Source organism: Amycolatopsis viridis (assembly GCF_011758765.1).
Lineage (GTDB): Bacteria > Actinomycetota > Actinomycetes > Mycobacteriales > Pseudonocardiaceae > Amycolatopsis_E > Amycolatopsis_E viridis.
In genome coordinates, this window is sequence record NZ_JAANOU010000001.1 from 896218 (window position 1) to 951565 (window position 55348).

Consider the following 55348-nt stretch of genomic DNA (forward strand, 5'->3'; position numbering starts at 1 on the left):
GTTGCCCGCGCCGCCGCCCATCGCGCCCGGGCCGCTGGTAGCACCACCGCGCCCCGCCGCGCCACTCCGGGCGAACGACTCGCCCGCCCCGGCCGGGCTTGCCGCGCCGAGCCGCTTGCCTCCGGTCAGCGAATTGCCGCCGCCTCCGCTCCCAGGCCCGAAGCCGCGCCCGGCGCCGCCCGAGCGTCCTCCGGCGCCGCCCGCTCCCGGTCCGAACCCACGCCCGGAAGCGATCCCGCCACGCCCGGCGCCTGCCCCGAACCGCTCTCCCGGCGGCGTGGCACCGGGATAACCGGCTGAGCTGCCGTATCCGGGGACCCCCTCGCCGCCCGACGAGCCGTAGCTGCCGGGGTTGCTGCCCGGCGGGAGCGGGTTGTAAGAGGACGGTGCGTACGCGGCGTCCGCAGCGACGGTGCGCGCGTCGGCCGGCGCCTGCCCCGTCGGGGCCCGGTACGGCCCCGACAGGGACGAGGTGCCGCCGGTGACAGCGCCGCCGCCCCCTCGGGAAGCACCCCCAGGGCCTCCGAGGCGTGGACCGTCACTCGTCGGCTTGTGCTCAACCGCGACCTCGCTCGGCGAGCTCTGCGTGACGCCGAGGACACCCGCGTCGAGGGTGCCGTAGGAGGTGGGCATTTTCGAGCCGTTGTCACCGGAGGTCGTCGTCCAGGCTCGCATGGCCTCGACATTCCGTTTCGCGGCCTCGTTCGCCACGGCGGCCTGGGTCGTCTGGAGGAAGCTGGAGTCGTAGAAGATCTGCTGACCCAGCGTCATCGGCGTCATGAACGTCTGCGGCACCGGGACGACCCTGTTCTTGGTGTCGTGAAATGCCTGAGTCTGGCTGCTGATGAGGCTACTCGCGGTGTTCATGGCGCTCGCGGCTTCGACATGGGACCACGCCAAGTGGCTGATGCTTTTCGACGCGGCGTCGGCGGCGTCGCCGGTCCAGCCCTCTCGCATCATCTTCGAGACGGTTCCGATCAACCGACTGCGGTCCTGATACTTGCGCATCACCTGCGTGATATTGTTGCTGGCTTCTTCAAGGCCCACGGTGCCGACAGCGTTGTGGAAATTGTCGTAGATCTGCTGGGCCGTCATCTCGGTGAGCGACCCTGTGGAACCCAGCGCGGCGCCAGTCATCAATTCCCCCCGGATTTGATTGTTGTGATGATTAGTTCCGCAACCGTGGACGCAGCTGTGCAGTTGTCCTTATCGGTTCGACCGGTGACGGCGACATCGAGGAGCATTTCCGGGTTGATTCCGACACTGAGGTCGCAGCGCCCGTGCGGCCTGGTATCGGCTCGGCCATTGAACACGCTCGGGTATCCACTTATCGAGGTGGGCATAAAGTAGCCGTTCGCGTACTTCCCTGCGGTGTTCTGATCGTACAAATTCTGCAACCCGTTCCTGGGATGCGGGACGGCGTAGGCAACCTGAATCTTCCACTCAAGGTTGGCGCCAAATTTCCAGTCGCAGCCTTTGATGTCGTCGATGCCGACATCTTTTTTGGTGCCGCGCTCTTGCACGCCCAGATCGGAGGCCTGTGCGACAGTCAAGCTGTGACACGGATCCTCGACGAGGCCCGCAGGGTCGAGCGGATTCGGAATAGGTGGTGCCTGTTCCCCCTTCGGCAAAGGCGAACTCGAGAGTTCTGCGGCGGCGCTGGTGCTGGCAGCTGTGCCAGTCGCGCCGCCGGCAGAGCATGCCGCAGTCGCCAAGATTGCTGTGGACACGACGACTAGCCGGGCCGCTACCTCGATCTTCCCCACTGGTGCTCCCTACTGGTCAAGCCCGATGCCGCGCGTCCGCTCGGGGGACCCGGACAGACCCTTCTGTGCCTCGTCGTCTTGCTGCCGGTAGGTCCCGTTCGCCGTCCTCAGCATGTCGATCCACGTTTGAGCGTATTCGCGCAATCTCATGTTGTATTCGATTGCGACGCCGATCGAAGCGTCGATCTTTTGCAGGTTGTCGTGCGCGGGCTGGTCGGCCGACGGGGACGTGGCGATTCGGCCCGCCTCGGTCAGTAGCTGCGAATCCTCGTCGATCCCGTCGCGCAGCGCTTCCCACTTCGGGATGAGCTCGGCGATCTGGTCGGGGTCGAAGTGGTATCCCGCGCCGCCCACGGCGGTCAGTCCTGCGCCTACTGTCGGACCGATCGTGTGCGCCCGGTCGCCCTCGCTCATCTGCTCCCTACCCCCCGCGTAGTACACTGTTCAAGGGGAACATAGCGGCAACGGATCATCCATGGCGACCGGTTCGGACGAATCACCCATGGCGGTGCGGGGCGTCAAGGTGGCGCAGGTCTCGACGTGCCTGTTTGTTGGCTTCCTCGAGGCCGCGGTGCCGACAGCGTTATGGAAGTTGTCGTAGATTTGCTGGGCCGTCATCTCGCTGAGCGAACCTGTGGAACCCAGCGCGGTGCCGGTCATCAATTCCCCCCGGATTTGATCGTCGAGATGATCCGTTCCGCAACCGTGGATGCGGCTTTGCAGTTGTCCTTGTCGCGTTGACCGGTGACGCCAACCATCACGAACATCTCCGGGTTGATTCCAACGCTGAGGTCGCAGCGCCCGTGTGGTCTGGTATCGGCTCGGCCACTGAATACGCCAGGGTATCCGCTGATCGAAATAGGCATGAAATAGCCGTTCGCGAATTTTCCTGCGGCGTTCTGGTCGTACAGGTTCTGCACCCCGTTCCTGGCGTATGGGACAGCGTAGGCAACCTGAATCTTCCACTCAAGATTGGCGCCAAATTTCCAGTCGCAGCCTTGAATGTCGTCGATGCCGACCTCTTTTTTGGTTCCGCGCTCTTGCACGCCCATATCGGCGGCCTGTGCGACAGTCAAGCTGCGGCACGGATCCTTAACGAGGCCCGCTGGGTCGAGTGGGTTCGGAATGGGTGGCGCCTGTTCCCCTGTCGGCGCAGGGGAACTCGAGAGTTCTGCGGCGGCGCTGGTGCTGGCAGCTGTGCCAGTCGCGCCGCCGGCAGAGCATGCCGCAGCCGCCAAGAGTGTCGTGGACACGAGGACCAGCCGGCCCGCTGTCTCGATCTTCCCCACTGGTGCTCCCTACTGGTAAAGCCCGCTGCCGCTCGGGTGCTCGGAGGGCCCGGCCAGGCCCTTCTGGGCCTCGTTGTCTTGCTGCCGGTAAGTCCCGTTTGCTCGCCTCAGCATGTCGATCCACGTCTGAGCGTATTCACGTAATCTCAGGTTGTGTTCGATTGCGGCGCCGATCGAAGCGTCGATCTTTCGCAGGTTGTCCTGCGCAGGCTGGTCGGCAGACGGGGAGGTCGCGAGATTGCCTGCCGCGATCAGCAGTTGTGAATCCTCGTCGAGGTCGTCGACCAGCTCCTCCCACTTCGGGATCAGCTCGGCGATCTGGTCGGGGTCGAAGTGGTACCCCGCGCCGCCCACGGCGGTCAGTCCTGCGCCTACTGTCGGGCCGATCGTGTGTGCTCGCTCGCCCTCGTTCATCTGCTCCCGCCCCCGGCGTAGTACAAAGTTCAAGGCGAGCATAGCGGCAACGGATCATGGATGGCGCCCGGTTGGGGCGGATCGCCCCTTAGCATGGGGTGCATGCCGGTACGAGAAGCCGAGGTGGCCGACGTCGAGGAGATCTGCGCGCTCATCGAGGAGCACGCCCGGTACGAGGGCAACGACACCCTCGTGCTGGACCGCGCCGAGATGACGAAGCACCTGTTCGGTCCGGAGCCGAAGGCGTGGGTCCTGATCGCGGAGCCGCCGGGGGAGCGGGCGGTCGCCGGGATGGCCTTCTGCTCCTGGAACTTCTCCACCTGGGAGGGACGGCCGGGTATCTGGCTGGACGACCTGTACGTCCGCCCCCAGCACCGCCGTCACGGGCTCGGGAACGAGCTGCTCGGCGCGTTGCGCGCGCGGACCGACGGGCGGGTCGAGTGGGACATGCAGGAAGGCAACGACCGGGCCGCGGCCTTCTACGCCCAGCTCGGCGCGCAGCCGGTTCCGGGGTGGATCCGCTACCGGTGGGCGCCGAGTTAGGCAAGGCTGACTCCGGCTCGTCCCGCACGTAGAGTTGTTGCCATGTCCGACAGTCCGCACCGCTCGCCCTCCTCGTCCATCGAGGACTACATCCGGGTCATCTACGGCCTGGTCGAGCGCGGTGAGGCCGTCACCAACGCCACCCTGGCGGGCCGGCTCGAGGTGAGTCCCTCGTCCGCGTCGGGCATGGTCACCAAGCTCGCCCAGCAGGGGCTCGTCGAGCACGTTCCGTACCGCGGCATCGCGCTGACCCCGGAGGGCCGTCGGCTCGCGCGCGGCGTGCTGCGACGGCACCGGCTCGTCGAGACCTACCTGGTCCAGGAGCTCGGCTACACCTGGGACGAGGTCCACGGCGAAGCCGACGCGCTCGAGCACGCGGTGTCGGACCGGCTCATCGAGCGCATCGCGGCCAAGCTCGGCAACCCGGTGCGCGACCCGCACGGCGACCCCATCCCGGCGGCCGACGGCAGCGTCGAGGAGGTGCCGACGCGCCTGCTCGACGAGATGGAGCCGGGCGCGGTCGGGCAGATCGTCCGCGTGTGGGACACCGATCCCGACATGCTGCGGTACCTCGCCGACCACGCGATCGCGCTCGGTGAGCGGATCGAGGTGGTGGAACGGCAGCCGTTCGGCGGGTCGCTGGTGGTGAAGGTGGGATCGGGTCCCGAGGCGGCCACACACGCGCTGGGCAAGGAGATCGCGCAGGCGCTGAGCGTCGCCGTGTACTGACCGTGCGCCTTCCGACGTAGCACGCGGAGTCGACAACCGGCGGACGCGGGGAGCCGCCGCCCGGGGTCATCCTCGACCGCATGACCGACAAACCCTTCCGCTTCGGCCTGGTCGCCGGGCAGGCGAACGGCCTGGATGACTGGACCCGCCTCGCCCGGAAGACCGAGGCCCACGGCTTCGACACCCTCGTCTCGCCGGACCCGCTCACCGGGCTCGACCCCTTCACCGCCCTGTCTGCCGCCGCGGCCGTCACCACCGAACTGCACGTCGGGACGTTCGTCGCCGTCGACAAGTTCCGCGACCGGCGCCTGCTGGCCTGGCAGGCGGACAGCCTGCACCGGCTCACCGGCGGCCGGTTCGAACTGGGGCTCGGCACCGGGCGCCCGGACGCCGGCCGCCACCTGGAGAAACTCGGCGTCGAACCCGGCACACCCCGGGAGCGGCTCGACCACATCAGCGAAACGGTCCGGTACCTCAAGACCCAGCCGGACCGGCCGAAACTCCTGCTCGCCGCGGGCGGACCCAGGATGCTGGCCCTCGCCGGGCGGGAAGCCGACGCGGTGACCGTGGCGTGGTCACCCCGCGCCACCGAGGACGAAGCGCGTGACCTCGTGGGTGCCGTCCGCGAGGCCGCCGGCGACCGGGACGTGGAACTCGCCATGAACCTGCTCGCCGTCGGCGACGAACCGGCGCCCTGGCTCGAACGCTACCTCGGCACCACCGTCCAGGAGCTGGCCGCCCACGGCTCGGTCTCCGTCCTGCCCGGGACCCCGCGCCAGGCCGCCGACACCCTCCTCCGCCGCCGCGACGAGCTCGGCATCTCCTACGTCACGATCAACTCCGGCCACGCCGACCAGTTCGCCCGCGTCGTCGAACTGCTCAAGGACCGCTGACGCGACGTAGGGTGGCGGGGTGCGCGCTGTCGTCTACACCGAGTTCGGAGCACCACCGCAGGTCCGCGACCTCCCCGACCCGGCGCCGGCCCCGGACGGAGTGGTCGTCGCGGTGGAGGCGACGGGCGTGTGCCGCAGCGACTGGCACGCCTGGCGCGGCCACGACAGCGACGTCACCCTCCCGCACGTCCCCGGCCACGAGCTGGCCGGCCGGGTCGTCGCGGCCGGCGACCGGGTCCGTCACTGGCGGCCTGGGGACCGGGTGACCGTCCCGTTCGTGTGCGCCTGCGGCTCGTGCGAGCAGTGCGTCAGCGGCAACCAGCAGATCTGCGCCCACCAGACGCAGCCCGGGTTCACGCACTGGGGTTCCTTCGCCGAACTGGTCGCCCTGGACCACGCCGACGTGAACCTCGTCCGGCTGCCCGGGCACCTCCACGGCACCACCGCCGCCGCACTCGGCTGCCGCTTCGGCACCGCCTTCCGCGCCGTGCTGCGCCAGGGCCAGGTGCGCGCCGGGCAATGGGTCGCGGTGCACGGCTGCGGCGGTGCCGGTATCTCCGCGGTCATGCTCGCCGTCGCCGCGGGCGCGCGGGTGGTGGCGGTCGACATCGCACCGGAAGCCCTTGCGCTGGCGACGAAACTCGGCGCCGAAGCCGCGCTGGAAGCCGGTGCGGACACCGCCACCGCGATCCGCGAGATCACCGGCGGCGGTGCGCACGTCTCCCTGGACTGCGCCGGTCTTCCGCAGACCTGCGCGGCTTCGGTGGCGAGCCTGCGACCCCGCGGGCGCCACGTCCAGGTCGGGCTGTTGCCGCCCGGGCTGGGTGTTCCGCCGATCCCGATGCACCGGGTCATCGCCGACGAGCTCGTCCTGCTCGGCAGCCACGGTATCCAGGCCCACGAGTACCCGGAGATGCTGGCGCTGATCGATCGGTCCACAATGGACCTCGATGCGCTGGTCGGCCGCCGCATCACCCTGGACGAGGCGCCGGGAGCGCTGATGGCGATGGACGATCCGGCCGGGGGCGCCGGGGTCACCGTCGTGGAGCTGCGAGTGTGAGGGCGCCGGGGAGCTACCAGGAGCTGGCGGAGCTGCTCCGTGGCCGGTTGCCGGCACTGGCCGGCGGGCAGCTGCGCATCGCCCACCTGCTGCTCGCCGATCCGGAAGGCACGGCCTACCGCGGCATCGCGGAGGCTGCACGGCTGCTGGAGGTCCGCGAGTCCTCGGTGACCCGGTTCGCGAACATGCTGGGGCTGCCCGGTTATCCCGACATCATGGAGCTGTGCCGCGGGTGGGTCGCCGAGCAGGCGCAGCTCGCGCGGCGCACCGAACAGGCCGGTGAGGTGGAGTCGCCGGGCGGGTTGCTGTCCGCGGCGCTGGAACAGGAACAGGCCAACCTCGCCCGCACGTTCGGCCGCATCGACCGCCCGTCCTGGCTGCGCGCGGTGGAACTGCTCGCCGGCGCGCCACGGGTGCACGTCATCGGGCTGCGTGAGTCACGCGGCGTGGCCGATCTGGCCGCGCAACGACTGCACGAGATCCGGCCCGCCGTGCACCAGCTCGGCCGCGGTTCGCTGCCGGACGAGCTGGCGGAACTACACGAGGGCGAGGTGCTGCTCGCGATCTCGGTGCGCCGCTACGCTGCCGACACGGTGCGAGCCGCCGGATACGCCGGGGAAACCGGCCTGCCGGTGGTGGCGCTGACCGACAACCCGGCCGCGCCACTGGCCGGGACCGCGGACGTCGCGCTCTACGCGGAAACCAGCGGGGTCTCGCGCAGCCGCTCGCTGACCGCGCTCACCGCCCTCGCCCAGGCCCTCGTCACCGAGGTGGCGATCCGGCTGGGCGATCCGAAGCCGGACCACGCCCTGCTCGACGCCCTGCGCTTCTACCACTGACGGCGACCGGGGCCGCCCTCCGCGGAGGGCGGCCCCGGTCGGCCCGGTTCACTAGCGCCGGTCGGTGACTGTTCCGCTGGGGTACCACTGGATGTAGCCCCACTGGAAGTTGTTGCGGCGGCCGCCGGCGGAGGGGAACTCGCCGGAGGTGGGATAACCGAGGTAGGAGCGTTCCCAGCCCAGCGCGGCCCATCGCTGCCGGATCGCGCCGTACACCTCGTGCGCGCCCGTCGACGGCGAGAAGTAGATCGATGCCGCCTTGTCGAAGTGGTTGTACTTGCCCCGCCCGTCCGGCGCGGTCAGCTCGTCGGTGACCGGGTAGCCCATCGGGCCGGTTTCCCAGCCGGTCTGCTGCCACACCTGCCGGATCAGGCCCCAGACCGAGTGGGCGCCGTTCGCGGGCGTCCAGTAGACAGAACCCTCCCGGCTGAAGTGGTTGAAGCGGCCCACACCGTCCGGAGTGGACAGCTCATCGGTGACCGGGTAGCCGAGCGGGCCCGCCTCCCAGCCGTGTTCCGCCCACTTCTGCCGGATCACACCCCAGATGGCGTGGGCTCCGGTGCCCGGCGAGAAGTACACCGAGGCGGCCAGCGTGCCCGGCGTGCCGGCGAAGTGGTTGTAGCGGCCCGTGCCGTCGGGCGTGGTCAGCTCGTCCGTCGCCGGCGCGCCGAACCGGGTGTGACCGCCCAGCTCCAGGTACTTGCCGAGGATCGCGCCGTGGACCTCGTGCACACCGGTCTGCGCGGACCAGTACATCCGGCCGTGCGCGTAGACCCGGTACCGCACGTTGCCGTCCTGCACCTCCGGTGCGGCCGGCGCGCCGAGCAGCGCCCGCACGGCGGGGTCGCTCGTGTACCGCTGGTCGATCGCCGTCGCGTAGTTCGCAGTCAGCGTCGAGTCGGCGGTGACCGTCAGCGTGCGGGTCCGGGCCGCCGGACCGTCGGCCCAGGCGGTGAACCGGGACACCCCGTCCGCGGCCGTCTCCGCGGCCACCACGTCCAGTGTGACGCCCTCGGTGACCAGCGCACTGTTCACACCGCCCTCGGACGGGATCTGCAGCGACGCGGGCACGTTCGACTTCAGCGTCAGCCGGTGCCGCCGCGGCCAGGCCGTGTAGCTGGTGCTGGTGGACACGCCCGCGCTGTCGGTGGTCGTGGCGGTCAGGACCATGCGCGAATCGGGGTGGTCGGTGAACGGGAGGCGGAAGGCCGAGCCGCTCGCCCCGACGCCGGGATGCGAGTGGCAGGTCGCCTCTTCCGGGCAGTGCAGCACGGTGCTGGTCCAGTTGACCTGGAGCGGGCCGTCCTCGGCGTCCGTCGCGGTCGCCGCGAGCGACACCTGCTCGCCGATCGCGAAGTCCTTCGCGGCCGGTTCGGTCAGCGTGATCACCGGGGTGTGGTTGGCCGGTGCCACGGTGAACGACGTGGTGCCGGACCCGCCCAGCGGGTCGCGCACGGTCAGCGTCGCAGTGTACGGGCCGTCGCCCGGGTACCGGTGGGTCGCGGTCACGCCGCTGCCGGTCGCGCCGTCGCCGAAGTCCCACGCGTAGGTCAGGGCGTCGCCGTCGTAGTCGGTCGACTGGGACGCGTCGAAGGTCACCGTGCGGGTGGCCGGGTCGGCCGTCGTGGCCGCCTTCGCCACCGGGGTCGTGTTGCCCGTGACGTAGCTCAGCCGGCGCAGGTTGCCGCTGTAGATGTCGGCGTACACGATGTCGCCGTTCGGTGCCGCGGCGAACTTGACCGGACCACCGATTCCGGTGGCGAGCGGTGGGTCCTGCGGCACCTTGGTGAGCGTGCCGGCCGAATCCCAGCGCGCGGTCCACAGCTTCTTGCCCACGTAGTCGCCGAAGAAGAAGGCGCCCCGGTACTCGGCCGGGTAACTGGATCCGGTGTAGACGATCCCGGCGGTGACGCTGTTGCCCTGGTTGGTGGCGTTCCCGTGGTGGTACTCCCACAGCGGCGGTGTGTTGGTCACCGACGCGCAGCCCGGCAGGTCCGCGTAGCCCGGGGTGCGGTGGTTGCCCTCCCAGCACGGCCACGCGTAGTTGCGGCCGGGCTGCACCAGGTCCAGCTCCTCCCACTCGTTCCAGCCGACGTCACCGGCGACGGGCAGGCCGCTGCTGGGATCGAGGCCGAACCGGAAGGGGCTGCGGAACCCGCTGGCGAACACCCGGCTGCGGGCCGATGCCGGGTTCGCGGCGTCGTAGTAGGGGTTGCCCGGCACACCGGCGCCGGTGGCCGTGAGGTGCAGGATCTTGCCCTGGAGGCTGTCGCGGTCGACCGCCTTGAGGGCGTTCTCGTCGACCCGGGTGTAGTCGGCGTTGTCGCCGGTCGACACCCACAGCGTGCCGTCCGCGGCGGCGATCAGGCCGGTCATGCCGTGCACGTCGGAGCCGCCGGGCAGGTCGATCAGCGTCTGCTCGCCGGTGATCCCGGACGGCTCGGGCGAACCCGTGACCGTCCACCTCGCCAGCCGCAGCGTGAAGGTGCTGCCGGACGGCACCGAACGGATCAGGTAGATGGTCTTCGAGGTGGCGTAGTCGGGTGCCACCGCGACGCTGACCAGGCCGAGATCGCCCTGGTTGCGCACACTCAGGGCGCGCAGGGTGCGGGTGGTCGTGCCGTCGGCGGCGGTCCAGTTGAGCTTGCCGCTCTTGCCGGTGCTCAGGAAGCCACCGTCGGGCAGGTAGGCGAAATCGGTGAGGTCGAAGGCGTTCTGCCCGGTCGGCTGGTCCAGCAGCGCGAAGCCGGGCGGCGGGGCGGCTGCGGCCGGCGGCGCCGACAGCGCCGTAACCAGGCCCAACGTGATCAGTGTGGTGCCGAGGAGCGCGAAGAGACGTCTGATTGGCCACCGAGAGTGCATGTATCCCCCTTCCGGGCGTTCGCTTCCTCTTCGCCCGGAAGGGGGCTTTCGTTGCCACGAGTTATTGATCCGTGATGCGAGAGGTTTTTCATGAAAGCGCTCTCGCTGGCCGCTCCGGTCTGTTGTGGACAGTCAAGCCGGTGCGCCGGCCCTGGTCATCGCCCGCAGAGGAACCACAGCGTGCAGCTCGGCGGTGTCCACCGCGGCGGGGTGGTCGTGGTGACGCGGCCGGTGGGCGTGCCGGTCTGGCTCGCGCTGCCCGGGCCCGGCGTGGGGGTGGGCAGCGCGCCCGACGACGGGGGTACGGCCGAACCGGTGACGGTGACCGTTCCGGTCGGGGTCTCGGCACCCGCCTTCGTGGACCGCGGGATGCCCTCGCCCGGCTCGAGCGGGCCGCGGGACTCGTTGGTGACCACGATGCGGGACGAGCTGTTGGTGCGTTCGGTGGGCTTCGGGTTCTCCGGAACACCGCCGCCGCCGAGGCCACCGGTGGGCCCGGCCGGGAGGCTGATCAGTGCCGAGTCGGTGCCGGTCGGCGTGTCCGCGCCGACCTTGACCAGGATCGCGGCGAGCCCGCAGCCCAGCACGACCGCCAGCATGACCGCCACCACCTGGAAGCGGGAACGCGGCGCCCGCGGCTCTTCCGTCCGGCCCTCGCGTTCCAGCAGTTCGGCCACCGACACTTCGTCGTTCACCGGACCCACCTCTCGAACGCGAAGTCATACCCACAGTTGCGCGCATTTGTACCGCAACCGGGTGAAGGTAAAGCTGTTGGGGCAGCGAAAATGCTGCCTGCATTACTGTCGGTGCTGGGAAATCGCACCGAGCAACTGCCGCAGGCCCGCAATGGCACGGGCGAAGGAGTCGGGGGAGCTGGTGGCGCGAGCGAGCACGTAGCCGCCTTGCACGACCGCCGCGATGGCTGCCGCGGTGGCGTCCGGGTCGAGGCCCGCGGGCAGCTCGTCGTGGCGCACACCGTCGGCGACCACCCCGGCGAGCCGCTGCCGCAGCCAGTCGAACGTCTCGTGCACCGGCTGCCGGAGGTCCTCGTTCGCCACGATGTCCGGGTCTTGGGCCAGCCGCCCGAGCCGGCAGCCGCGCAGGATGTCCCGTTCGCGCAGCAGGTAGGCGTCGATGCGCTCCAGTGCGGTGCCCCGGCCGCCGAGCGCCGTCTCGGCCTCGGCCCGCAGCTCGGCGGCGCTGCGCTGGATGGCGGCGAGCGCCAGGTCGGCCTTGCCGGCGAAGTGGTGGTACATGCTGCCCTGGCCGGCCTGCGCGTGCTGCTGGATGGCCTTCGGGCTGGTGCCGACGTATCCGCGGTCCCACAGCAGCTCCTGCGTGCTGCGGATCAGGCGCTCGGCGGTGTCCGGCATGTCCACGGCATCACTGTACCTACGGGTAGGTACGGCGGATCAGAGCAGTTCGGGGGCGTGCTCGCGCACTGCGGCGAGGACCTCGGCCACGCTCGGGTTGACCATCGCGGCCGGGCCGACGAACACCGTCGGCACCGTTTCGTTGCCGTTCGCGACCTCGCGCACGCGCTCGGCTGCGCCCGGTTCCTCCCAGATGTTCACCTCGGTGAACGGCAGGCCGGCCCGCTCCAGGCCCGCGCGCAGCGCCATGCAGAAGCCGCAGCCGGGGCGCCAGTAGAACTCGACCGCGCGCTCAGTGTTCATACGTCCAGGTTAACCGGCACCCGGGATCGTTGCCGAGCAGTGATCTTGCGACAAGTAACACGAAAGGGTGATAGATCGAAAAAACAGGCGCAGCGTGACGAACCCGTCCCGCTTCAGCGTGGCACGGGAGGCCCGTTGTTTCGACAGTACTACCACTCTGCCCGAATTCTGTTACTCTTCGTGATCGGTGCGCTGGTCGCTGCCGGCACGCCGGTCGCCTTCGCGGACAACGTGACGGCGGGCCATGACGCTCTGCGCACCGGCTGGGACGACGACGAGGCCGGGCTGGCGCCGTCACAGGTGAGCGCCACCGACTTCGGCCAGCTGTTCGCGGCCCAGCTCGACGGCCAGATCTACGCCCAGCCGATCGTCGCGAACGGGGTCGTCATCGCGGCCACCGAGAACAACCACGCGTACGGCCTCGACCCGGTCACCGGCGCACAGAAGTGGCACGCCTCGTTCGGCAAGCCCTTCGCCGCGGCTACCGTCAGCTGCCAGGACCTGGCGCCGAACATCGGCGTCACCTCGACCCCGGTCTACGACCCGTCCAGCGGCACGGTCTACTTCACCGCCAAGGTCGACGACGGCCCGGACGCCCAGCACCCGCACTGGTACCTGCACGCGCTGGACGCCAAGACCGGTGCGGAACGCTCCGGTTTCCCGGCCACGATCAAGGGCGCGCCGAGCAACAACCCGGCCGTCCCGTTCAACCCGATGACCGCGATGCAGCGGCCCGGCCTGCTGCTGCTCGACGGCGTCGTCTACCTGGGCTTCGCCAGCCACTGCGACCGCACCCCGTACGTCGGTTACGTCGTGGGTGTCAACGCGACCAGCGGCGCGCAGACCGCGATGTGGGCGACCGAGGCCGCCGCCTCCGACGAGGGCGGCATCTGGCAGTCCGGATCGGGTCTGGTCTCCGACGGCCCCGGCCGGATCATCGTGGCCACCGGCAACGGCGTCGCACCCGCGCCCGGCCCCGGTGACCAGCCGCCGGCCACGCTCGGCGAATCCGTCGTGCGGCTGCAGGTCGGTGCGGACGGCAACCTGACGCCGGTCAGCTTCTTCAGCCCGCACGACAACACCAAGCTCAACCAGGACGACGCCGACCTCGGGTCGGGCGGCCCGATGGCGATCCCGTCGCGGTACGGCAACACCAACCACCCGCGCATGGTGGTGCAGATCGGCAAGGACGGGCGCCTGTACCTGCTCGACGCCGACCACCTCGGCGGTTCCGGCCAGGGCCCGAACGGCGGCGACGCCGTGGTCGGCGTGACCGGCCCGTTCCAGGGTGTCTGGGGCCGCCCGGCGTTCTGGGGCGGCGACGGCGGTTACGTCTACGTCGTCGGCGCCGGCGGCCCGCTGCGCGCGTTCAAGTACAACTCGGCCGCTCCATCGCTGACCTCGGTCGGCAACACCGCGGACAACTTCGGCTACACCTCCGGCTCGCCGGTGGTCACCTCGAGCGGCACCGCATCCGGTTCGGCGCTGGTCTGGGTCATCTACACCACCGGCCCGACTGGGGCGAACGCCCAGCTGCGGGCCTACGACCCGGTGCCGGTCAACGGCGTGCTCAAGCTCCGGTACTCGGCTCCGATCGGCACCTCGAGCAAGTTCTCCGTACCCGGCACCGACGGCGGCCGCGTCTACGCGGGCACCCGCGAGGGCAAGCTGTACGGCTTCGGCCGCCCGACCACCGCGGTGCTCGCCACCAAGCCCTACGACTTCGGCTCCGTGCCGGTCGGGCAGACGGCGAACGCGACGGTCACGGTGACCGCGAACCGGGACCTGACGGTGACCGGCGTGTCCACCGAGGCGCCGTTCTCGGTGAACCTGACCACGCCGGTGACGCTGACGAAGGGCCAGACGCTGTCCGTCCCGGTCCAGTTCACGCCCACCACGTGGGGCGGGGCCACCGGCAGCCTGACCTTCACCACCGACGCCGGCACCGCCGCGCTCGACCTGCACGGCCAGGGCACCCAGCCCGGCCTCGGGGCGAACCCGTCCGCGCTCGACTTCGGCGCCGTGCGCACCGGCGCGGCCAAGGAACTCGGCGTCAACATCGTCAACACCGGCACCACGCCGGAGACGATCACCGGGGTCACCGCGCCCACCGGTGCGTTCACGTCGGAGAACCTGCCCGCCGCGGGCACCGTGCTGCAACCGGGCGCGTCGCTGACCGTCTCGGTCGTCTACACGCCCACCAGCGGCACGGACAGCGGGGTGGCGGAGAGCTCGAAGTTCAGCGTGACCAGCGACCAGGGTTCGGTGACCGTCCCGCTCAAGGCGACGGCGCTGTCCGGACAGCCGCAGCTCACGCTCGAGCCGGAACTGGTCGACTACGGCATCGTCCCGGTCGGCAAACCGGTGACGAAGACGTTCACGATCGCCAACACCGGCACCGTGCCGCTGACCGTCACCAAGGCCAAGGCGCCCGAGGGCGTGTTCCACACCGACACACCGCTGGCGGAGGGCCAGGTCCTCGCGCCCGGCGACGAGCTGCAGCAGACGGTGACGTTCACGCCCACCGACGCCTACCCGGCGACGGCGCAGTACCAGGTGACCGGCGACGACGGCCGGGGCGCGCAGATCGTGACCCTGACCGGGAACATGGACCCGATCACCGACTACTACAACAAGCTCGGCGGTGCGCGGGGTTCGGTCCTGAGCGACCCGGTGTCCGGCCAGTACCCGACCGCCAACGGCGGTGAGGCGCAGGACTTCCGCGGCGGCACCATCTACTGGTCGCCGAACACCGGTCCGCACGCCGTGCTGGGGGACATCCTCGCCAAGTACAAGGCGATGGGCGGTCCGTCGAGCACGCTGGGCTACCCGGTCACCGACGAGCTGGTCACGCCGGACGGCATCGGCCGGTTCAACCACTTCGAGCAGGCCGCCGGCGGGTCGATCTACTGGTCGCCGGCCACCGGGGCGCACGCCGTCCAGGGCGCGATCCGGGCGAAGTGGGCCGCGCTCGGCTGGGAGGCCGGCGGCCTCGGCTACCCGGTCACCGACGAGCTGGTCACGCCGGACGGCACCGGCCGGTTCAACCACTTCAGCAAGTCGGCCTCGGTCTACTGGTCGCCCAGCACCGGCGCCCACGCGATCGTGGGCCAGATCCGGGACAAGTGGGCCGCGCTCGGCTGGGAGGCCGGCGGCCTCGGCTACCCGGTGACCGACGAGCTCGGCACACCCGACGGTGTCGGCCGGTTCAACCACTTCAGCAAGGACGGCTCGATCTACTGGACCCCGTCCGGCGGCGCGCACAACATCTGGGGTGCGATCCGGCAGGTGTGGCAGCAGACCGGTTGGGAGGCCGGACCGCTGGGTTACCCGGCCACCGACGAGCTGGTCGCCCCGGACGGCACCGGCCGGTTCAACCACTTCAGCAAGTCGGCGTCGATCTACTGGTCGCCGTCGACCGGCGCGCACGAGCTCTACGGCGCGATCCGGGACCGCTGGGCGCGGCTGGGCTGGGAGAAGTCCTACCTGGGTTACCCGACCTCCGGTGAGTTCGCCGCGGACGGCGGGCGGCGGAACAACTTCCAGTGGGGTTACATCCAGTGGTACCCCAGTGGATCCGTCGTGGACCGGCGCTACTGAGGTGAGCGGGGAGGCCATCCGCCCGGGTGGCCTCCCCGCTGCTCACGGGATGACCTTGCGCTTGCGCAGCTCGTCGAAGATCGACAGGAACATGCCCTCGGTGTCGACGAACTCGTGGAAACCGAACCGCCGGGCCTTCGAGCCGTCGGCGATCACGTCGTAGTCCCAGCCGAATACGAAGTCGCCGAAGCGCCACGAGGACACCTCGTCGTACGACGGCTGGAGCCCGTACCGGTCGCGCATCGCGTTCCACAGCGGTTCCTTGTCCGCCATCACGGTCTCCAGCGACATCTGCAGCGGCGGTGCGACCTCCAGATCGAACCAGCGGGCGAGCTTCGGCCACAGCTCGCTCCACCGGAACAGGTCACCGTTGTTGATGTTGAACGCCTGGTTGGCGCAGCGCTCGTCCGTCGCCGCCCACACCGTCGCCTTCGCGAGCAGACCGGCGTCGGTCATCTCCAGCAGCGAGGTGTAGGCGCCCGGCTTGCCCGGGAACCGCAGCGGCACCCCGAGTTCCTTCGAGATCGACGCGTAGACCGCGATCACCGTGGCCAGGTTCATCGGGTTGCCGAGCGCGAACCCGCACACCACCGACGGCCGCAGCGCCGACCACGTCCACGCCTTGCCCTGCTGTCGCTGTTCCAGGAAGTTCTGCTGGTCCACATTGAACTCCGGCGGCATGTGCCCGGCATCGTCCTCGCGCGCCGGGGTCCGGAACGGGCCGAGGTGCGCGCCGTAGACCTTGTAGCCCTGCATCAGGCTGACGTGCCGCAACCCGCGCGCGACGGGTTCGATCGCGTCCACGAGGTTGACCAGCATGCCGACGTTCGGCGGCACCAGCTCGGCCCACGTCGGCTTGTCCTGGTAGGCGGCGTAGAAGACGTGGGTCACGTCGGTCAGCCCGGCGAGCGCGTCCCGCGTGCCGGCGGGATCCAGCAGGTCGACCGCGATGTGGCGGACGCGCCCGCGGTCCGGTGCGCCGCGCCGGGACAGCCCGACGACGTCCCAGTCACCGAGCGAGACCAGGTGCTCGACGAGGTTGCGACCGATGACCCCGTTCGCCCCGGCGACCAGGGCGACCTTGCGTTCGTTGCTCATGATCCCAGCGTGCGCCGGGCTCGCTGATAAGTCGAAGTCCCGTTGGTCAGGGGAGGTATGAGCAACGTTTATGGACCGCGGAGGGCGCCTGCTCAGCCCCAGGTCCGCCCGGTGATCCGCTCGTACACCTCGATGTAGCGGTTGCGGGTGGTCTCGACGACGTCGGCCGGGATCTCCGGCGCGGGCGGGGTCTTGTCCCAGCCGGTGCCGCTGACCCAGTCGCGCACGTACTGCTTGTCGAAGGAGAACTGCGGGCGGCCGGGCTGCCAGCGGTCGGCGGGCCAGAACCGCGACGAGTCGGAGGTGAGGACCTCGTCGCCGAGGGTCAGCACCCCGTCGGCGTCCCAGCCGAACTCGAGCTTGGTGTCGGCCACGATGATCCCGTTCGCGGCGGCCCGCTCGGCTCCCGCGCGGTAGATCGCCAGCGTCAGCTCGCGCAGGCGCTCGGCGGTTTCGCGGCCTTCCTGGGCGATCACGTCGTCGAAGGTGATGAATTCGTCGTGCCCCTCGGTCGCCTTGGTGGTCGGCGTGAAGATCGGCTCCGGCAGTTTGCTGCCCTCGACCAGCCCGGGCGGCAGCTGGACGCCCGACACCGTGCCCCGCTTCTGGTACTCCTTGAGACCGAGCCCGGTCAGGTAACCGCGGGCGATGCACTCGACCTGCACCATCTTCAGCGGCTTGACGCGGACCGCGCGGCCGGCGAACTCCTCGGGGACCTCGGTGGACACCACGTGGTTGGGCACGATGCCGCTCAGGTGCTCGAACCACCACAGCGACAGCTGGGTGAGCAGCTTGCCCTTGTCCGGCACCGGGGTGGGCATCACCACGTCGTAGAGGGAGATCCGGTCGGAGGCGACCAGCACGATGTCGTCGCCGTCTTCGTAGAGCTCCCGGACCTTGCCCGCGTAGATGTGCTTCATGGTTCTCATCCCGTGTCGCCGATTTCGCCGCGCTCATCCTACGGTGCTGCTCAGCGACCGTTGACCTCGACATTACTGGAGGTCCTAGCTTGGGGATCATGGAACGGATTCCCTGGCCCGTGTGGCGGATCTCCCTGGTGATCGTCTTCGGCGCCTTCGTGGGCATGCTCGACTCGTCACTGGTCAACGTCGGGCTCGACCGGATCGGCGCCAACCTGGGCGCAACCCTGGACGAGGTGCAGTGGGTCTCCACGGCCTACCTGATCGCGCTCGCGGTGTCGCTGCCGCTGTGCGGCTGGCTCAGCCGGAAGGTCGGCGTGGGCCGGCTGTGGCTGGGCGCCTTCGCGGCGTTCACCGTGGCGTCCGGCTTGTGCGCGCTGGCCGGGAACGTCGAGTGGCTCGTCGTGCTGCGGGTCGTGCAGGGCCTGGCCGCCGGGCTGCTGACCCCGGCCGGGCAGACCGTCCTGGGGCAGGCCGTCGGCCCGCAGCGGCTGGGGCGGGTGATGAGCATCCTCGGCATCGCGGTGAGCAGTGCCCCCGCGATCGGCCCGACCGTCGGCGGGGTGCTGCTGGACTCGCTGTCCTGGCAGTGGCTGTTCCTGATCAACCTGCCGATCGGTGCGATCGGTGTCGCGCTCGGGCTCAGGTACGTGCCGCGCGGCGAGCCCGGCACCCCGGGCCGCCTGGACTGGACCGGCTTCGCGTTGATCGGGCTCGGGCTGCCGCTGTTCGTGTACGCGCTGAGCGCCGTCGGTGAGGGCGGCGGCGGGATCAAGCCGGCGGTGCTGGTGTCGCTCGTGCTGGGGGCGGCGGGCCTGGTGGCCTTCGCGCTGCGGTCGTGGCGGCGCGAGCGGCCGCTGCTGGACCTCACGCTGTTCCGCAACCGGGTGTTCACGGCCGGGACGGTGTCCAGCCTGTTCATCGGCGCGGCGATGTTCGGTGCGATGCTGCTGTTCCCGCTGTACTTCCAGATCCTGCGCGGCGCCGGCGTGGTGGCCACCGGGCTGTCGCTGCTGTCGCTCGGCCTGGGCACGATGGTGGTGATGCCGCTGGCCGGGTGGCTGACCGACCGGCACGGCGGCGGGATCGTGGCGCTCGCCGGCGGGGTCGGCACGGTGCTCGTCACGGTGCCGTTCGCCTTCCTCGGCGCCGATGCCGATCCGGTGCTGCTGCAGGTGCTGTTGTTCCTGCGCGGCATGGCGCTGGCGCTGTCCGCGTCCCCGGCCGGCACCGCCGCGTTCGCCTCGGTGCGGCGCGAACAGCTTCCGGACGCCACCACGACGCTGAACATCCTGATGCGCGTGGGCGGCGCGGTCGGGGGCGCGACGATCGCGGTCGTGCTGTCCCGCCTGCTGCCCACCGGGGCCGAGCACGCCTTCCAGGTCGCGTTCTGGTGGCTGACCGGGGCATCCGTGGCGGCGCTGGCCGCCGCGTGGTGGCTGTGGCGGGTGCAGTGGCATGAGCGGATCCAGCCGGCCGTGGTGCCGGCATAAGCTGAGGTCATGACGCTGCGGCAGCTGGAGTACCTGGTGACGATCGTGGACACCGGTTCGTTCACACGGGCCGCCGAGCTGCTGCACGTGACGCAGCCCGCGTTGTCGCACCAGGTGCGGGCGCTGGAGCGGGCCACCGGCGGACCGCTGCTGGAACGGCTGCCCCGATCGGTGCGGCTGACGCCGATGGGCCGCGCGATGCTGCCACACGCGCGGGCCACCCTGGCCGCGGCGCAGAAGTCCGTGTCCGCCGCCCGGCAGGCGGCGGGCCTGCAGTGCGGCGAGATCATGGTCGCGACCGTCTACTCGCTGAGCCTGGGCGTGCTGCCGCCGGTGCTCAAGGCGTGGCGGCGCGCCCATCCCGGCGTGCACGTGCGGCTGTTCGAGCACCGGCACGCCGGGGAGCTCGCCGAGGCGATGGCGCAGGGACAGGCCGACCTCGCCGTCGGCCCGGAACCGTCCGATTGGGACGGTCCGGTGCACCCGCTCGGCGAGGAGGAGTTCGTCGTGGTGGTGTCCCCGGACGACCCGGCAGCCGGTGCGACCCGGGTGCGGCTCGCGGACCTCGCCGACCGGGAGTGGGTCCACTACGCGCCCGGCAACGGTCTGGCGGACCTGCTGGACCAGGTGTGCGGAGCGGCCGGGTTCCAGCCGCGCGCCGCGGTCCGGACCGAGCAGACGGCCGCGGCGCCGTCACTGGCCGCGGCCGGCCTCGGCCCGGCGCTGGTGCCGGCGAACGTGCTGCCGGCGCGGTTCCCCGGGCACCTCCTGCGGCCCGACCCACCCGTGCGGCGCGCGGTGACCGCCTACACCCGCCCGGCCGCCGATCCGGTGACCTCGGCGTTCACCGACCTCCTCCGCCGGAAGGCGATCCTCGTGCCGGGCCACGTCGAGCGGTGCCTCGGCTGAGCCTGCCGCGCTATATTCCAGCCTGCCGACCGACTGGGAGGGTCGATGGAGGAGAGCCCCTGGCCGTCCGACGAGGCGCTCCGGGCCTGGGTGCACTACCTGGGCGCGCACACGCTGGTGGAACGCGCCATCGAACGGCACCTGCACGACGCCGCCGGCATCTCCCACGCGGAGTACGAGATCCTGGCGCGGCTCGACGGCGCGCCCGGCCGCCGGATGCGCATGGGCGAGCTGGCCGCCGTGTTGTTCTCACCGGGCAGCAGGCTCAACTACCGGATCAACCGCCTGGCCGGCCTCGGCTGGGTCCGCCGGGAACAACACCCGACGGACCGCCGCGGCCTCTACGCCGTGCTGACCGGCGCGGGGGCGGACTTCCTGCACGGCGTCGCACCCGGCTACCGGCAGGCCGTGCACGACGCCGTGATCGCCCCCCTCACCGGCGACGAGTTCGCGGAACTCGGCCGGATCAGCCGCAAGCTGTTCCAGCACCACCTCGCCCGCGGGAACTAGGGCACCAGGACCAGGCGCCCGCGCAGACCGCCCGCAGCGAACCGGGCCGCGGCCTTGGCCGCCTCGGCCAGCGGCAGGGTTTCGGCCACCCGGAGCGTCAAGTGGCCCGCGGCGGCGAGACGGGACAGCCCGGTCAGCGCGGTCCCGTCGGCCGCGATCCGCACCGGCTGGATCCGGATGCCGCGGTAGTTGTCCGGGCCGTTGCCGATCACGGCGGCGAACGCGCCCCCGTCCCGCACCGCGTCCAGCGCGGCGTACCCGAGCACCGCGGCGTCGAGGACACCGTCGACCCCGCCCGGTACCCGCTTGCGGACCCCCTCGGCGAGGATTTCCGTCCGCGGCACGAAGAACTCGGCTCCGAAACCGCGGACCGCCTCCTCGTCGTGTTCGCCCGCGGCGGCCACGACCCGCAGGCCGCGCAACGCCGCCAGCTCGACCGCGAACCCGCCGACCCCGCCGGCCGCCCCGGTCACCAGGAGCGTCTGGCCGGTCTTGAGGTTCAGGGCGTCCAGGGCCTGCAGCGCGGTGAGCGCGTTCAGCGGCAGGGTCGCCGCCGCCACCGGGTCGATGCCGGCCGGGGCCGGTGCCACCGCGGCGGCGTCCAGGACGATCTGCTCGGCCCACGCGCCCTGCGGATCGGCCAGGCGCGCCCGCAGCCCGATCACCGGGTCACCGGGCGCGAACGCCACGCCGGCGCCGGCTTCCTCGACCACGCCGGCGACGTCCCAGCCGATCGCGGCCCGCCCGGCCGGGACGACGCCGGTCCCGGCGAACAGGCCGGCCGCGGTGGCGAGGTCCACCGGGTTCACGGTGGTGGCCGACACCCGGATCCGCACCTGACCGGGTCCGGGAACCGGAACCGGTACGTCCACGACCTTCAGAACCTCGGGACCGCCGAACTCCTCGACGACGACAGCACGCATTTTCGTCTCCTCCGGAAATTTTTCGATGGCGTGTGCAGTCGTGGAGAACGAGCGGGACGAACCGCCGCATCCCGCCGCACGGCACGCACTTTCAAGTGCGTAGGACACCCGGAGGTGCCATGGCGACCCTGACCGCCGCGCAGCGCAGGCAGCAGGACCGCGCGGCCTATGACGCGTTCCTGGCCGCCTGCCCCGCGCGCAAGGTGCTCGAGCGGATCAGCGACAAGTGGGTCACCCTCGTGCTCGCCGCGCTGGGCGACGGCCCGAAGCGCTACCGCGACCTGACCCGGATCATCGCGGGCGCGAGCCAGAAGATGCTGACGCAGACGTTGCGCGCGCTGGAACGCGACGGGCTGGTCGCGCGGACCGTGACCGCGGAGGTCCCGGTCCGCGTCGACTACGAGCTCACCGAGCTGGGCCGGAGCCTGCACGCCGTGGTGCGGCAGCTCAAGGACTGGGCGGAGTGCCACATCGCGGAGATCGAGCAGGCGCGCACCGCTTACGACTCCTGAGGCAGCCGGGCCAGGAAGTCCGCCAGGACGGCGTCGAACTCGGCGGTGCGTTCCAGGTTCGGCAGGTGCGCGGCACCGGCGATGACCGCCAGCTCGGATCCGGGGACGCTCGCGTGCAGGAACTCCGCTTCGGCCACCGGGGTGTACTCGTCCTGGTCGCCGACGACGACCAGGGTGGGCACGCCGACGCCGGCCAGCGTCGGCACGTAGTCGGGGCGTTCGGCCCGGCCCCGCAGCGCGGCGGCGGCGCCCTCCGGCGAGGTGCCGCGCATCATGCGGTGGACGTGCTCGGCGACGTCCGGCATGGCCTCGACGTTGGCCGGCGCCACCATCTTCGTCAGGACCTCGTCGGCGTACGGCCGGAGTCCTTCTCGGAGCAGTCGGTCCGCCATCTCGGTGCGGTTGCGCCTGCCCGCGGCGGTCTCCGCGCGCGGTGAGGTGTCGGCGAGGACCAGGCCGCGGATGCGATCCGGAAACAGCCGGTGGCACTCCATCACGATCTGGCCGCCCATCGACAGCCCCGCCAGGACGAACCGGTCCACAGTCAGCCGGTCGAGCAGGGCGGCCAGGTCGCGGGCGAACGTCGCCAGCGGGGTCTTGCCCGGCACGACTGTCGTCTCGCCGTACCCGCGCAGGTCCGGGGCGACGACCCGCCAGCCCCGCGCGCTGAAGTGGTCCAGCTGCGGCTCCCACATCGAGCGGTCGAACGGGTGCCCGTGGACCAGGACCAGCGCCGGTCCGGATCCCTTGTCGTCGTAGCCTGCGGTGATCTCGCCGATCTCGATCGAACTCATGGCGATGACGGTAAGTGCGCTGATAGAATCGGTGCAATAAAAACATTGCTCTCGGTGCAAAGGTGGAGTGGGTTGGTGCGGGACTACCGGGTGATCGCCGACGCGGTCGCGGCCGACATCGCCGCCGGACGGCTTCGGCCGGGGGACCAGTTGCCCCCGCAGCGCCGGTTCGCGCGGCAACGGGGCATCGCGGTGTCCACCGCGGCCCGGGTCTACGGCGAGCTGGTCCGGCGCGGGCTGGCCGTCGGCGAGACCGGGCGGGGCACGTTCATCCGGGCCGCCCGGCCGAAGCCGGAGTCCGCGCTGGCCGAACCGGCGGCCGCGACGGTCGACCTGGAGCTGAACTTCCCGATGCTGCCCGGGCAGCCCGAGCTGATCGCCGCGAGCCTCGGGCCGGCGCTGCGGCCGGACCTGCTCGCCCAGGGGCTGGGGCCGTCGGTGGTGACGGGCGGCGCGCAGGCGCGGGCGGAGGCCGTGCCGGTACTGGCGCGCGGCGGGTGGTCGCCCGATCCGGCAGACCTGCTGTTCACCGGGAACGGCCGCCAGGCGATCGCCGCCGCGATCGCCGCGCTGGTGCCGCCCGGCGAGCGGCTGGGGGTCGAGGCGCTGACCTACCCGGTGGTGAAGGGCATCGCGGCCCGGCTCGGGGTCACGCTGGTGCCGCTGGAGGTCGACGAGCACGGGCTCGTGCCGGACCTGCCGCCGCGGCTGCGTGCGATCTACCTGCAGCCGGCGGTGCACAACCCGCTGGGTGTGACGATGCCGGATGCCCGGCGTGCGGAGGTGGTCGAGGCGGCGCGGGCGCGGGACCTGCCGCTGATCGACGACGGCATCAACGGCTTCCTGCGGCCGGATGTGGCGCCGCTGGCGGCGCTCGCGCCGGAGCGGACGGTGGTGCTGGACAGCCTGTCGAAGCGCTTGGCGCCCGGGCTGACGCTCGGATTCGTGGTGGCGCCACCGGCGCTGCGGGAGCGGCTGACGGCGGCGGTGCGGTCGGGCGGCTGGGCGGCGGCGCAGTTCCCGTTGACCGCCGCAACGAGGCTGATGGGTGACGGCACCGTGGCGAAGATCGAAAGCGCGAAGCGCGACGACGCCGCGGCGCGGCAGGAGCTGGTTCGGTCGCGGCTGGCCGGCTTCGCCGTGTCGGCGGACCCACGCGCGTACCACTGCTGGTGGCGGCTGCCGGAACCGTGGCGGGCGGAAACGTTCGTGGCGGCCGCCGCGCGGCGCGGCATCGCCGTCACCCCGGCCGCGGCGTTCGCCGTGACCCCCGGCCGGGCCCCCACGGCCGTGCGGCTGGCGCTGTCCGCCCCGCCGGCCGATGTGCTCGCCACGGCGCTCGGCACGCTGGCCGAACTGGCCCGCTCCAGCCCCGAGGACACCGGCATGGAGTGACTCGCCGCGCGGGAAGGCGCCACCGCGCCTAGGTTCGGAAGCCATGACCAGCCAAGAATCCGGACCGCGCGGCCTCGCCGCAGATTTGCGGGACGCGATCGCGCCGCGGACCGTGCTGCTCGTGCTCGGCGTGCTGCTCCTGCAGCTCGGCTTCATCCTGTCCTACGTCGGCGCCTTCCACAGTCCGTCGCCGCACCGGGTGGCGGTCGCCGTGGTCGGTCCACAACAGACGGTCGAGGCGATCAACGGCATCCACGGCACCCCGATCGACGCCTCCGCCAGCCCCACCGCGGACGACGCCCGGCAGCGCGTCCTCGACCGGGACGTCGAGGCGGCCTACCTGCTCAACCCGTCCGGCACCACCGACACCCTCCTGGTCGCGACGGCCGGTGGGCCGGCGCTCGCCACCGCCGTCGAGCAGGTCTTCACCCAGCTCGGCGCCGCCCAGAACCGCACCCTGGACGTCCGGGACCTCGTCCCGCCGCAGCCCGGCGACGCCCGCGGCCTGACGGCCTTCTACGCCGTCGTCGGCTGGCTCGTCGGCGGGTACCTCGCCGCGGCCGCGCTCGGCATCGCGAAGGGCTCCCGGCCCGCGACCCTGCGCCGCACGGCGATCCGGCTCGCCGCGATGGTGCCGTACGCGGTCGTGTCCGGCCTGGGCGGCGCGCTCGTCGTCGACCAGGCCCTCGGCGCCCTGACCGGGCATTTCCTGTCCCTGTGGTGGATCGGTGCCGCCCTCACCTTCGCCGCGGCGACGGTCACGATGGCCTTCCAGGTGCTGTTCGGCGTCATCGGCGTGGGCATCACCGTGCTGATCTTCGTGATCCTCGGCAACCCGAGCGCGGGCGGCGCGTACCAGACCGAGCTGCTCCCGCCGTTCTGGCGCGCCATCGGTGACTGGCTGCCCAACGGGGCCGGCACCGAGGCGGTCCGCAACGAGGTGTACTTCGGCGGGAACGCGACCGGTGGGCCCATTTCCGTGCTGGTGATCTGGGGCGCGGCCGGGCTGGTGCTGACCCTGGTCGCGTCCGCGTTGCGGATCCGCCGGGAAACCGGCGGTGATTCCACTACCCTTGACGGATGACGCAACGCCCGCTGCCCACCGGCGCCGAAGCCCTGGCCATGATCGCCGAGGCGCGCAAGGCGCTGTGGGTCATGGTCGGGTTCCTCGCCGTCATCTGGATCATCCAGATCGGCAACTGGGCCACGGGCTACCAGCTCACCCTCGACCTCGGCATCAGGTCGCGGGACGTGAGCTCGCTGCCGGAGATCTTCACCGCGCCGTTCCTGCACGGGAGCTGGGGGCACATCGAGAACAATTCCGGGCCGCTGTTCATCTTCGGGTTCCTCGCCGCCTACCGCGGGGTGCGCCGGTTCCTCGCCGTCACCCTGCTCATCGTCGTCGGCAGCGGCCTCGGGGTGTGGTTCGTCGCCGGTGCCAACACGGTCACCGTCGGTGCCAGCGGTGTCGTCTTCGGCTACTTCGGCTACCTCATCGTGCGCGGCGTGTTCGACCGCCGCCCGATCGACATCGTGATCGGGCTGGTGATGGCCCTGTGCTTCGCCTACCAGTTCACCGCGCTGTTGCCGGCCGAGGAAGGCATCAGCTGGCAGGGGCACCTGTTCGGGTTCGGCGCGGGCGTGGTCGGGGGCTGGGTGTTCCGGGAGCGGCGGCACAAGCAGGTCGAGCCGTCGCCGGCGGACCCGGCGGTCCTGCTCGACCCGCCGAAAGCGTCCTGAGCGACCCCGTCACTCGCCGGGTGCGCCCGAAACTTCCTTCGCCCGGGCGAGCAGCACGTCCCGCTCCCGGGCGTTGCGCGTCATGCCCGCTGCCCGCTCGAATTCCGCCCGTGCCTCCTCCGGGCGGCCCAGCTTCGCCAGCAGGTCGCCGCGCACGGCGGGCAGCAGGTGGTACCGGGCCAGCGCCGGCGACTCCGCCAGCGCGTCCACCAACGGCAGCGCCGCCGCGGGACCGGAAGCCATCGACACCGCCACCGCGCGGTTGAGCTCCACCACCGGCGACGGCGCCACCTGCGCCAGCTCGCCGTACAGCGCCGCGATCCGCGCCCAGTCCGTGTCCGCACTGGAACCTGCGCGCGCGTGACAGGCCGCGATCGCCGCCTGCACCGTGTACGGCCCGCGCGTGGACGCCAGGCGCTCTGCCCGCTCCAGCGCCGCCAACCCGTGGTTGATCAGCAACCGGTCCCACTTGGCGCGGTTCTGGTCCAGCAGCAGGATCGGCTCGCCCTCGGCGGTCACGCGCGCCCGGGTTCGCGACGCCTGCAGCTCCATCAGCGCGAGCAGCCCGAACACCTCGGGCTCCGCCGGTGCCAGCCCGGCCAGGATCCGTCCCAGCCGGATCGCGTCGGCGCACAGCTGCGGCCGCATCAGGTCGTCCCCGGCCGTGGCCGAGTAGCCCTCGTTGAAGATCAGGTACACGACCTCGAGCACGGACCCCAGCCGCTCCGCCAGTTCCGCGCCCACCGGCACCTCGAACGGCACTTTTTTCTGCGCCAGCGTCCGCTTCGCCCGCACGATCCGCTGCGCCACCGTGGCCTCGGGCACGAGGAACGCGCGCGCGATCTCGTCCGTGGTCAGCCCGCCGAGCAACCGCAACGTGAGGGCGACCCGCGCCTCGGTCTTCAGCACCGGGTGGCACGCCGTGAAGATCAGCCGCAGCAGGTCGTCCGGCACCTCGTCCGGCTCGACCTCGATCGCCTGCCGCACGGTCTCCAGGTCGAGGCCGAGCTCCTCGTGCTTGCGCTCGGCCATCTTCACGTGCCGGAAGTGGTCGATCGCCCGTCGCTTGGCGATCGTCATCAGCCACGCGGCCGGGTTCGACGGCACGCCGGAAGCCGGCCACTGCTCCAGCGCCGCCACCAGCGCGTCCTGCGCCAGCTCCTCGGCCAGCCCCACGTCGCGCACCATCCGCGTCAGTGCCGCGATCAGCTTGGCGGACTCGATCCGCCACACAGCCTCGATGGTGCGGTGTGCCTCGGTGACCGTCACGGCCACCGAGCACACCACCTCGCCGCGGCGAGGGCAAGTCGTTACCGGCCGTGCTGCTCGGCCGACTGCTGGCGCATCCGCTCCTCGGCCTCGCGCAGCTCCGGCGTGTACGCCTCACCGAAGTCCTCGGGCGCGAACACCTGCCGGATCTCGATCTCGGCGTCCTCGAACGGGGCGCGCTTGAGCCATTCGACGGCCTCCTCGCGCGACTTGACGTCCAGGATCCAGAACCCGGCGAGCAGCTCCTTCGTCTCGGCGAACGGGCCGTCGATGACGCTCGTGCCCTCGTTCGTGTACTTCAGCCGCACACCCTTCGAGCTGGGGTGCAGCCCCTCGGCGGCCAGCAGCACACCGGCCTTGACCAGCTCCTCGTTGAACTTGCCCATCGCGGTGAGCTCCTGCTCAGTGGGCAGTACGCCGGCCTCGGTCTCCTCGCTCGCCTTCACCAGCACCATGAACTTCATCGGTCGTCTCCTGACGTCGGTGGTTCCTTCCGTGGAACCGTTCACGATGACATCGATCGAGCCGAGCGCGAATCGACAAGGCAGGACAATTTTCGTCCGGGAATCTCAGCTGACCCCGGTGAGCACGAGAACCCGCTGCTCGGTGAGGTCGTCCATCGCCGCGCGCAGACCCTCCCGCCCGGTGCCGGACTCCTTCACCCCGCCGTAGGGCATCTGGTCGGCGCGGTAGCTCGGCACGTCGCCGATCACCACGCCGCCGACCTCCAGCCGCGCCGACGCCTCGAACGCGATCCGCAGGTCGTGCGTGAAGATGCCGGCCTGCAGGCCGAACCGCGAGGCGTTGACCCGGGCGAAGGCGTCCTCGACCGAGTCGACCGGCGCCAGCGACAGCACCGGACCGAAGATCTCCTCGGCGTTGACCGCGCTGTCCTCCGGAGCACCGGCGAGCACGGTCGGCGCGACCAGTGCACCCTGCCGCGGCCCGCCGGCGAGCAGCTCGGCGCCGGCCGCGACCGCGTCGTCGACCCACGACTGCACCCGCACCGCGGCGGCCTCGTTGATGAGCGGCCCGACCTCGGTGTCCACGTCGAGCTTCCGCACGTGCGCGACCACCCGGTCGGCCAGCTCGGCGTAGACGTCGCGGTGCGCGTACACGCGCTGCACCGAGATGCACGACTGCCCGCCCTGGTAGGTGCCGAAGGTCGCGATCCGCTGCGCGGCGAAGTCCAGGTCCGTCCAGTCGGGGCAGACGATCGCCGCCGCGTTGCCGCCCAGCTCCAGGGTCACGTGCTTGCGTGGCACCCGGTCCTGGATCGACCAGCCGACCGGGCCGGACCCGGTGAACGACACCACCGGCAGCCGCGGATCGGCGACCAGTTCGCTCGCCGCCTCGTTCGGCATCGGCAGCACCGACCACGAACCGGCGGGCAGATCCGTTTCGGCGAGCAGCTCGCCGAGCACCAGCGCGGTCAGCGGGGTGGCCGGCGCGGGCTTGAGCACGATCGGGCAGCCGGCCGCGATGGCCGGGGCGACCTTGTGGGCGACCAGGTTGAGCGGGAAGTTGAACGGGGTGATGCCCAGCACCGGTCCGCGCGGGGCGCGCCGCACCAGGGCCAGCCGTCCGGCCGACGCCGCGTCGGTGTCCAGCCGCTGCAGCTCGCCGGAGAAGCGGCGGGCCTCCTCCGCGGCCCAGCGGAAGGTGGACACCCCGCGCCCGACCTCGGCGCGGGCCCACTTCAGCGGTTTGCCGGACTCGGCGTGGATCAGGTTCGCGATCTCGTCGGCGCGTTCGCCGAGGCGGCGGGAGACGTGGTCGAGGGCATCCGCGCGCGCGTAGGCGGGCAGCTGCGCGACCTCCTGCCGCGCTTCGTGGGCGGCCGCCACGGCGGCTTCGATGTCTTCGGCGGTGGCGTTGCTGGTGGTCCCGGCGAGCGCGCCGTCGCGGGGGCTGCGCACGTCGACGACATCCGTGCTCGACGCCGGACGGCCGGCGACCCAGTAGGGGAAGGTCATGCGTCCAGCATCGGTCCGGCCGCGCCGGACGGAAATGGCCAAACTGGCCAATCGGATGTCGCGGAACTGGACAAAGTGGCAGAGTGGGCGCATGCCGGTGACCCTGCGGCGGCTGCTCGCCGATCCCGCCCTCGGGCTGCGCGTCCTGGCCGGGGAGTCCGGGCTGGACCGCCCGGTCGGCTGGGTGCACGTCAGCGAACTGGACGACCCGACGCCGTTCCTCGAAGGCGGTGAACTGCTGCTCACCACGGGACTGCGCCTGGTGAGCGACGCCGCGTACGTGGCGCGGCTGACCGGACGAGGGCTGGCCGGCCTGGGGTTCGGCATCGGCCTCAGCCACGCCGAGGTGCCACGCGAACTTGTGCGAGCGGCGGTCGCGGCCGGCATGCCGCTGCTCGAGGTGCCGCGGCGCACGCCGTTCATCGCGATCAGCAAGGCCGTGTCGGCGGCGCTCGCCGCGGACTCCTACGCCGAGGTCACCGCCACCAACGCGGCCCAGCAGGAGCTGACGCGCGCGGCGTTGCGCGGGCCGGATGCCGCGGTGCGGCGCCTCGCGCGGCTGCTCGGCGGGTTCGTCCTGCTGATCGACCGGCGCGGGGCGGTGGTGCGCGCCGCGCCGGCCGCCGCGGCCACCCGGCTGGCGTCGGTCACGGCTGAGCTGGCGCGGTTGCACGGCGGCCCGGCGAGCGCGAGCTTCGAGGTGGACGGGCAGCACGTCGTCGTCCAGGTGCTGCGGCACCAAGGGTTCCTCGTGGCCGGGCGGCCCGAGCCGTTCGACCGGACCAGCCGGTACGTGCTCAGCGCCGCCGCTTCGCTGCTCACGCTGGCCCTGACGCGGGTGCGCGGCGTCGAGGACGCCCAGCGGCGCCTGCGGACCGCCCTGATGCGGCTGCTGCTGGCCGGGCAGCGTGCGCTGGTCGGGGAGATCGTCGAGCTGCCACCGGAACCGGTGGAGGTGTTCGCGCTGACCGGACCGGCCGAGCAGGTGCTCGACGCGCTCGACGGCGGTCCGGCGTTCTGCGCGGAGCTGGACGGGTTCGTGGTGGCGATCGCTCCCGAGGGGTACCGGATGGCGGGGCTGACGGGCGGCGTCGCGGCAGCACGGGGGTACGCCGATCTGGCTGCCGCGCACCGGCACGCGGTTGGTGTGGCGGCGACCGCGGAGCTGGTGCGGTTCCGTGGTGACCTGGTGTCGTTGCTGCCGGCAGAGGACGCGCAAGCGTTCGCGGCCATGGTGCTGGAGCCGGTGGCGCGGCACGACGCGGCCGGGCGGGGCGACCTGCTGGTGTCGCTCGCGGAGTGGTTGCGGTCGCACGGGCAGTGGGACGCGGCGGCCACCCGACTGGGCGTGCACCGGCACACGCTGCGGAACCGGATGGCGAAGGTGGCCGAGCTGACCGGCCGGGACCTGGACGACCCGGACGTCCGGACGGAGTTGTGGATGGCGTTGCGGCTGCGGGGACTCGTGCCCGGCGGTGCCTGAGCCGGATTCCGCACCCGGTCCCGGACGGGCGGCTTAGGGTCGGGGGGTGTCTGTGCGCGAGCTGGTGGTGCTGGGGACCGGGAGCCAGGTGCCGACCCGGACGCGGAACCACAACGGGTACCTGCTGCGGTGGGACGGCGAGGGGTTGCTGTTCGATCCGGGGGAGGGCACGCAGCGGCAGATGCTGTTCGCCGGAGTGGCGGCGAGTTCGATCACGCGGATCTGCCTGACCCACTTCCACGGCGACCACTGCCTGGGAGTGCCGGGCGTGGTGCAGCGGCTGTCGCTGGACGGGGTCCGGCATCCCGTGACCGCGCATTTTCCGGCGTCCGGCGCGGAGTACTTCGGGCGGTTGCGGCGGGCGAGTGTGTTCCACGAGACGGCGGAGCTGGTCGAGGCGCCGGTTTCGGAGCCGGGGGTGATCGCGCGCGGAGCGTTCGGTGAGCTGGTGGCCCGGCGGCTGTCGCATCCGGTGGAGTCGTTCGGGTACCAGCTGGTCGAGCCGGACAACCGGCGGATGCTGCCGGAGCGGCTGGCGGCGCTCGGCGTGTCGGGTCCGGCGGTCGGGCGCATGCAACGCGAGGGCTTCGTCGAGCTCGACGGGCGCCGGGTCGAGCTGGCCGAGGTGAGCGAGCCGCGCCGGGGCCAGCGGTTCGCGTTCGTCATGGACACCCGGCTGTGCGACGGGGTGTTCGAGCTGGCCGATGGGGCCGATCTGCTGGTGATCGAGGCGACGTTCCGCTCCGCGGACGCCGCGCTGGCCACCGAATACGGCCACCTGACGGCGGCACAAGCCGGGCGGGTGGCGGCCGAGTGCGGGGTGCGGAAGCTGGTGCTGACGCACTTTTCGCAGCGCTACGCCGACCCGGAGCAGTTCCGCGTCGAGTCGGCGGAGACCTTCGGTGGCGAGATCGTGGTGGCCGAGGACCTGGGGCGGGTAGCGGTCCCGGCACGACGGACGACCCGGTCGGCGGCCGGCTAGGGAGTGCCGACAGTGGTGTGCGTGGCGGTGCGGGGTAGCGCCGCCCACCGCAAGCGGCCGGGGCTACCGGTCCGCCCGGCCGTCAACCAGCACTATCCACTGTGGATGGTGGCTCCGTGGGGATGGTCGCGGCCTGCACCGGGTCCAGCGCTCTGCCGTCGGCGAAGTGGACCTCGAACTGGTGGCGGCCGAGGGTGGTGGTGAGCCGGGCCGCGATGCGGTCGACGTCGTGCCGTTCGGCGGCGGGTAACGGCGCACCGGTGGCTTCGCGGAGAGCAGTGGCTGCGCCCAGGAGCCGGGCGGCGTGGCCGGCCCGGCCGGCGAGACCCCAGGCGCCCGCAGAACCTTCCAGCGCCAGCGCGATCGCGCGGGGGTCGCCGGTGTTGCGGGCCGCCGTCAGGCCTTCCGCGTGCAGGGCCAGCGCCGCCCGGACGTCACCCCGCTGCTCGGCGGTGAACCCCAGCTCCGCGAGGATCAGAGCCACCCCGGGTTCACCGTCCATCCGGCGGCACCAGTCGAGCCACCGGCGCAGGTGCGCGTCCGCCTCGTCGAGCTTGCCCTGCCGTCGCGCGCTCAGGCCCAGCCCCACCTCGGCGAACTGCTCGCCGCGCTTGTGGGAATGCCGTGCGGCCAGCCGGCGTGCCCGCTCGTGGAAATCGTCCGCGGCCGCGAAATCGCCCTGCAGCAACGCGATCCGGCCGAGACCGGACAGCTGGTACGACGCCTCCGTCCACATGCCCAGCTCCTCGGCGTTGCGCAGACCCTCGCGGTGCAGTTCGGCGGCGCGCGGGTAATCACCGGCGATTTCCGCCAGCGAGCTCAGCACCTCGCGCGTCTTCACCACACCCCACCGGTCCCCGAGGTCGGTGAACAGGGCCGCGCTCGCCTCCGCGTCCCGCCGCGCCGCCGCGAGGTCACCCCGCGGCCGTGCCTGTGCGGCACGCGTGCACAAGGCCGCGGCGACACCCCACCGGTCTCCCAGCGCGCGGAACCCCGCCAGTGCGCGGTTGATGCGCTCGGCAGCGGTCGGCAGGTCGCCGGAGCCGATCAGGCTCATCGTCAGGAACCAGCGCGCCCGCGCCTGACCGGGCGGATCGTCCAGGTCGTCGTACCACGCCAGGACCTTGTCGGCTTGCTCGGACAACCCCGGTTCGTCTCCGAGCTGCGCCGCGAACCCCGCCTGCCACGCCTGCGCGCGCGCCCACAGCAGCGTCGGCGCCGGACCGTCGACCGCGAGGGCGGCCGTGATCGACCGGTGCCCCTCCCGCAGCCGTCCGCGGAGGAACCAGTACCAGCTCAGCGCGTTCACCAGCCGCAGAGCGTGCTCGGCCTGCCCGTGCCGCACGGCGTGCTCCAGCGCCGCCCGCAGGTTCGCCGCATCCGCGTCGAGCGCGTCGAGCCAGCCCCGCTGATCAGCACCGCGCAGCCCGGGCTCGGCCTCCTCGGCCAGCGCCAGGTAGTGGTCGAGGTGCCGCTGTCGTTCGGTCCCGGTCTCGCCGGCCTCGGCGAGCCGCTCCAGCCCGTACGCGGCGACGGATTCGAGCAGCCGGTACCGCGGGCCGGATGGTGTCTCGATCATCGCGACCAGCGACTTGCCGACCAGCCGTGCGAGCACGTCGGCACCGCCGCACACCGCCTCAGCCACGGCCAGGCCGCAGCTGTCGGCCTGCACGGCGAGGCGCCGCAGCGCCCGCCGTTCGTCGTCCGTGAGGAGTTCCCAGCTCCAGTCGATCACCGCCCGCAAGGTCTGTTGCCGGGCCGGCGCACCGCGGTGGCCGTGCGCCAGCAACCGGAATCGGTCGTCCAGTCGTTTCCGCAGCTCGTGGACACCCAGCGCCCGCGCCCGGGTGGCCGCCAGCTCCAGGGCCAGCGGCAACCCGTCGAGCCTGCGGCAGATCTCCGCCACCGCCGCCGCGTTGTCCGCCGTCCGGGCTGTTCCGGCCCGGACGGCGAACAACTCGGCGGCACTCGCCGGATCGAGCGGCGGCACCGCGTACAGGACCTCACCGGCCAGGCCGAGCGGCTCCCGGCTGGTGGCGAGGATCCGCAGACCCGGCGCCGCGCCGAGCAGCGTGCGGACGAGTGCGGCGACCTCGTCCGCCCGGTGCTCGCAGTTGTCCAGCACCAGCAGGAGACGCTTCGCGCGCAGCGCCTCCGCCAGCTTCGTGTCGTCGCGCACGTCGAGCACCGTGGCCACGAGGGTGGCCGGCGGGCCCTGGTGCCCGGCGAGCTCGGCGAGCCACACCCCGTCGGGCGCGCCGCCGCCGGCCCGGGCGGCGACGGCCAGCGCCAGCCGGGTCTTGCCCACCCCGCCCGGCCCGGTGAGGGTGACCAGGCGGTGCGCGGCGAGCAGGTCGCCCACCTCGGCCTGGTGCACCTCGCGGCCGAGCAACTCGCCCACCGGCGCGGGCAGGTTGCCGGCCGGCCACGGGTCCAGCGCCGGATCCTGGGTCAGGATCGCCCGGTGCAGCGCCGCCAGCTCCGGGCTCGGGTCCTGACCCAGCTCGTCCGCCAGCCGCGCTCGCAGATCGGCGAACCCCGCGAGCGCCTCCGCCGGGCGCCCCGCCGCGTACAGGGCACGCAGGTGGACCGCCCGCAGCCGTTCGCGGAGCGGGTGCCGGTGCACCAGCTCGCCCAGCTCGTCGGCGAGTCCGGCGTGCTCGCCGAGGTCGAGCCGGACCTCGGCGTACTCCTCCAGCGCGGCCAGCCGCTGCTCCTCCAGCTGCTGGGCGAACGGCCGCGCGAACTCCTCGTCGGCGAAGTCCGCGTACGCCGGGCCCCGCCACAACCCCAGCGCCTCGGCGAACAACGCCGATTTCGCGCGGGCGTCACCGGCCGCCCGCGCCTGCTCGACCAGCACCGTGAAGCGGTCCGCGTCCACCGCCTCCGGCTCGGCGCGCAGCAGGTAGCCCGGTGGCCGCGACACCACCAGACCCCGGCCGCCGGGCTCGGCCTGCTCCAGCACCCGCCGCAGTTGCGACACCTTCGTCTGCAACGCCGCCGCCGGGTTCACCGGCAGCTCACTACCCCATACGTCGTCGATCAGCCGGCTCGCCGCCACCGGCCGTCCCCGTCGCCCGATCAGATCCGCGAGCAGCGCGCGGATCTTCCGCTCGGGCACGCGAACGGGCAGCCCGTCCGCTCCCCACACCGTCAGCGGGCCGAGCACCCCGAATCGCACCTCACCAGGGTAACGACGACCACCGACAGAAAACCGGAACCGAACCGAAAGCGGTGCGCTCCAGGGTGGACGGCATGGAAACACCCGGTACCAACGTGGCCGTGCTCGGTCTCGGCGCGATGGGGCAGGCGCTCGCCGCCGCCTTCCTCGGCGCCGGTCACCGCACCACGGTCTGGAACCGCACCACGGGGAAGGCGAAATCCCTGGTCGAGGGCGGTGCACACGAAGCCGCCACGGTCGAGCAAGCCGTCGCCGCGGCCCCGCTGGTCGTCGTGTGCCTGCTCGACAACGCGGTCGTCACCGACGTACTCGCCGGCACCGACGTGGCCGGCCGGACCGTGGTGAACCTGACCAACGGCACCCCGCGGCAGGCTCGTGAACTCGCGGAATCGTTCGCCTGCCGGGGTGCCGAGTACGTCGACGGCGGCATCATGGCCGTCCCGCCGGGCATCGGCACCGACCAGGCGCTGCTGCTGTACTCCGGCTCGCAGCCCGCGTTCGACCGGTACCGCGACACGCTCGCCGTCCTGGGTACGCCGCAGTTCCTGGGCACCGAGCCCGGGCTGGCCGCGCTGTCCGACCTGGCCCTGCTGACCGGCATGTACGGCCTGTTCGGCGGGGCGTTGCAGGCGTTCGCCCTGGCCGGTTCGGGGGGCGTGGCCGCACGTGACTTCGTGCCGATGCTCCAGCAGTGGCTCGCCGCGATGGCGACGAATCTGCCGCGCTTCGCCGAGGAGATCGACACCGGCGACTACGCCACCGGGGTGGTCTCGAACCTGGCGATGCAGGCCGCGGCCTTCCCGAACCTCATCCACGTCAGCAGGGAACAGGGCCTGCGCCCCGACCTGCTGATGCCCCTGCACGCGCTGATGACCGAGCGCGTCGCCGGCGGCCACGGTGCCGAGGACTTCACCGGCATCGTCGAACTGATCCGCACCCCTGAGGAGAACAAGTGAACTACCAAGGCAAGAAGGCCGTCGTCGTCGGTGGCACCCACGGCATCGGACGGGCGATCGTCGAAGCGTTGCTCGACGGTGGCGCGGAGGTGCTGCTCACCGGCTACAACGAACGCAACATCGAGGCCGCCCGCGCGGAGCTGGCCGCCCGTGTCGTCCGGTCCGACACCTCCGACCTGACGCAGATCGCCGCGCTCGGTGACCGGGTGGCGGCGGAGTTCGGCCAGGTGGACGCCGTGTTCGTGAACGCGGGCGTGGCCTACGTGCGGACCGTCGAGGAAACCACGGAGGACGTCTACGACCGCACCTTCGCCGTCAACGCCAAGGGTGCGTTCTTCACCGCGCAGCGGCTGGCCCCGCTGGTCGCCGAGGGTGGCGCGATGGTGTTCACCAGCTCGGTCGCGGACGAAGGCGGCTCCCGCGGCATGGCCGCCTACGCCGGGTCGAAGGCGGCGGTGTGGTCGTTCGCGCAGGTGCTCGCCGCCGAGTTGCTCCCGCGCGGGATCCGGGTGAACGCGGTCGCGCCGGGATTCACCGACACACCGACCATGGGCGTCACCGAGGCGACCGACGCCGACCGCGCGGCGTTCCGGGAGATCGGCGACGAGCGGACGCCGATGAGGCGTCACGCGCACCCCGGCGAGGTCGCCGACGCGGCGCTGTTCCTCGCCTTCGGCGCGACCTTCTCGACAGCGGTGAAACTGCCGGTCGACGGTGGTTTGAGCCGCCGTCTGGGATAGGACGCACATCACACGGGTGGGGGATAGTCGCTGGTCCGGCAGGTGTGGTCCAGGCGGGCGTGGGTAGCCACTTCCTCGAAAGCGCTTCAGAAACGGGGCGCGGGTTGCTCGTGCAACGGAAGGAGAGAGGCCAGTGGCAACGTCCAACCTGGCGGCCGTCGACTTCGGCCAGGGTGTGTCCAACGCCTGGAGCGCGGTCGCGACCTTCGTGCCGAAGTTCGTCGCGTTCCTGGTGATTCTGGCGATCGGTTGGTTCATCGCCAAGGCGCTGAGCAAGATCGTGAATAAGGTGCTCGAGCGGGTGGGGTTCGACCGGGTGGTCGAGCGTGGTGGTATCAAGCAGATGCTCGCGAAGAGCAAGTACGACGCGTCGGACATCATCGCCAAGCTGGTGTACTACGCGATCCTGCTGATCACCTTGCAGTTCGCCTTCGGCGTGTGGGGCCCGAACCCGGTGAGCGGGCTCCTCGCGGGCATCGTCGCGTGGCTGCCGAAGGCCGCGGTCGCCATCATCATCGTGGTCATCGCCGGTGCGATCGCCCGCGCGGTGAAGGACCTGATCAGCGGTGCCCTGAGCGGCCTGTCCTACGGCAAGACGCTGGGGACGATCGCCGCGGTCTTCATCTGGGCGCTGGGGATCATCGCCGCGCTGAACCAGATCGGTGTCGCCACCACGGTGACCACACCGGTGCTGGTCACCGTGCTCGCGATGGTCGCCGGTGTCGTCATCGTCGGCATGGGCGGTGGCCTGGTGAAGCCGATGCAGCAGCGCTGGGAACGCTGGCTGGGCCGCGCCGAGGAGCAGATTCCCGCGGCGAGGGCGCACGCCGATGCCTACCAGCGCGGTCGGGAGGATGCCACCCGCGCGACCACCGCGGAGGCGCCGACGGAGGAGATGAGCCGGCCCACCGGTTCGGTGGGGTCGGACAGCGGCGCGACCGCGCGGCCGCCGGAGAGCTTCCGGTAACCGGGGAAGCAGCGCGGGACGGCCGGTCCGGTCACGGACCGGCCGTCTTCGCGTCAGCGGAGTTCCAGCTCGAAACCCTTGCGGTAGCCCGGATCGTCCATCGAGCTGGCCAGCGAGCAGACCGCGAGCAGGCGGAACGTGAGCCAGTCCATCGGGCCGGTCTCCGGACCGTGCGGCACGGCGAGCCGCCATCCGGCTTCGCGGGCGTGGTCGAGCAGGCCACGGGCGTAGCCGGCGAGCAGCACGACACCGGCGACCGCCGTGGATCCCTCGACGCCTGCGGCCAGGATGTCGCGCACCGCGGCCGAGTGCTGGTCGACCACCGCGGCGAGCCCGGGCGCGGTGGCCACGGCGGCGATGAGCCCCGCGGCTCCGAGCTGGCTGTGCAGAGAGTTCAACGTCCGGCGGGACGACCGTTCCGCCCAGACCGCGGCCAAACCGAACATGCCCCCACGGTAGCCGCCGGATTCGATCAAGGGTGCCGGGGTGGTGCGGTGAAACGCGCTGTCAGCAAGGGAACACGGGTAGTTTCGGGACGCGTGGGGCGGCATCGGCTCGGCGGTTTCCGCTCGGCGAACGACCGGGCGCGCTACGACGCGGTCTACGACGAAGGGCTGCGTGCCCTGCCGGAACCGGCCGCGGTGCACGACGTGCCGACCGCGTTCGGGACTGTCCGCGTGTACCGGTTCGGCGCCGGCGGGCAACCGCTCGTGCTGCTGCCCGGCCGGTGCGGCACCGGAGTCGGGTACCGGACCGCGATTCCGTCGCTGGTCCGGCGGCATCGGGTGTACGCCGTGGACCTTCTCGGCGAGCCCGGCCGCAGCGCGCAGACCGCCCCGATCCGCGACGCCGAGGACCAGGCACGCTGGCTGGATGAGATGCTCGCCGGACTCGGCCTCGGTGCGGCGCACCTGTTGGGCGTCTCGATGGGCGGCTGGCTGGCGTGCAACCTGGCCGTCCGCCGTCCGGAGCGGATCGCGTCGATGACCCTGGTCGACCCGGTCGCGACCTTCGCGCCACTGCCGCTCGGCGTGTTGTTGCGGGCCGCGGCGGCCGGTCTGCCCTCCGTGTCCAGCTGGGCCCGGCCGCGGTTCCTCGCCTGGATCGCCGGGCCGGATGGCGCCGACCCGGCCGAGTGCGTGGAAGGCCGGGTGATCAGTGCCGGCATGCAGCACTTCCGGATCGCACTGCCCCGGCCGGTTCCCTTCACCGGCCGGCAGCTGCGGGATCTGCGGGTGCCGGCGCTGGTGATCATCGCCGGGCGCAGTGTGGTGTACGATTCGCAGCGTGCGCTGGCCCGCGCACGCGTGCTCCGGCACGCGGCGGTCGAGCTGTGGCCGGAGACCCCGCATCGCGTGCCCGCGGACCGGGCCGCCGAGCGTTTCCTGACCCACTGGTCCTGACTGGTCCGGTGTGGACAGTCACGCGCCGTCACCGCGATCGGCCGGGTGGGCGCGGCTCCTCCAGCAGCATCGCGCGCAGCAGATCGCGCGCCTGCTGCCGGATCTGCACCGAGTCGCCGTGGCCGCCGATCGTCCACAGCAGCTCCGCCAGTGCACATCCGGCCGTCTTCTGTAGTGCACCGAAGTACTGCGCGAAATGCGGTGCCCACCGGCCGTGCAAGGTCACCAGCAGCTCGTCGCCGAACTGGTTGCGCAGCACGATCTCCTCGCCCTCGCGCGCCTGGGTCCAGAACGGCAGCGCGCCCGCCAGCGAGCGCCACTGGTCCGCCAGCTCGGCGATCCGTTTCCGCTCCAGCCGGTCTTCCTCGTCCTGCCGGTTCATCGCGCACTCCTCACCCTCCGTGCACGACGCTAGAACAGGTGTTCGATGATCACAAGGTGGGGTGGGGCGGATCTCCCCGGCGCGTCACCCGCTCCGCAGTGCGCGGCGCAGCAGCTTCCCGGACACCGTCTTCGGCAGCTCCGCCAGGAACTCCACCTGCCGCGGATACTTGTAGGCCGCCAGCCGGGCCCGGCAGAACGCGATCAGCTCGTCAGCCGCCACCGAATGGCCCGGCCGCAGGCTGACGAACGCCTTCACCGTTTCGCCGCGGTACTCGTCCGGCACGCCGACCACAGCCGCTTCCCGCACGGCCTCGTGTTCGTACAGCACGTCCTCGACCTCACGCGGCCACACCTTGTACCCGCCCGCGTTGATCTGGTCCTTCTTGCGGTCCACGACGTAGAACCAGCCCTGCGCGTCCATGTACCCGACGTCCCCGGTGTGCAACCGGCCGCCGGGAAGCGCTTTCTGCGTCTCCGCCGGCTTTCCCCAGTACCCGGGCACCACCTGCGGCCCCGACGTCACCAGCTCGCCCACCTCGCCGGCCGGCACGTCGTGACCGTCGTCGTCGACCACGCGGACCACCGTGTCGTACACCGGCACCCCGACCGACAACGCTCCCGACGCCGGGTCCACCGGGGCGACCGACCCGAACGGCACGGCGTGGGACGGCGAGGTCGTTTCGGTCAGGCCGTAGCAGTTGTGGATGTAGGTGCCGAACATCGCCCGGAACGCCGTGACCGTGCTGGGCGGGATCGGCGCTCCGCCGGAGTAGATCTTCGTCAGGCTCGCCAGCGCCTCCCGGTCGGCGCCGGGCACGTTCATCAACGCGATGAACACCGTGATCGACCCGATGGTGAACGTGGCACCCTCGGCGCGGACCGTGCGCAGGGTCTCGGCCGCGTCGAACCGGTGCATGAGCACCAGCGGTGCGCCGATCAGCAGGGCGACCGCGACGTGCGCGATCAGCCCGGTGATGTGGAACAGCGGCGCGACCCCGAGGATGACGTCGTCGTTGCCGAGGCCCACCCAGTCCCGGTAGGTCTGGGCGTTGAAGACGACGTTGCGGTGTGTCGACATCGCGCCCTTCGGCGGTCCCGTCGTCCCGGACGTGTAGGTGAGGAAGGCGACGTCGTCCGGCCCGAGCGTGACCTCCGGCGGCGCCACGCCGCGGAACCGCGCGAGCATGCCGGCCAGATCGACGGTGCCGGGGCAGTCCACCGGATCGGCGGGAGCCGCCCGGTACTCCGATTCGGACGTCGTCAGGACCGTCCGCACGGCCGTCGCGGACACGACCTTCGCGGCCACCTCGTGCCACAGCGACTGGAGGGTGACCAGCACGGTCGCGCCGGAGTCGGTGAGCACCTGGCCCAGTTCGCGTTCCCGGTTCATCGGGTTGACCGGCACCGCGATCCCGCCCGCCTTCCACGTGCCGACCTGGGCGATCACGAACTGCGGCACGTTCTGCGCGTAGATCGCGACCCGCTCGCCCGGGGCGAACCCGGCGTCGGTGATGCCGGCGGCGAACGCGTCGGTGAGGTCGTCCAGCTCGCGCAGGGTGATCCGGCCGCCGAAGTAGCGGAGGATCGCACCGCCGGGATCGCGCGCGACCGACGCCCGGAACATGGCCAGCGCGCTGTCGTGCTCGACGGTGATCCCCGCCGGCTGCCCCGGCGGGTACTGCGCCAGCCACGGCCGGTCGTCGTAGACGCTCATCACCGGCGATGATCCGCTCCCGCGGCCGGGAGCGTCAACACGTCAGCGGTGCCGGCGGCCGCCCCGGTCGTGATGGTCTTCGCCGTGCCCGTAGCCGTGTTCGAAGTAGCGCTCGTAGGCGCTCCAGTCGCGTGGGATGTCGTACCGCGGCACGGTGAACTGCGGCTTCGGCTGCTGCCGGGCCTGCTTGGGCGCCTGCTGACCGGCCGTCTTCTTCGTGGTGTTCGCCGGCGCGGGCGCCTTCGGTGCCGCCGGTCGCGGAGCGGCCTGCTTGGTCGCGGCGATCGGCAGGATGCCGCTGAACTGGCCCTGGGGTGGCACGGACTCCACCTGTCCGCCGCCATTGGGGGCGACCGGCTCCTGTGGCGCGGCGTGGCCACCGGCGAGGCTGACCGGCTCCGGCGTGCCGCCGTTGCCGGTGATCCACCCGCCGACGAGCATCGCCCCGGCGAGGGTGAGCCCGGCGCCCGCGGTCGCGAGGATCAACGGGCGGTTCCGCCGTTCCTTTGCGGGCTGTGCATCGGCTGCTTCGGCGACCGGCACGACCAACGGCTCACTCGGCTCGCCCGGTTCCTGGCGGGGGATGCACGCCTCGAACACGATGGTCCCGTCCGCTTCGACGGTTGTCGCGGGCTCCGGAACCGGCAGCGCCGGTGGTGGCGGCGGGGCGACCGGGGTGGTCGCGAGCGCGGCTGGGGTCTTTTCGCCGGACATCGTGCCCGGCGCGGTGGTCCGTCCCGCGCGGCTGCCCTCGTCGGCGCCGCGGAGGGTGGCGCCGACCGTTCCGGCGGAGCCGAACGAGCCGGTGCCGAACACCCGCATGCCGGTGGTGCTCGCAACCGGCGGTCGCTCCAGCCGGCGCGGGGATTTCGAGTCGAGCACCGAGATCGCGGCAGCCATGGTCGGCATGGTCGTCTCGACGGGGGAGGGCGCGGGGACTCGCGTGTGGGCGTGACTCCGGTGAACCGGACGATCACTACGTGCGAGCAGTTCGGCGACGGTCGTCACCCCGCTTCCGGTTCCCAGACTGTGGGCACCCGTTGACACAGGGCTTACCTTCCTCGTTACTTGTCGCTCGATCGCGTGAAAACATCCACCCAGGGGTGACAGGGCACCACAGTCCGGCCGCGCGCGCAAGTCCGGCCCCGCCGCGATCGTTGTGGCAGGGTGGGCGCGTGGGCGCGCGCATTCGATCTCTGCTGACCGACTGGACCGTCCTCGGCCCGTTGGTGGCTGTCGTCGCCTTGCTGCTCAGCTGGAACCGGTCGTTGCCGTTGCTGCTCGTCATCGTGGTCGCGCTGTGCCTGGCGGCGGCGGTCCTGGCGGCGGTGCACCACGCGGAGGTAGTGGCCCACCGGATCGGTGAACCGTTCGGGTCGCTCGTGCTGGCCGTCGCCGTCACGGTGATCGAAGTCGCGTTGATCGTCACCCTGATGGCCGATGGCGGGGCGAAGGGTGCCACCCTGGCGCGGGACACCGTGTTCGCCGCGGTGATGATCACCTGCAACGGCATCCTCGGCTTGTCGCTGCTGGTCGGCGCGCTGCGGCACCGGGTCGCGGTGTTCAACGCCGAAGGCGCCGGGGCCGCGCTGGCAACCGTCGCGACGCTGGCGACGCTGAGCCTGGTCCTGCCGACCTTCACGACCAGCCGTCCCGGCCCGGAGTTCTCGCCCGCGCAGCTGGCCTTCGCCGGTGTGGCCTCGCTCGTGTTGTACGGCCTGTTCGTCGCCATGCAGACCTACCGCCACCGCGACTACTTCCTCCCCGTCAAGCAGGGCGCCGACGAGCACGCCGACCCGCCCGCCCCGGGCGCGGCCTGGTTCAGCCTCGTCTTCCTGCTGATCGCGCTCGTGGCGGTGGTCGGTGACGCCAAGGTCGTGTCCCCGGCGATCGAAAAGGGCGTCGACGACGCTGGCCTGCCGCACGCGGTGGTCGGTGTGGTGATCGCACTGCTCGTCCTGCTGCCGGAAACCCTCGCCGCGGTGCGGGCCGCCGTCCGCGACCGGATCCAGACCAGCCTCAACCTGGCGCTCGGTTCGGCGATGGCCAGCATCGGGCTGACCATCCCGGTGATCGCCCTCGCCTCGATCTGGCTCCCCGGCACGCTGGTGCTCGGGCTCGGCAGCACCCACCTGGTGCTGCTCGCGCTGACCGTGGTGATCGGTGTGCTGACCGTGGTGCCCGGCCGTGCCACACCGCTGCAGGGTGGGGTTCACCTCGCCCTGCTTGCGAGCTTCATCTTCCTGGCCGTTAACCCCTGACGCCGCTTTCGCGGCACTGATGGCCCACCCGTACCCGTCCCGTACCCCGCCGGATAGGTAAAGGTGAGGTGCCGCGGCCGGGAGCGATGTGGGTCGGGGAATGGTGCGCCGGGCAGGCCAGGATGCTGGTGTGAAAAGACTCGTTTTGTCCTTGTTGGTGCCGGTGCTCGCCGCTATGGCGATGATCGTGGGCGGTGGTACCGCGAGCGCCGCGGGCAATCCCTATACCGCGGCCAGTGCGTGCGCTCATGACTTCGGTGGCAGCTGGCACCAGACTAAGACCCGCGGCCACTACGCCATCAAAGACCGCGATAAGCGCCACGTGGGCGACGTCTACCTGATGTACAACTCGGCCACCGGGAACAACTGCGTCGTCACCCTCAAGAGTATCTACGTCGGTAAGCCGACCGGAATCAGTGTCCTGCTCGAGGTCCAAGGTAGAGGGTATAAGTATGACGACAGGAACTACAAGTACTACAACGCGGTGCAGGCCTTCGCGCGGGACCGGTGTGTGAAATATCACGGTGGCATCGCAATGGACGCCGGCTACTGGGCCATTGCCGGCCCCAACACCGAATGGGGCAATTGCCACTGAACGTGGCGCAGCTTGCCCAGGTGTAGCTCGCAGATCACGTAATCTCCCGGATTGATGTGAAACATCTGGCTGCTCCGGGTGCGGTCGTCGCGGCGTGGCTCGGGATCGTGCTCACGAGCGCGGGCACGGCCGCCCGTGCAGGATCCGTACGCCGAGCACCCGACGAAGGCCAAGTCCGATGCGGTGGGCAAGCCGCGGGTCCACGTCGGTGGCGGGGCGGGGCTACGAGTGCGTGTACCACGCACTCGTAGCCCCGCCTCCCAGCAGTGGTGGCTCTACGTCATCGGCTGAGCTCGCCGGTGCGGCTCGGTTCGCGCGAGTGATCCGTCGTGCACGGGTCAGCGCGACCGGAACCGGGCGCGCGCGACCCAGGGCGGCACGAACAGCAGGAACAGCGAGAAGTACCCCACCGCAGGCACCAGCGCCGCCAGCACGAACGCGGCGATCAGGGCGATCACCACGCCGACGGAGTTGAACACCCACTCCGGGGTGATCTCCGCGGTGTCGTACACCAGGTCGGGATTGCGGCGGACCAGCAGGGTCATCGCCGTCACGCACAGCGTGTTGGCGAAAACCGTGCCGATGTAGGACAGCACCGTGAACCGCTCGTTGCCGTAGGCGCCGGTCAGCTCGGTGGGGAACGGCAGCACCGCCACGCTCAGCAACCACGCCAAGTTCAGCCACACGAGTGCCTTGTTGTACGACTTGATGTGCTCGAACAGGTGGTGGTGGCTCATCCACTGCCGGCCGATCACCACGAAGCTGAGCAGGAAGCTGAAGATCTCCCAGCGGTTCTGACTGATCACGTCGGACGCCGGCCGGTGCTGGTCCACCAGCTCCGGCACGGCGTCGACGAGGGGCAGGACCAGCAGGGTCAGCGCGATCGCCACAACGGCGTCGGAGAAGAAGACCAGGCGCTCGGCTGTTTTCGGCCTGGCGCTCATCGTCCCATTAGCAACCGCGGGGTTCCGGGTGTCAACATCTCCGCCCGCCCGTACACGGCGACGGGTGACCCGGCCGGTCAGCCCCAGGTGCGGGTGAGGAAGCTGTCGATCAGGGGGGCGATTTCGGGCAGGTGGTCCTCCAGTGCGAAGTGACCGGTGTCGAACAGGTGGAGTTCGGCATCCGGCAGGTCGGACAGGTAGGCAAGTGCGCCGGGTTCGGGGAAGAACGGGTCCCTGCTGCCCCAGGTGATCAGGGTCGGCGGCCGGTGCTCGCGCAGCCACGCCTGCCAGCCGGGGTAGGCGGCGATGTTGCTCTGGTAGTCGAAGGCCAGTGCTCGCTGCGCGCGCTTGCGGCCGGGCAGGTCCAGGAAGTGCTGGTCGAGCAGCCAGCCCTCGGGGGCGACCAGCTCTGGGTCGGTGGTGCCGCTCTCGTACTGGGCCCGGGTGGCGTCCACGGTGAACAGATCGAGGACGGCCTGCTCGGCGCCGGGGGTGTCGGGGGTGAGGGCGGTGAACTCGCGGGCGGCTTCCGACAGCCCCTCCACGTAGGCGTTGCCGTTCTGCACGATGAGGCCCGCGACCCGCTCCGGGTGACGCAGCGCCAGCCGGAACCCGATGGGGGCGCCGAAGTCGAAGAGGTACATCGCGAAGCGGGTCAGGCCCAGCCGTTCGATGAAGCCCTCGACGACATCCGCGAGCCGGTCGAAGGAGTAGCCGAACCCGCCCGGGGTGCGGGTGTGCCCGAACCCCGGGTAGTCAGGGGCGATGAGCCGGTCACGGCGGCCCAGGGTGTCGATGAGGCGGCGGAACTGGTGCGAGGCGGAGGGGAAGCCGTGCAGGAGCAGCACCACCGGGGCATCCGGACGCTCGGGCTGGGACTCCCGGTAGAAGACCGCCACGTCATCGACCTCGACGAACCGGTGAACGGTCCGGGCCGGCACCGCGAGGTGCGGGGGTGTCGCGAGCGTCATTTCACATGCCTCCAAGACTTGTTGATGCGTTAGTCATAGCCGCGTGGTTGCTAACGTGTCAAGGAAGCGATGTAGCATTAGGACATGGCTGACAGCGCCCCGCTGACCGGCGAGCTCCTGGCCCTGGACCTGGTCAACACCCGCCCGATGGGCGTGGACCTGCTCGCCACGCCGCGGCAGTTGGCCGGCTGGCTGAGCCTGGAGCGGGACCGGCTCGGGGAGGAGGTCCAGAACACCGCCCCGACCCGCGCTGATCTCGCGCGCGTCCACGCCGTCCGAGCCCACACCGAAGCCGTCGTCCGGGCGTTGCTGGACCGGACCGAACCCCCCCGGTCCGCGCTGCGCGGACTCACCGAGGCCCAGCGGGCGGCACCACCCGTCCGCGAGCTCGGCTGGGACGGCGGCGCGGTCACGGTCACCACCCGCCGCACCGGCACCCTCGGCACCCGCCTCGCCGCACTGCTGGCCGACGCCGCTGCCGAGCTGTTCAGCGACCCCGCGATCGGCAGGCTCAAGGAGTGCGAGGCCGACGACTGCGTCATGGTGTTCCTGCCGGCGCACCCCCGTCGCCGCTGGTGCTCGCCCACCCGCTGCGGCAACCGGACCCGTGTCGCCCGCTACTACCGGCGCCACAACGCGGCTGACACGTCCTCTGCCTGATCGAGGCTCCGCTGCCGTCGAGCAGCGAAGGCCCTCGCTCCATGGGAACGGGGCGTTGGATGCGTCAGGTCGGGTCAGACCGGCGGCTGGAGACCGGGCAGCCAGCCGGGCCGCGGCAGGTGGCTGCACGTCGGGCACTTCTGCTCGGCGAGCAGCGTCATCGCCCGGCCGCCCATGATGGCCGTCTTCGGCCGGCTGATCGTGCCGTTCCCCGCGCAGGTCGGGCACTCCGTGTCCACCTGGTCGGCGCCGGTCTCGATCTGCTGCTCGTCGCTCACGCGCGTCACGCCCTCACGTCGGTTCTGTTGCCCGGTCCGCGCAAGTGTGACAGTGGACCTTCTCGGCATCGCGCCGCATCACGTGGCCGCGGCCTCTGCAGGCGGGCATGTGTCCCTCTGTCGTCCGTCGTGGCCGGACATCCGACGGGACGGGTGCCCGCCGCGTGACCGCCGGGGCCGTCCCCTCGGGAGTGCTTCCGAGGGGACGGCCGCCGCACGTCAGCTTGTGGGGCGATCTCGGTGTTGATTAGTAACTGCTTCGGCCAGCCCCGCCAGCGGCACCGGCTGACGGACGGCAGCAATGGCGGTTGTGCGACCTGCGCCGTCAGACGCGGGCCGCCGTGAAGGCAGCGGCGCCCTCGCGCTCGAGCCAGGTGGCGAAGTCCATCAGGCCCGGATGCTCCTTGCGCAGCGCGTCGATGTCGGCGTGCCAGCCGCCGCCGTGGTTGGCGAAGTCGTAGCCGGCCACGGCGTCGGCGTCGCGGCCGACCAGCGCCTCGCGCGGGATGTGCCGGTAGGTGATGGGCTGCCGCAGCGCCCGCTCCATGGCTCGGACGATCTGCGGCATGGTCAGCTCGTCGCCGGCCAGTTCGATCGTCCGGCCGGCGTATTCGGCCGGACGGGTGAAGGCTAGCGTGGCGAATTGGCCGATGTCGGTGGCCGCGATGAGCTGGACCGGCACGTCCGGCAGGAAGACGTCGGCCAGGACGCCGTCGCGCACGCCCATCTGCGGATGAACCTGGTTCTCCATGAACCGGACCGGCCGCAGCGCGGTCAAGGGCAGGCCCAGGTCGCGGGCGTACCGCTCCAGGGTGTTCTTGGTCTGCCAGCGCGTGATGCCGTGCGGGCCGTCGGCCGAGCCGACGGAGGCGTACACGAAGCTGCGGACACCGGCCGCCGCGGCGGCGTCGGCGACGTTGCGGCCGTAACGGAGCTCGTCGTCGAGGGTGAAGCCGGGCGGCGTGCCGGGGTAGCCGAGGGTGGGCTGGACGCTGAAGACGCCGTCGACGCCGCGGGTGGCCGCGTCGAGCGAGGCGCGGTCGCCCATGTCGCCGCGGACCAACTCGGCACCGGCGGCGGCAAGCGCCCGTGCGGCAGGGGTGCCGGGGTCGCGGACGAGGGCGCGGACCCGTTGCCCCGCGGCCAGCAGGCCGCGGGCCGTGGCACTGCCCTGGGCGCCGGTGGCGCCGGTCACGAGAACGGTGGTCATGTTTCCTCCAGGTGGCGGGTGTCGAGAACGGGGTCAGGAATTGAGCAGGTGGTGGGCACGGCCGAAACCCAGGTCGTCGACCAGGCGGCGCTGCCACGGACGCTGGATCACGGCGTGGGTGAGCCGCCGGGTAGCGCGGGGCGCGGCCATGATCTCGGTGGCCAGCTCCCAGGCGCGCGGCAGCAGCCGCTCGTCCGGCACGATCTCGTTGACCAAGCCCAGCTCCAGCGCCTCGGCGGCGCCGACGGCGGCGCCGGTGTAGAGCACCCGCGCGGTCCGCTTGAGGCCGAGCAGCTCCTGGTAGACCAGGTGCTGGCCATCGCCGGGCACGGCGCCGGAGCGGAAGTGGGTGTCGTCGAAGACAGTGCCGGGGGTGCACAGCGTCAGGTCGCAGGCAAGGGCCAGCTCCTGGTGGTAGCCAGGCCCGTTGAGCGCGCCGATCGTGGGCACGTCCACGGCGAAGACGAGGCTACGGAGCAGCGCGATGCCGTCGCGGTAGAGGTCGTAGCGGTCCTCGCCCCGCAGTGCCGGCGGCCGGTCGCGCAGGGCGGGGTCGAGCCCGCCTGTCCACGCGTCGCCGCTGCCGGTGAGGATCAGCACCTCGTTGTCCGGGTCACCGCCTGCTTCCCGCAGCACTTCACCCCAGGCGTGGTGCAGGGCGAGTGACATGACGGCCGGGCCGCCGCCGGTGTGCACGCGCAGGAGGAGCACTCCGTCGCGGCGCTCCATCACGAAGTGCTCTGCGTACCGGTCGGCGTACTCCGGTCGCTGGGAGCTCATGGTGCCTCCTAAACGGGGACTCTCCCCGGTTCTGTCGGGTACGATACGGGGATAGTCCCCGTTTATGCAACTCTGGAGGCGACGATGCGGGCCGACGCCCGGCGCAACTACGACCGGCTGGTGGCCTGTGCCCGGGCCGCCTTCGGCGAGCTGGGGGCCGATGCGCCGCTGGACGACATCGCACAGCGGGCGGGAGTCGGCAACGCCACGCTCTACCGGCACTTCCCCACCCGGCAGGCGCTGCTGGAGGCGGTCTTCCGCGACCACATCGACGCCCTGTGCCGGCGGGCCGGAGACCTGATGTCCGCGCCGTCGCCGGGCGCGGCGCTGAAAGAGTGGCTGGGCGCAGTGATCGCGCAGGGCAGCACGGAGCGCGGGCTGGCCGCATCGCTGCTGGCAGCGCTCGACGAGGACGGCTCGTCGTGCCGCGCGGAGGTGTTCGGGGCCGCGCGAGCACTGCTGGCGCGGGCGCAGGAAGGGGGCGACGTCCGGACGGGCGTAGGGGTCGAGCAGCTGTTCAAGCTGGTGAACGCCATCGCGCTGGTCACCGAGACGGAGCCGGACGCGGCGAGGCAGGCGGCCGCCCTGCTCGACCTGATCTTCGACGGGCTGGCTCCGCGTCCGTGAGCGACGGGAGCCAGACCGTTTGAGGAGCGGGCGAGTCCGGCCGGGTTAGCGGCAAGGCGGACGGGGGCGAGAATCTCGCAGCCGGTGCGCAGCACCGCCTCCAACCGGCCGCCACCGCATGCCTCCGCTGGGCTGCGGGCAAAGGCGCTGAGGCCAGCGGCCGCGGAAGGGCCGCCTTGAACAAGTGAGGAAACTCTGAACACGCACGCCACAGCCGGGGCGAAGAGCAGGCGGCTACTGGATGAGGCGTTGGGTGTAGCCCTTGCTGACGAGCCGCTCGTATGCGTGCGCGACTTCCTGGGGGATCTCCTGCGGGATCGCGTCTCCGGTGTCGGCGTAGATGGTGGGTCGCTGGGTGTCGCCGACGAGCATGGTCACGACTCGGTCCGGGTCGCCGGTGGTCTGGAGGTAGTCGCCGAACTCCTGCCAGATCGCGGAGCACAGGAACGTGACTCCGGGCCAGCGCCGGGCGGCAGTGGCGTAGGCGCGGCGTTGTTGGTAGGGGCGGCACACGATCAGCGCGGACTGGACCTGGATGCCCTTGGCGGCGAGCAGTTCGCGGGTGAGATCGGTGTTTTCCCCGGTGTGCCGGGCCTTCGGCTCAACGAGGATGGCGGAGTCTGGAACGCCGTGTTCGAGGGCGATTTCCCGGTAGTGGATGGCTTCGCCGCGGGGAAACCTGTCCACTGTGGTGGGGGCATTGGCGCCGGTGAAGACGAGCCACGGGAACAGGCCGCGGTGGTAGAGCTCGGCAGCGTAGACCGGGACAGTCCCATCGTGGCTGCCAAGGTCAATCGCCACGTCCACGGGGCGCAGCTCGTCGTCCAGGCGGTGGAAGCGCCACGCTGTCCCCTAGGCAGAGCACATCCACCACGCCGTCCGACTCTCGGAGAATGGTCTCGGTGCTGGACGGCGACTTCCCGGCTTCAGCTCAAGGGCACTCGCTGAAGCCTCGATGGCGTCCGCCAGCACCACTCCGAGATCTGCGTCCGGCCGCTCGTTCAAGCACGCGACGAGTTCCCGCCCCAGGCGATCGGCATAGGTCGACGCTGGGACCGGCACCGGCACGAACGCTGACGCGCCGTCGAGCACGATGACGGCGTTCGAGGTGGTGAAGATCTTGTCGTCGCTGTCCTCGATGGGCGGGAGCTGGGCCGTGGCTACTCGCATCACTCACCAGATGTACGGACCGGCGGCAAGTTCGCTGCCGGTGATGGTCAGTCCTTCGTATGTCGCGCACTACCAGGGAACAACTCTTGTCCCCCACCTGCCCGAACACCTCGGCGAGGTGCGCTGTCAGGTAGTGCGTGGCTCCCAGGGAACCGATCCCATAGATGCCCGCGATGTGGACGATCACACGGCCTCCCTCGCTGTGAATGGCGGCTCGCCCGACCGCAGAGCAACCCAAAAGCGAGGGTTAAGCATGGGGAGGAACAGCACGAAACCCCTGGCCAACGGATCTACCAGGGGTTTTGTGCCCCCGGCAGGATTCGAACCTGCGACACCCGCTTTAGGAGAGCGGTGCTCTATCCCCTGAGCTACGAGGGCTGGCCGTCCCAGACTAGCGGGTCCGGCCCTCGTGGATGAGCGTGACCTCGGCCTCGCTCCGGCGCCGGTCCACGAGGTGGTCGGGAATCCTACGAAAGGTGCGAGCAACCTGGGTGAACAGTGTGTCGACGCCGGACGCTACCAGTGGGTAACCTTCCGTGATCGGGATGCGGAGACCCCGCTCCACCGAGTGTCCGGAGGGCATAGTTGATCAAGCTCATGTTCGCCGACGACGAGGAGCTCGTGCGGGCCAGCCTGCGCGGCATGATGTCCGGCGCGCCGGACATCGAGGTGGTCGGTGAGGCGAATGACGGGCGGACCGCCGTGGAGACCGCGCGGCGGCTGCACCCGGACGTCGTCCTCCTCGACATCAAGATGCGCGCCCCGGACGACGGTATCCGCGCGCTCCGCGCAATCCTCGACCTGCCCGGCCCGCCGGCCGCGGCCATGCTGACCACCTTCGATGTCGACGAGTACGTCAGCCTGGCCCTCCGGCTCGGCGCCAACGGCTTCCTGCTCAAGGATATCGAGCCCGCCGCGCTGCTCCGGGCCGTCCGGGATCTCGCGCGGGGCGGCGCGGTCCTCGATCCGGGTGTCGCGGCGCGGATGGTGCGCGCCCACCGCGAAGGCCAGCGTGCGGCCCAGCCGGCGCGCAAGTTGCTCGCCTCGCTGTCCGACCGCGAGCGGGAGGTCGTCGGGCTCGTCGGGCAGGGTCTGTCGAACGCCGAGATCGGCGGGAAACTGCACCTGTCCGAAGCCACGGTCAAGGGGTACGTGTCCGCGGTCCTGACCAAGATCGGCGCCGCCAACCGGGTCCAGGCCGCCCTGCTCGCCTACCGCGGCGGCCTGCTGGACCCGTGACTTCTTAGGCGGGTCTCAGCACCGTCGGCAACACTGTCTACATGCGCATTCTCGTAGTCGACGACGACCGGGCGGTCCGGGAGTCCCTGCGGCGGTCGCTGGAGTTCAACGGCTACCAGGTGGAGCTCGCCGGCGACGGCGCACAGGCCCTCGAACGCGTCGTCGCCGACCGGCCGGACGCCATGATCCTGGACGTCATGATGCCCCGGCTCGACGGGCTGGAGGTGGCGCGCCGGCTGCGCAGCACCGGCGACGACCTGCCGATCCTCGTGCTCACCGCCCGGGACACCGTCTCCGACCGCGTCTCCGGGCTCGACGCCGGTGCCGACGACTACCTGCCGAAGCCGTTCGCGCTGGAGGAGCTCCTCGCCCGCCTCCGCGCGCTGCTGCGCCGCGCCTCCCGCGAGGCGCAGACGCCGCCGGACGCGGAGAAGCTGACCTTCGCCGACCTGATGCTCGACCCGGGCACCCGCGAGGTCAGGCGCGGTGACCGCGACATCAGCCTCACCCGCACCGAGTTCGCGCTGCTCGAGCTGTTCATGTCCTATCCGAAGCACGTGCTCACGCGCGGCCGCATCCTCGAGGAGGTGTGGGGCTACGACTTCCCGACCTCGGGCAACGCGCTCGAGGTGTACGTCGGCTACCTGCGCCGCAAGACCGAGGCCGGCGGTGAGCCGCGGCTGATCCACACCGTCCGCGGCGTCGGGTACGTCCTCCGGGAAACGCCGCCGTGAGCCAGACCATGACCGAGCCGGTGCCCGTGATCCGAGTCGACGAGGGCGGAGGTCCAGCCCCGCGGCGGATGTCGCTGCGGGCGCGCGTCACCCTGCTGGCCGCCGCGTGTGTCGCGGGCGTGCTGGCGCTGGTCTCATTGGGCGCCTACATCACCGTCTACAACAACCTGTACCAGCAGGTCGACGACGAGCTGGTCCAGCAGGCGAACAGCGTGATCAACGACCCGCAGGTCGTGCAGACCGGCGGCCTGCGCATCCCCACCTACATCACGCGCCTGGTCGACGTGCGGTTCGACCTGATCGTGGCCGACGGCTCGTCCGCGTTCGAGTCGCAGCCGTCGGTGCGACCGCCGATCGGCTTGGACGAGCGCCAGGTCGCCAGCGGCGAGCGGTCGTCGTCGATCCGGACCGACCGGAACACCGACTCGCGCGTGCTCGCCGTGCCCTACCGCTACCAGCCGGGCGTGGCGCTGGTGCTGTCGCAGCCGCTCGACGCGACCAAACAGACGCTGCGCGAACTGGCTGTCGTGCTAGCGCTGATCGGCGGCGGCGGGATCCTGGTCGCCGCGCTCGCCGGAACGGCCGTTGCCCGCACCGGGCTGCGGCCCGTCGAACGGCTGACGTCGGCCACCGAGCACATCGCCCGGACCGGTGATCTGCGGCCGATCCCGATCAGCGGGGACGACGAGCTGGCCCGGCTCACGCACAGCTTCAACACGATGCTCGGCGCCGTTGCCGATTCGCAGGAACGCCAGCGGCAGCTCGTCGCCGACGCCGGTCACGAGCTGCGCACCCCGTTGACCTCCTTGCGCACCAACCTGGAGCTGCTGCTGTCGGCCAGCCGCTCGGGCGCGCCGTCGCTGTCGGAGCAGGACCGTGCCGACATCGAGACCGACATCAAGGCCCAGCTGGACGAGCTGACCCAGCTCATCGGGGACCTGGTGGAGCTGGCCCGGCAGGACGAGCCGCGCACCGGGTTCGAGCGCGTCGAACTGGTCGAGGTCGTCGAGCGCGCACTGGACCGGGCGCGCCGCCGCGCCGGGGAGATCGAGTTCGACGTCCAGCTCCAGCCGTGGGTCGTCGTCGGCGACGCCGGTGCGCTGGAGCGCGCGGTGCTGAACCTGCTGGACAACGCGGTCAAGTTCTCGCCGCCCGAGTCGCGGGTCCGGATCTCGATGCACCCGGTGGGCGACGGGACCGCCGTCATCGAGGTCGCCGACTCCGGCCCGGGCATCGCGGACGAGGACCTGCCCCGGGTGTTCGACCGGTTCTACCGTTCGTCCGAGGCGCGCACGCTGCCCGGGTCCGGGCTCGGACTGGCGATCGTCAAGCAGGCCGCCGAACGGCACGGCGGCACCGTGCACGCCGGCCGGGCCCCCGAGGGCGGCGCGCTGATGGCCCTGCGCCTGCCCGGCACCCCGGGCTGACAACCAACCATCGCCCCACCTCCCGGGTGTTGATTCGTGTAGGATTTTGTGTAGTTGTTGGGCGGATGGGAGCGATGGTGCTGGCGCGGCAGCGGCAGGCGGTGATCCTCGAGGAAGCGCGGCGGGCCGGGGCGGTCCGCGTGAGCGATCTGGTGAACAAGCTCGGCGTGTCCGACATGACCATCCGCCGCGATCTGGACGTGCTCGCGAGCCGGGGCCTGGTGGAAAAGGTCTACGGCGGTGCCACCGCGGTGGTCGGCCCGAGCACCGAAGAACCCGGTTTCGAGGCCAAGTCCGCGCGGCAGCGGGCGCAGAAGGAGGCCATCGCGGCCGCCGCGGCCGGACTGGTCCAGCCCGGCACCGCGATCGGCCTGTCCGCCGGCACCACGACGTGGACGCTGGCCCGCGCGCTCGACGGGATCCCCGGTCTGACGATCGTGACCAACTCGATCCAGACCGCCGACGTGCTGCGCGCGTCGCCGGCGCCCGATCGCACCGTCGTCCTCACCGGCGGGATCCGCACGCCGTCCGACGCGCTGGTCGGGCCGGTCGCCGTGCACAGCCTGCGCCGCCTGCACCTGGACCAGGTGTTCCTCGGCGTGCACGGCATGGCCGAGGGACCCGGCTTCACCACGCCGAACCTGAACGAGAGCGAGACCGACCGCGCGCTGGTGGAAGCCGGCCGGCGGCTCGTCGTCCTCGCCGACAGCTCCAAATGGGGAGTCGTCGGCATTTCCACCATCGCCGAACTGGACGAGGCCCACGTCGTGGTGAGCGACGACGGTCTTCCGGATGCGGCGTGTGACGTCTTGGCCGAGCACGTGGGCGACCTGCGGATCGTCCCCGTCAACGAGGACACGGAGGAAGAGTGAGGCGGACGCTGCGCCACCTTGCCGACGGCAGGGAGATCATCTACTTCGACGAGGGCGCGGACGCCCCGCCCCGCACCGCGGAGGACACCCGCGACCTGCCCGCGGTGGCCGCCAGCTCCGAGATCCGCCTCGACCCGCTGACCGGTGAGTGGGTCGCGATGGCCGCGCACCGGCAGACCCGCACGTACAAGCCGCCGGCCGACCTGTGCCCGCTGTGCCCGAGCAAACCGGGCAAGCCGAGCGAGATCCCCGAGCCGGACTACGACGTGGTGGTGTTCGAGAACCGCTTCCCGTCCTTCGAGGAGGGGGCGAGCGGTGAGCGGTCCACTCTCGACGGTCTGGGACTCGTGCCGACCGCGCCCGGCAAGGGGCGCTGTGAGGTGGTCTGCTTCACCAGTGACCACAATGGATCGTTCGCCGGACTGAGCCCGGAGCGGGTCCGCACGGTGCTGGACGCGTGGGCCGACCGCACCGCGGCGCTGTCCGCGATCGACGGGCTGGAGCAGGTCTTCCCGTTCGAGAACCGCGGGGAAGAGATCGGCGTGACGCTGCACCACCCG

57 protein-coding genes and 1 tRNA gene (2 of these 58 running past the window's edge) are annotated in these 55348 nt (G+C 71.5%); 28 read left to right on the forward strand and 30 right to left on the reverse strand.

The annotated features are described in order from the left end of the window. The 6 genes in view from FHX46_RS04535 to FHX46_RS04560 are tightly spaced (at most 41 nt apart) and all read right to left on the reverse strand, a layout consistent with a single transcriptional unit that may run on beyond the window. Positions 1-1095 carry the 5' portion of a hypothetical protein gene (locus tag FHX46_RS04535; RefSeq protein WP_243871224.1) on the reverse strand. 144 nt of this gene lie to the left of the window's left edge, so 1095 of the gene's 1239 nt are visible here — the first part of the coding sequence; it begins with the start codon at positions 1093-1095; its stop codon lies off the left edge, out of view. 41 nt (positions 1096-1136) lie between these two features. Further along, on the reverse strand, positions 1137-1766 hold the full coding sequence (locus FHX46_RS04540; protein ID WP_167110924.1) for a DUF3558 family protein: 630 nt from the start codon (positions 1764-1766) through the stop codon (positions 1137-1139). 9 nt (positions 1767-1775) lie between these two features. Then, a complete protein-coding gene (locus tag FHX46_RS04545; RefSeq protein WP_167110926.1) occupies positions 1776-2180 on the reverse strand; it encodes a hypothetical protein in 405 nt (134 codons plus the stop codon). 30 nt (positions 2181-2210) lie between these two features. Next, positions 2211-2426 carry a hypothetical protein gene (locus FHX46_RS04550; RefSeq protein ID WP_167110928.1) on the reverse strand — a complete coding sequence of 72 codons (216 nt, stop codon included), beginning with the start codon at positions 2424-2426 and terminating at the stop codon, positions 2211-2213. Next, positions 2426-3055 carry a DUF3558 domain-containing protein gene (locus FHX46_RS04555; RefSeq protein ID WP_167110930.1) on the reverse strand — a complete coding sequence of 210 codons (630 nt, stop codon included), beginning with the start codon at positions 3053-3055 and terminating at the stop codon, positions 2426-2428. The genes FHX46_RS04550 and FHX46_RS04555 overlap by 1 nt, the downstream gene beginning before the upstream one ends. A 9-nt stretch (positions 3056-3064) precedes the next feature. Then, on the reverse strand, positions 3065-3469 hold the full coding sequence (locus FHX46_RS04560; RefSeq protein WP_167110932.1) for a hypothetical protein: 405 nt from the start codon (positions 3467-3469) through the stop codon (positions 3065-3067). A 102-nt stretch (positions 3470-3571) separates the two neighbouring features. Between FHX46_RS04560 and FHX46_RS04565 the strand changes: the two genes are divergently transcribed. From FHX46_RS04565 to FHX46_RS04585, 5 genes are all read left to right on the forward strand, one after another. Then, positions 3572-4012 (forward strand): GNAT family N-acetyltransferase, encoded by a 441-nt coding sequence (locus tag FHX46_RS04565; RefSeq protein WP_167110934.1) that lies wholly within the window; start codon positions 3572-3574, stop codon positions 4010-4012. Between the two features lie 42 nt (positions 4013-4054). After that, positions 4055-4741, forward strand: a complete 687-nt coding sequence (locus FHX46_RS04570; RefSeq protein ID WP_167110936.1) for a metal-dependent transcriptional regulator — start codon at positions 4055-4057, stop codon at positions 4739-4741. Between the two features lie 80 nt (positions 4742-4821). Further along, on the forward strand, positions 4822-5634 hold the full coding sequence (locus FHX46_RS04575) for an LLM class flavin-dependent oxidoreductase (RefSeq protein WP_167110937.1): 813 nt from the start codon (positions 4822-4824) through the stop codon (positions 5632-5634). A 19-nt stretch (positions 5635-5653) separates the two neighbouring features. Beyond that, positions 5654-6694, forward strand: coding sequence for a zinc-dependent alcohol dehydrogenase family protein (locus FHX46_RS04580; protein ID WP_167110939.1), 1041 nt, complete (start codon positions 5654-5656; stop codon positions 6692-6694). Beyond that, positions 6691-7533 carry a MurR/RpiR family transcriptional regulator gene (locus FHX46_RS04585; RefSeq protein WP_167110941.1) on the forward strand — a complete coding sequence of 281 codons (843 nt, stop codon included), beginning with the start codon at positions 6691-6693 and terminating at the stop codon, positions 7531-7533. Before FHX46_RS04580 ends, FHX46_RS04585 begins: the two co-directional genes overlap by 4 nt. A 51-nt stretch (positions 7534-7584) precedes the next feature. Here the strand turns inward: FHX46_RS04585 and FHX46_RS04590 are convergent, their stop codons facing one another. The 4 genes from FHX46_RS04590 to FHX46_RS04605 form a co-directional block, all read right to left on the reverse strand. Next, positions 7585-10335 carry a PQQ-dependent sugar dehydrogenase gene (locus FHX46_RS04590; protein WP_390622581.1) on the reverse strand — a complete coding sequence of 917 codons (2751 nt, stop codon included), beginning with the start codon at positions 10333-10335 and terminating at the stop codon, positions 7585-7587. A gap of 215 nt (positions 10336-10550) precedes the next feature. Next, entirely contained in the window at positions 10551-11090 is a 540-nt protein-coding gene (locus FHX46_RS04595) for a hypothetical protein (protein WP_167110944.1), read from the reverse strand. Between the two features lie 102 nt (positions 11091-11192). Then, complete coding sequence (locus tag FHX46_RS04600) at positions 11193-11768, reverse strand: TetR/AcrR family transcriptional regulator (RefSeq protein ID WP_167121114.1); 576 nt, start codon at positions 11766-11768, stop codon at positions 11193-11195. A 39-nt stretch (positions 11769-11807) separates the two neighbouring features. Beyond that, complete coding sequence (locus tag FHX46_RS04605) at positions 11808-12071, reverse strand: glutaredoxin domain-containing protein (RefSeq protein WP_167110946.1); 264 nt, start codon at positions 12069-12071, stop codon at positions 11808-11810. Positions 12072-12251: 180 nt separating this feature from the next. On the opposite strand from FHX46_RS04605, the gene FHX46_RS04610 reads away from it, so the two are divergent. Then, a complete protein-coding gene (locus FHX46_RS04610; RefSeq protein ID WP_167110948.1) occupies positions 12252-15671 on the forward strand; it encodes a choice-of-anchor D domain-containing protein in 3420 nt (1139 codons plus the stop codon). 42 nt (positions 15672-15713) lie between these two features. Here FHX46_RS04610 and FHX46_RS04615 read toward each other — a convergent pair whose 3' ends face one another. Next, positions 15714-16769 (reverse strand): SDR family oxidoreductase, encoded by a 1056-nt coding sequence (locus tag FHX46_RS04615; RefSeq protein WP_167110950.1) that lies wholly within the window; start codon positions 16767-16769, stop codon positions 15714-15716. A gap of 92 nt (positions 16770-16861) precedes the next feature. Further along, complete coding sequence (locus FHX46_RS04620) at positions 16862-17689, reverse strand: phosphoribosylaminoimidazolesuccinocarboxamide synthase (protein WP_167110952.1); 828 nt, start codon at positions 17687-17689, stop codon at positions 16862-16864. A 98-nt stretch (positions 17690-17787) separates the two neighbouring features. Between FHX46_RS04620 and FHX46_RS04625 the strand changes: the two genes are divergently transcribed. The 3 genes from FHX46_RS04625 to FHX46_RS04635 are packed head-to-tail and all read left to right on the forward strand — an operon-like array spanning position 17788 to position 20601. Further along, on the forward strand, positions 17788-19182 hold the full coding sequence (locus FHX46_RS04625) for an MDR family MFS transporter (protein WP_208400002.1): 1395 nt from the start codon (positions 17788-17790) through the stop codon (positions 19180-19182). A 9-nt stretch (positions 19183-19191) separates the two neighbouring features. Next, positions 19192-20091, forward strand: coding sequence for a LysR family transcriptional regulator (locus FHX46_RS04630; protein WP_167110954.1), 900 nt, complete (start codon positions 19192-19194; stop codon positions 20089-20091). 45 nt (positions 20092-20136) lie between these two features. Beyond that, complete coding sequence (locus FHX46_RS04635; RefSeq protein ID WP_167110955.1) at positions 20137-20601, forward strand: MarR family winged helix-turn-helix transcriptional regulator; 465 nt, start codon at positions 20137-20139, stop codon at positions 20599-20601. Here FHX46_RS04635 and FHX46_RS04640 read toward each other — a convergent pair. Further along, positions 20598-21524: an alcohol dehydrogenase catalytic domain-containing protein gene (locus FHX46_RS04640; protein ID WP_167110957.1), complete on the reverse strand. Its 927-nt coding sequence runs from the start codon at positions 21522-21524 to the stop codon at positions 20598-20600. The genes FHX46_RS04635 and FHX46_RS04640 overlap by 4 nt on opposite strands. Positions 21525-21643: 119 nt before the next feature. Between FHX46_RS04640 and FHX46_RS04645 the strand changes: the two genes are divergently transcribed. Next, positions 21644-22036 carry a winged helix-turn-helix transcriptional regulator gene (locus FHX46_RS04645; protein ID WP_167110958.1) on the forward strand — a complete coding sequence of 131 codons (393 nt, stop codon included), beginning with the start codon at positions 21644-21646 and terminating at the stop codon, positions 22034-22036. Here the strand turns inward: FHX46_RS04645 and FHX46_RS04650 are convergent. Continuing rightward, a complete protein-coding gene (locus tag FHX46_RS04650) occupies positions 22024-22830 on the reverse strand; it encodes an alpha/beta fold hydrolase (RefSeq protein WP_167110960.1) in 807 nt (268 codons plus the stop codon). The two genes, FHX46_RS04645 and FHX46_RS04650, sit on opposite strands and share 13 nt — an antisense overlap. A gap of 75 nt (positions 22831-22905) precedes the next feature. On the opposite strand from FHX46_RS04650, the gene FHX46_RS04655 reads away from it, so the two are divergent. Genes FHX46_RS04655 through FHX46_RS04665 form a run of 3 tightly spaced genes read left to right on the forward strand, consistent with a single transcriptional unit; the run spans position 22906 to position 25965 of the window. Continuing rightward, on the forward strand, positions 22906-24225 hold the full coding sequence (locus FHX46_RS04655) for an aminotransferase-like domain-containing protein (protein WP_167110962.1): 1320 nt from the start codon (positions 22906-22908) through the stop codon (positions 24223-24225). A 43-nt stretch (positions 24226-24268) separates the two neighbouring features. Then, positions 24269-25309, forward strand: coding sequence for an ABC transporter permease (locus tag FHX46_RS04660; RefSeq protein ID WP_167110964.1), 1041 nt, complete (start codon positions 24269-24271; stop codon positions 25307-25309). Beyond that, a complete protein-coding gene (locus FHX46_RS04665) occupies positions 25306-25965 on the forward strand; it encodes a rhomboid family intramembrane serine protease (protein WP_167110966.1) in 660 nt (219 codons plus the stop codon). Before FHX46_RS04660 ends, FHX46_RS04665 begins: the two co-directional genes overlap by 4 nt. 9 nt (positions 25966-25974) lie before the next feature. Here FHX46_RS04665 and FHX46_RS04670 read toward each other — a convergent pair whose 3' ends face one another. From FHX46_RS04670 to FHX46_RS04680, 3 genes are all read right to left on the reverse strand, one after another. Next, positions 25975-27234 carry an RNA polymerase sigma factor gene (locus tag FHX46_RS04670; RefSeq protein ID WP_167121118.1) on the reverse strand — a complete coding sequence of 420 codons (1260 nt, stop codon included), beginning with the start codon at positions 27232-27234 and terminating at the stop codon, positions 25975-25977. 41 nt (positions 27235-27275) lie between these two features. Continuing rightward, positions 27276-27698 carry a YciI family protein gene (locus FHX46_RS04675; RefSeq protein ID WP_167104045.1) on the reverse strand — a complete coding sequence of 141 codons (423 nt, stop codon included), beginning with the start codon at positions 27696-27698 and terminating at the stop codon, positions 27276-27278. 105 nt (positions 27699-27803) lie between these two features. After that, a complete protein-coding gene (locus tag FHX46_RS04680; protein ID WP_167110969.1) occupies positions 27804-29210 on the reverse strand; it encodes an aldehyde dehydrogenase family protein in 1407 nt (468 codons plus the stop codon). 91 nt (positions 29211-29301) lie between these two features. Between FHX46_RS04680 and FHX46_RS04685 the strand changes: the two genes are divergently transcribed. Next, on the forward strand, positions 29302-30693 hold the full coding sequence (locus tag FHX46_RS04685; RefSeq protein WP_167110971.1) for a PucR family transcriptional regulator: 1392 nt from the start codon (positions 29302-29304) through the stop codon (positions 30691-30693). Positions 30694-30739: 46 nt separating this feature from the next. After that, positions 30740-31675 (forward strand): ribonuclease Z, encoded by a 936-nt coding sequence (locus FHX46_RS04690; RefSeq protein ID WP_167110973.1) that lies wholly within the window; start codon positions 30740-30742, stop codon positions 31673-31675. An 82-nt stretch (positions 31676-31757) separates the two neighbouring features. Here the strand turns inward: FHX46_RS04690 and FHX46_RS04695 are convergent, their stop codons facing one another. Then, positions 31758-34856, reverse strand: a complete 3099-nt coding sequence (locus FHX46_RS04695) for a BTAD domain-containing putative transcriptional regulator (protein ID WP_167110975.1) — start codon at positions 34854-34856, stop codon at positions 31758-31760. Here FHX46_RS04695 and FHX46_RS04700 point away from each other — a divergent pair. The 3 genes from FHX46_RS04700 (at position 34850) to FHX46_RS04710 (ending at position 37519) form a co-directional block, all read left to right on the forward strand. Then, positions 34850-35812, forward strand: coding sequence for an NAD(P)-dependent oxidoreductase (locus FHX46_RS04700; RefSeq protein WP_449224101.1), 963 nt, complete (start codon positions 34850-34852; stop codon positions 35810-35812). The two genes, FHX46_RS04695 and FHX46_RS04700, sit on opposite strands and share 7 nt — an antisense overlap. Next, entirely contained in the window at positions 35809-36552 is a 744-nt protein-coding gene (locus FHX46_RS04705; protein ID WP_167110979.1) for an SDR family NAD(P)-dependent oxidoreductase, read from the forward strand. The genes FHX46_RS04700 and FHX46_RS04705 overlap by 4 nt, the downstream gene beginning before the upstream one ends. A 133-nt stretch (positions 36553-36685) precedes the next feature. Next, a complete protein-coding gene (locus tag FHX46_RS04710; protein WP_167110981.1) occupies positions 36686-37519 on the forward strand; it encodes a mechanosensitive ion channel family protein in 834 nt (277 codons plus the stop codon). A gap of 53 nt (positions 37520-37572) precedes the next feature. Here the strand turns inward: FHX46_RS04710 and FHX46_RS04715 are convergent, their stop codons facing one another. Next, a complete protein-coding gene (locus FHX46_RS04715; protein WP_208400004.1) occupies positions 37573-37965 on the reverse strand; it encodes a DUF6401 family natural product biosynthesis protein in 393 nt (130 codons plus the stop codon). Positions 37966-38058: 93 nt separating this feature from the next. Here FHX46_RS04715 and FHX46_RS04720 point away from each other — a divergent pair, with 93 nt between their 5' ends. Next, positions 38059-38922 carry an alpha/beta fold hydrolase gene (locus FHX46_RS04720; RefSeq protein ID WP_167110983.1) on the forward strand — a complete coding sequence of 288 codons (864 nt, stop codon included), beginning with the start codon at positions 38059-38061 and terminating at the stop codon, positions 38920-38922. Positions 38923-38950: 28 nt separating this feature from the next. Here the strand turns inward: FHX46_RS04720 and FHX46_RS04725 are convergent, their stop codons facing one another. The 3 genes from FHX46_RS04725 to FHX46_RS04735 form a co-directional block, all read right to left on the reverse strand. Next, on the reverse strand, positions 38951-39304 hold the full coding sequence (locus FHX46_RS04725; RefSeq protein WP_167110985.1) for a hypothetical protein: 354 nt from the start codon (positions 39302-39304) through the stop codon (positions 38951-38953). A gap of 84 nt (positions 39305-39388) precedes the next feature. Next, the gene (locus FHX46_RS04730; RefSeq protein ID WP_167110987.1) at positions 39389-41020 is read right to left on the reverse strand and encodes a class I adenylate-forming enzyme family protein; all 1632 of its coding nucleotides are present in this window, start codon (positions 41018-41020) and stop codon (positions 39389-39391) included. Between the two features lie 42 nt (positions 41021-41062). Beyond that, a complete protein-coding gene (locus tag FHX46_RS04735) occupies positions 41063-41920 on the reverse strand; it encodes a hypothetical protein (protein ID WP_167110989.1) in 858 nt (285 codons plus the stop codon). 275 nt (positions 41921-42195) lie between these two features. On the opposite strand from FHX46_RS04735, the gene FHX46_RS04740 reads away from it, so the two are divergent. Together FHX46_RS04740 and FHX46_RS04745 are read left to right on the forward strand one after the other, a co-directional pair. After that, complete coding sequence (locus FHX46_RS04740) at positions 42196-43281, forward strand: calcium:proton antiporter (protein ID WP_167110991.1); 1086 nt, start codon at positions 42196-42198, stop codon at positions 43279-43281. A 130-nt stretch (positions 43282-43411) separates the two neighbouring features. Continuing rightward, positions 43412-43876 (forward strand): hypothetical protein, encoded by a 465-nt coding sequence (locus FHX46_RS04745; RefSeq protein ID WP_167110993.1) that lies wholly within the window; start codon positions 43412-43414, stop codon positions 43874-43876. A gap of 338 nt (positions 43877-44214) precedes the next feature. Here the strand turns inward: FHX46_RS04745 and FHX46_RS04750 are convergent, their stop codons facing one another. Both FHX46_RS04750 and FHX46_RS04755 read right to left on the reverse strand, forming a co-directional pair. Further along, positions 44215-44820, reverse strand: coding sequence for a TMEM175 family protein (locus tag FHX46_RS04750; RefSeq protein WP_167110995.1), 606 nt, complete (start codon positions 44818-44820; stop codon positions 44215-44217). A 77-nt stretch (positions 44821-44897) separates the two neighbouring features. Next, positions 44898-45791, reverse strand: a complete 894-nt coding sequence (locus FHX46_RS04755) for an alpha/beta fold hydrolase (protein ID WP_167110997.1) — start codon at positions 45789-45791, stop codon at positions 44898-44900. Positions 45792-45875: 84 nt separating this feature from the next. On the opposite strand from FHX46_RS04755, the gene FHX46_RS04760 reads away from it, so the two are divergent. After that, positions 45876-46451, forward strand: a complete 576-nt coding sequence (locus FHX46_RS04760) for a CGNR zinc finger domain-containing protein (RefSeq protein ID WP_167110999.1) — start codon at positions 45876-45878, stop codon at positions 46449-46451. 74 nt (positions 46452-46525) lie between these two features. Here FHX46_RS04760 and FHX46_RS04765 read toward each other — a convergent pair whose 3' ends face one another. From FHX46_RS04765 to FHX46_RS04775, 3 genes are all read right to left on the reverse strand, one after another. Beyond that, positions 46526-46738 carry a hypothetical protein gene (locus tag FHX46_RS04765; protein WP_167111000.1) on the reverse strand — a complete coding sequence of 71 codons (213 nt, stop codon included), beginning with the start codon at positions 46736-46738 and terminating at the stop codon, positions 46526-46528. A 316-nt stretch (positions 46739-47054) separates the two neighbouring features. Then, positions 47055-47939 (reverse strand): NmrA/HSCARG family protein, encoded by an 885-nt coding sequence (locus FHX46_RS04770; RefSeq protein ID WP_167111002.1) that lies wholly within the window; start codon positions 47937-47939, stop codon positions 47055-47057. 33 nt (positions 47940-47972) lie between these two features. Continuing rightward, on the reverse strand, positions 47973-48719 hold the full coding sequence (locus FHX46_RS04775) for an enoyl-CoA hydratase/isomerase family protein (protein WP_167111004.1): 747 nt from the start codon (positions 48717-48719) through the stop codon (positions 47973-47975). Between the two features lie 84 nt (positions 48720-48803). Between FHX46_RS04775 and FHX46_RS04780 the strand changes: the two genes are divergently transcribed. Then, positions 48804-49346 (forward strand): TetR/AcrR family transcriptional regulator, encoded by a 543-nt coding sequence (locus FHX46_RS04780; RefSeq protein WP_167111006.1) that lies wholly within the window; start codon positions 48804-48806, stop codon positions 49344-49346. Positions 49347-49580: 234 nt separating this feature from the next. Here the strand turns inward: FHX46_RS04780 and FHX46_RS04785 are convergent, their stop codons facing one another. From FHX46_RS04785 to FHX46_RS04795, 3 genes are all read right to left on the reverse strand, one after another. Next, complete coding sequence (locus tag FHX46_RS04785) at positions 49581-50153, reverse strand: YdcF family protein (protein ID WP_313886023.1); 573 nt, start codon at positions 50151-50153, stop codon at positions 49581-49583. A gap of 45 nt (positions 50154-50198) precedes the next feature. After that, positions 50199-50519: a hypothetical protein gene (locus FHX46_RS04790; RefSeq protein ID WP_167111008.1), complete on the reverse strand. Its 321-nt coding sequence runs from the start codon at positions 50517-50519 to the stop codon at positions 50199-50201. Positions 50520-50821: 302 nt separating this feature from the next. Next, a tRNA-Arg gene (locus FHX46_RS04795) sits at positions 50822-50894 on the reverse strand. 207 nt (positions 50895-51101) lie between these two features. Here FHX46_RS04795 and FHX46_RS04800 point away from each other — a divergent pair. From FHX46_RS04800 to galT, 5 genes are all read left to right on the forward strand, one after another. Continuing rightward, positions 51102-51755, forward strand: coding sequence for a response regulator (locus FHX46_RS04800; RefSeq protein WP_167111010.1), 654 nt, complete (start codon positions 51102-51104; stop codon positions 51753-51755). A 41-nt stretch (positions 51756-51796) separates the two neighbouring features. Then, positions 51797-52489 (forward strand): response regulator transcription factor, encoded by a 693-nt coding sequence (locus FHX46_RS04805; RefSeq protein ID WP_167111012.1) that lies wholly within the window; start codon positions 51797-51799, stop codon positions 52487-52489. A gap of 8 nt (positions 52490-52497) precedes the next feature. Continuing rightward, positions 52498-53916, forward strand: a complete 1419-nt coding sequence (locus FHX46_RS04810) for a sensor histidine kinase (protein ID WP_167121125.1) — start codon at positions 52498-52500, stop codon at positions 53914-53916. Between the two features lie 74 nt (positions 53917-53990). After that, complete coding sequence (locus FHX46_RS04815; protein WP_167121127.1) at positions 53991-54788, forward strand: DeoR/GlpR family DNA-binding transcription regulator; 798 nt, start codon at positions 53991-53993, stop codon at positions 54786-54788. Beyond that, positions 54785-55348 carry the 5' portion of a galactose-1-phosphate uridylyltransferase gene (galT, locus tag FHX46_RS04820; RefSeq protein WP_167111014.1) on the forward strand. 522 nt of this gene lie beyond the right edge of the window, so the window shows 564 of its 1086 coding nt (coding positions 1-564); its start codon is at positions 54785-54787; its stop codon lies off the right edge, out of view. Before FHX46_RS04815 ends, galT begins: the two co-directional genes overlap by 4 nt.

Bases quoted from the DNA above. Each gene is read 5' to 3' on its own strand.
- FHX46_RS04815 (WP_167121127.1), top strand. From the start codon at position 53,991: ATGGTGCTGGCGCGGCAGCGGCAGGCGGTGATCCTCGAGGAAGCGCGG.
- FHX46_RS04615 (WP_167110950.1), bottom strand. From the start codon at position 16,769: ATGAGCAACGAACGCAAGGTCGCCCTGGTCGCCGGGGCGAACGGGGTC.
- FHX46_RS04735 (WP_167110989.1), bottom strand. From the start codon at position 41,920: ATGGCTGCCGCGATCTCGGTGCTCGACTCGAAATCCCCGCGCCGGCTG.
- FHX46_RS04575 (WP_167110937.1), top strand. From the start codon at position 4,822: ATGACCGACAAACCCTTCCGCTTCGGCCTGGTCGCCGGGCAGGCGAAC.
- FHX46_RS04725 (WP_167110985.1), bottom strand. From the start codon at position 39,304: ATGAACCGGCAGGACGAGGAAGACCGGCTGGAGCGGAAACGGATCGCC.
- FHX46_RS04750 (WP_167110995.1), bottom strand. From the start codon at position 44,820: ATGAGCGCCAGGCCGAAAACAGCCGAGCGCCTGGTCTTCTTCTCCGAC.
- FHX46_RS04620 (WP_167110952.1), bottom strand. From the start codon at position 17,689: ATGAAGCACATCTACGCGGGCAAGGTCCGGGAGCTCTACGAAGACGGC.
- FHX46_RS04675 (WP_167104045.1), bottom strand. From the start codon at position 27,698: ATGAAGTTCATGGTGCTGGTGAAGGCGAGCGAGGAGACCGAGGCCGGC.
- FHX46_RS04760 (WP_167110999.1), top strand. From the start codon at position 45,876: ATGGCTGACAGCGCCCCGCTGACCGGCGAGCTCCTGGCCCTGGACCTG.
- FHX46_RS04550 (WP_167110928.1), bottom strand. From the start codon at position 2,426: ATGACCGGCACCGCGCTGGGTTCCACAGGTTCGCTCAGCGAGATGACG.
- FHX46_RS04600 (WP_167121114.1), bottom strand. From the start codon at position 11,768: ATGCCGGACACCGCCGAGCGCCTGATCCGCAGCACGCAGGAGCTGCTG.
- FHX46_RS04810 (WP_167121125.1), top strand. From the start codon at position 52,498: ATGACCGAGCCGGTGCCCGTGATCCGAGTCGACGAGGGCGGAGGTCCA.
- FHX46_RS04605 (WP_167110946.1), bottom strand. From the start codon at position 12,071: ATGAACACTGAGCGCGCGGTCGAGTTCTACTGGCGCCCCGGCTGCGGC.
- FHX46_RS04560 (WP_167110932.1), bottom strand. From the start codon at position 3,469: ATGAACGAGGGCGAGCGAGCACACACGATCGGCCCGACAGTAGGCGCA.
- FHX46_RS04770 (WP_167111002.1), bottom strand. From the start codon at position 47,939: ATGACCACCGTTCTCGTGACCGGCGCCACCGGCGCCCAGGGCAGTGCC.
- FHX46_RS04715 (WP_208400004.1), bottom strand. From the start codon at position 37,965: ATGTTCGGTTTGGCCGCGGTCTGGGCGGAACGGTCGTCCCGCCGGACG.
- FHX46_RS04685 (WP_167110971.1), top strand. From the start codon at position 29,302: ATGCCGGTGACCCTGCGGCGGCTGCTCGCCGATCCCGCCCTCGGGCTG.
- FHX46_RS04665 (WP_167110966.1), top strand. From the start codon at position 25,306: ATGACGCAACGCCCGCTGCCCACCGGCGCCGAAGCCCTGGCCATGATC.
- FHX46_RS04565 (WP_167110934.1), top strand. From the start codon at position 3,572: ATGCCGGTACGAGAAGCCGAGGTGGCCGACGTCGAGGAGATCTGCGCG.
- FHX46_RS04570 (WP_167110936.1), top strand. From the start codon at position 4,055: ATGTCCGACAGTCCGCACCGCTCGCCCTCCTCGTCCATCGAGGACTAC.
- FHX46_RS04730 (WP_167110987.1), bottom strand. From the start codon at position 41,020: ATGAGCGTCTACGACGACCGGCCGTGGCTGGCGCAGTACCCGCCGGGG.
- FHX46_RS04680 (WP_167110969.1), bottom strand. From the start codon at position 29,210: ATGACCTTCCCCTACTGGGTCGCCGGCCGTCCGGCGTCGAGCACGGAT.
- FHX46_RS04630 (WP_167110954.1), top strand. From the start codon at position 19,192: ATGACGCTGCGGCAGCTGGAGTACCTGGTGACGATCGTGGACACCGGT.
- FHX46_RS04780 (WP_167111006.1), top strand. From the start codon at position 48,804: ATGCGGGCCGACGCCCGGCGCAACTACGACCGGCTGGTGGCCTGTGCC.
- FHX46_RS04775 (WP_167111004.1), bottom strand. From the start codon at position 48,719: ATGAGCTCCCAGCGACCGGAGTACGCCGACCGGTACGCAGAGCACTTC.
- FHX46_RS04640 (WP_167110957.1), bottom strand. From the start codon at position 21,524: ATGCGTGCTGTCGTCGTCGAGGAGTTCGGCGGTCCCGAGGTTCTGAAG.
- FHX46_RS04650 (WP_167110960.1), bottom strand. From the start codon at position 22,830: ATGAGTTCGATCGAGATCGGCGAGATCACCGCAGGCTACGACGACAAG.
- FHX46_RS04755 (WP_167110997.1), bottom strand. From the start codon at position 45,791: ATGACGCTCGCGACACCCCCGCACCTCGCGGTGCCGGCCCGGACCGTT.
- FHX46_RS04635 (WP_167110955.1), top strand. From the start codon at position 20,137: ATGGAGGAGAGCCCCTGGCCGTCCGACGAGGCGCTCCGGGCCTGGGTG.
- FHX46_RS04645 (WP_167110958.1), top strand. From the start codon at position 21,644: ATGGCGACCCTGACCGCCGCGCAGCGCAGGCAGCAGGACCGCGCGGCC.
- FHX46_RS04545 (WP_167110926.1), bottom strand. From the start codon at position 2,180: ATGAGCGAGGGCGACCGGGCGCACACGATCGGTCCGACAGTAGGCGCA.
- FHX46_RS04625 (WP_208400002.1), top strand. From the start codon at position 17,788: ATGGAACGGATTCCCTGGCCCGTGTGGCGGATCTCCCTGGTGATCGTC.
- FHX46_RS04805 (WP_167111012.1), top strand. From the start codon at position 51,797: ATGCGCATTCTCGTAGTCGACGACGACCGGGCGGTCCGGGAGTCCCTG.
- FHX46_RS04660 (WP_167110964.1), top strand. From the start codon at position 24,269: ATGACCAGCCAAGAATCCGGACCGCGCGGCCTCGCCGCAGATTTGCGG.